Source organism: Bacillus sp. SSR7 (assembly GCF_055902415.1).
The window spans coordinates 112,713-170,383 of sequence record NZ_JBVVXV010000011.1 but is presented as its reverse complement, the minus strand read 5'-3'; the positions used below and the strand labels follow the sequence as shown (position 1 = coordinate 170,383).

45 protein-coding genes and 2 pseudogenes (2 of these 47 cut by a window edge) are annotated in these 57,671 nt (G+C 35.4%); 37 read left to right on the top strand and 10 right to left on the bottom strand.

Annotated elements, in window-relative coordinates:
* The 3 genes from csaB to AC0NJG_RS19150 all read left to right on the top strand — a co-directional run.
* Positions 1-697, top strand: partial view of a polysaccharide pyruvyl transferase CsaB gene (gene csaB / locus AC0NJG_RS19160; RefSeq protein ID WP_048551515.1) — the 3' portion only. The gene continues 407 nt to the left of window position 1, outside the view; only the last 697 of its 1,104 coding nucleotides appear in the window; its start codon lies beyond the left edge, outside the window; the stop codon is at positions 695-697.
* 677 nt (positions 698-1,374) lie between these two features.
* Positions 1,375-3,876: an S-layer homology domain-containing protein gene (locus AC0NJG_RS19155; RefSeq protein WP_429680515.1), complete on the top strand. Its 2,502-nt coding sequence runs from the start codon at positions 1,375-1,377 to the stop codon at positions 3,874-3,876.
* Positions 3,877-4,577: 701 nt separating this feature from the next.
* On the top strand, positions 4,578-7,157 hold the full coding sequence (locus AC0NJG_RS19150) for an S-layer homology domain-containing protein (protein WP_087951491.1): 2,580 nt from the start codon (positions 4,578-4,580) through the stop codon (positions 7,155-7,157).
* A gap of 96 nt (positions 7,158-7,253) precedes the next feature.
* Here AC0NJG_RS19150 and patB1 read toward each other — a convergent pair whose 3' ends face one another.
* Both patB1 and AC0NJG_RS19140 read right to left on the bottom strand, forming a co-directional pair.
* Positions 7,254-8,444 carry a secondary cell wall polysaccharide O-acetyltransferase PatB1 gene (patB1, locus tag AC0NJG_RS19145; RefSeq protein WP_143880844.1) on the bottom strand — a complete coding sequence of 397 codons (1,191 nt, stop codon included), beginning with the start codon at positions 8,442-8,444 and terminating at the stop codon, positions 7,254-7,256.
* A 24-nt stretch (positions 8,445-8,468) separates the two neighbouring features.
* Positions 8,469-9,884: an MBOAT family O-acyltransferase gene (locus AC0NJG_RS19140; protein ID WP_000232141.1), complete on the bottom strand. Its 1,416-nt coding sequence runs from the start codon at positions 9,882-9,884 to the stop codon at positions 8,469-8,471.
* 226 nt (positions 9,885-10,110) lie between these two features.
* Between AC0NJG_RS19140 and AC0NJG_RS19135 the strand changes: the two genes are divergently transcribed.
* Positions 10,111-11,568, top strand: a complete 1,458-nt coding sequence (locus AC0NJG_RS19135; protein ID WP_087951493.1) for an MBOAT family O-acyltransferase — start codon at positions 10,111-10,113, stop codon at positions 11,566-11,568.
* A 9-nt stretch (positions 11,569-11,577) separates the two neighbouring features.
* Positions 11,578-12,609 (top strand): hypothetical protein, encoded by a 1,032-nt coding sequence (locus AC0NJG_RS19130; protein WP_087951494.1) that lies wholly within the window; start codon positions 11,578-11,580, stop codon positions 12,607-12,609.
* A 142-nt stretch (positions 12,610-12,751) separates the two neighbouring features.
* On the opposite strand, the gene AC0NJG_RS19125 is transcribed toward AC0NJG_RS19130, so the two are convergent.
* Complete coding sequence (locus AC0NJG_RS19125) at positions 12,752-14,146, bottom strand: O-antigen ligase family protein (protein ID WP_087951495.1); 1,395 nt, start codon at positions 14,144-14,146, stop codon at positions 12,752-12,754.
* A 309-nt stretch (positions 14,147-14,455) separates the two neighbouring features.
* Here AC0NJG_RS19125 and AC0NJG_RS19120 point away from each other — a divergent pair, with 309 nt between their 5' ends.
* The 3 genes and pseudogenes from AC0NJG_RS19120 to AC0NJG_RS19110 all read left to right on the top strand — a co-directional run bounded on the left by AC0NJG_RS19120 (position 14,456) and on the right by AC0NJG_RS19110 (position 16,000).
* Complete coding sequence (locus AC0NJG_RS19120; RefSeq protein ID WP_087951496.1) at positions 14,456-15,244, top strand: enoyl-CoA hydratase; 789 nt, start codon at positions 14,456-14,458, stop codon at positions 15,242-15,244.
* Between the two features lie 101 nt (positions 15,245-15,345).
* Positions 15,346-15,656: pseudogene (locus AC0NJG_RS19115) on the top strand (hypothetical protein).
* Positions 15,657-15,673: 17 nt separating this feature from the next.
* Entirely contained in the window at positions 15,674-16,000 is a 327-nt protein-coding gene (locus tag AC0NJG_RS19110; RefSeq protein WP_001277353.1) for a nucleoside triphosphate pyrophosphohydrolase, read from the top strand.
* A gap of 21 nt (positions 16,001-16,021) precedes the next feature.
* On the opposite strand, the gene AC0NJG_RS19105 is transcribed toward AC0NJG_RS19110, so the two are convergent.
* Complete coding sequence (locus AC0NJG_RS19105) at positions 16,022-16,201, bottom strand: hypothetical protein (RefSeq protein WP_001027103.1); 180 nt, start codon at positions 16,199-16,201, stop codon at positions 16,022-16,024.
* Positions 16,202-16,327: 126 nt separating this feature from the next.
* On the opposite strand from AC0NJG_RS19105, the gene AC0NJG_RS19100 reads away from it, so the two are divergent.
* From AC0NJG_RS19100 to AC0NJG_RS19090, 3 genes are all read left to right on the top strand, one after another.
* Positions 16,328-17,377 (top strand): M42 family metallopeptidase, encoded by a 1,050-nt coding sequence (locus tag AC0NJG_RS19100; protein WP_143880846.1) that lies wholly within the window; start codon positions 16,328-16,330, stop codon positions 17,375-17,377.
* A gap of 240 nt (positions 17,378-17,617) precedes the next feature.
* Positions 17,618-19,207, top strand: coding sequence for an N-acetylmuramoyl-L-alanine amidase (locus AC0NJG_RS19095; RefSeq protein ID WP_474063303.1), 1,590 nt, complete (start codon positions 17,618-17,620; stop codon positions 19,205-19,207).
* Between the two features lie 140 nt (positions 19,208-19,347).
* A complete protein-coding gene (locus tag AC0NJG_RS19090; RefSeq protein WP_001059321.1) occupies positions 19,348-20,301 on the top strand; it encodes a TRM11 family SAM-dependent methyltransferase in 954 nt (317 codons plus the stop codon).
* A 204-nt stretch (positions 20,302-20,505) separates the two neighbouring features.
* Here AC0NJG_RS19090 and AC0NJG_RS19085 read toward each other — a convergent pair whose 3' ends face one another.
* Entirely contained in the window at positions 20,506-20,748 is a 243-nt protein-coding gene (locus AC0NJG_RS19085) for a YflJ family protein (RefSeq protein WP_140168615.1), read from the bottom strand.
* Between the two features lie 89 nt (positions 20,749-20,837).
* Here AC0NJG_RS19085 and AC0NJG_RS19080 point away from each other — a divergent pair, with 89 nt between their 5' ends.
* The 5 genes and pseudogenes from AC0NJG_RS19080 to AC0NJG_RS19060 all read left to right on the top strand — a co-directional run.
* Positions 20,838-21,890, top strand: coding sequence for a proline racemase family protein (locus tag AC0NJG_RS19080; protein ID WP_474063302.1), 1,053 nt, complete (start codon positions 20,838-20,840; stop codon positions 21,888-21,890).
* A 19-nt stretch (positions 21,891-21,909) separates the two neighbouring features.
* Positions 21,910-22,887: an ornithine cyclodeaminase family protein gene (locus AC0NJG_RS19075; protein ID WP_173601676.1), complete on the top strand. Its 978-nt coding sequence runs from the start codon at positions 21,910-21,912 to the stop codon at positions 22,885-22,887.
* A gap of 399 nt (positions 22,888-23,286) precedes the next feature.
* Complete coding sequence (locus tag AC0NJG_RS19070; RefSeq protein WP_088326311.1) at positions 23,287-23,682, top strand: hypothetical protein; 396 nt, start codon at positions 23,287-23,289, stop codon at positions 23,680-23,682.
* Between the two features lie 325 nt (positions 23,683-24,007).
* A complete protein-coding gene (locus AC0NJG_RS19065; RefSeq protein WP_474063301.1) occupies positions 24,008-26,560 on the top strand; it encodes an ornithine cyclodeaminase in 2,553 nt (850 codons plus the stop codon).
* Between the two features lie 65 nt (positions 26,561-26,625).
* Positions 26,626-26,706: pseudogene (locus AC0NJG_RS19060) on the top strand (hypothetical protein); the annotation flags it as partial.
* A gap of 323 nt (positions 26,707-27,029) precedes the next feature.
* Here the strand turns inward: AC0NJG_RS19060 and AC0NJG_RS19055 are convergent.
* Positions 27,030-27,368, bottom strand: coding sequence for a hypothetical protein (locus AC0NJG_RS19055; RefSeq protein ID WP_088326317.1), 339 nt, complete (start codon positions 27,366-27,368; stop codon positions 27,030-27,032).
* A 438-nt stretch (positions 27,369-27,806) separates the two neighbouring features.
* Between AC0NJG_RS19055 and AC0NJG_RS19050 the strand changes: the two genes are divergently transcribed.
* Positions 27,807-28,313, top strand: a complete 507-nt coding sequence (locus AC0NJG_RS19050) for a PRK06770 family protein (RefSeq protein WP_000376387.1) — start codon at positions 27,807-27,809, stop codon at positions 28,311-28,313.
* Between the two features lie 232 nt (positions 28,314-28,545).
* Here AC0NJG_RS19050 and AC0NJG_RS19045 read toward each other — a convergent pair whose 3' ends face one another.
* Entirely contained in the window at positions 28,546-29,868 is a 1,323-nt protein-coding gene (locus AC0NJG_RS19045) for an MFS transporter (protein ID WP_266132463.1), read from the bottom strand.
* Positions 29,869-30,093: 225 nt separating this feature from the next.
* On the opposite strand from AC0NJG_RS19045, the gene AC0NJG_RS19040 reads away from it, so the two are divergent.
* The 4 genes from AC0NJG_RS19040 (at position 30,094) to AC0NJG_RS19025 (ending at position 34,152) form a co-directional block, all read left to right on the top strand.
* Positions 30,094-31,683 carry an ATP-binding protein gene (locus AC0NJG_RS19040; RefSeq protein ID WP_474063300.1) on the top strand — a complete coding sequence of 530 codons (1,590 nt, stop codon included), beginning with the start codon at positions 30,094-30,096 and terminating at the stop codon, positions 31,681-31,683.
* Between the two features lie 19 nt (positions 31,684-31,702).
* Positions 31,703-32,380, top strand: a complete 678-nt coding sequence (locus AC0NJG_RS19035) for a response regulator (RefSeq protein WP_474063299.1) — start codon at positions 31,703-31,705, stop codon at positions 32,378-32,380.
* Entirely contained in the window at positions 32,377-33,345 is a 969-nt protein-coding gene (locus AC0NJG_RS19030) for a tripartite tricarboxylate transporter substrate binding protein (RefSeq protein ID WP_474063307.1), read from the top strand. Before AC0NJG_RS19035 ends, AC0NJG_RS19030 begins: the two co-directional genes overlap by 4 nt.
* A 138-nt stretch (positions 33,346-33,483) precedes the next feature.
* On the top strand, positions 33,484-34,152 hold the full coding sequence (locus AC0NJG_RS19025; protein WP_061660999.1) for a BglII/BstYI family type II restriction endonuclease: 669 nt from the start codon (positions 33,484-33,486) through the stop codon (positions 34,150-34,152).
* Between the two features lie 235 nt (positions 34,153-34,387).
* Here AC0NJG_RS19025 and AC0NJG_RS19020 read toward each other — a convergent pair whose 3' ends face one another.
* Positions 34,388-35,779: a Sau3AI family type II restriction endonuclease gene (locus tag AC0NJG_RS19020; RefSeq protein WP_087951507.1), complete on the bottom strand. Its 1,392-nt coding sequence runs from the start codon at positions 35,777-35,779 to the stop codon at positions 34,388-34,390.
* A 342-nt stretch (positions 35,780-36,121) separates the two neighbouring features.
* Between AC0NJG_RS19020 and dcm the strand changes: the two genes are divergently transcribed.
* The 14 genes from dcm (at position 36,122) to AC0NJG_RS18950 (ending at position 53,730) form a co-directional block, all read left to right on the top strand.
* Entirely contained in the window at positions 36,122-37,405 is a 1,284-nt protein-coding gene (dcm, locus tag AC0NJG_RS19015) for a DNA (cytosine-5-)-methyltransferase (RefSeq protein ID WP_075720198.1), read from the top strand.
* Positions 37,406-37,632: 227 nt separating this feature from the next.
* Positions 37,633-39,999, top strand: a complete 2,367-nt coding sequence (dptF, locus tag AC0NJG_RS19010; protein WP_474063298.1) for a DNA phosphorothioation-dependent restriction protein DptF — start codon at positions 37,633-37,635, stop codon at positions 39,997-39,999.
* Positions 40,000-40,002: 3 nt separating this feature from the next.
* The gene (dptG, locus tag AC0NJG_RS19005) at positions 40,003-41,391 is read left to right on the top strand and encodes a DNA phosphorothioation-dependent restriction protein DptG (RefSeq protein WP_088356427.1); all 1,389 of its coding nucleotides are present in this window, start codon (positions 40,003-40,005) and stop codon (positions 41,389-41,391) included.
* Positions 41,372-46,465 carry a DNA phosphorothioation-dependent restriction protein DptH gene (gene dptH / locus AC0NJG_RS19000; RefSeq protein WP_429680510.1) on the top strand — a complete coding sequence of 1,698 codons (5,094 nt, stop codon included), beginning with the start codon at positions 41,372-41,374 and terminating at the stop codon, positions 46,463-46,465. The genes dptG and dptH overlap by 20 nt, the downstream gene beginning before the upstream one ends.
* 625 nt (positions 46,466-47,090) lie before the next feature.
* Complete coding sequence (locus AC0NJG_RS18995) at positions 47,091-47,429, top strand: magnetosome magnetite crystal formation protein family (protein ID WP_071726493.1); 339 nt, start codon at positions 47,091-47,093, stop codon at positions 47,427-47,429.
* A 3-nt stretch (positions 47,430-47,432) separates the two neighbouring features.
* Positions 47,433-47,684, top strand: a complete 252-nt coding sequence (locus tag AC0NJG_RS18990) for a hypothetical protein (RefSeq protein ID WP_142940629.1) — start codon at positions 47,433-47,435, stop codon at positions 47,682-47,684.
* 8 nt (positions 47,685-47,692) lie between these two features.
* On the top strand, positions 47,693-48,436 hold the full coding sequence (locus AC0NJG_RS18985) for a MerR family transcriptional regulator (RefSeq protein ID WP_474063297.1): 744 nt from the start codon (positions 47,693-47,695) through the stop codon (positions 48,434-48,436).
* A 51-nt stretch (positions 48,437-48,487) separates the two neighbouring features.
* Positions 48,488-48,814 (top strand): nucleoside triphosphate pyrophosphohydrolase, encoded by a 327-nt coding sequence (locus AC0NJG_RS18980; protein WP_087951513.1) that lies wholly within the window; start codon positions 48,488-48,490, stop codon positions 48,812-48,814.
* Positions 48,815-49,005: 191 nt separating this feature from the next.
* Positions 49,006-49,857 (top strand): DnaD domain-containing protein, encoded by an 852-nt coding sequence (locus AC0NJG_RS18975; RefSeq protein ID WP_474063296.1) that lies wholly within the window; start codon positions 49,006-49,008, stop codon positions 49,855-49,857.
* On the top strand, positions 49,854-51,143 hold the full coding sequence (gene dnaB, locus AC0NJG_RS18970) for a replicative DNA helicase (protein WP_143880866.1): 1,290 nt from the start codon (positions 49,854-49,856) through the stop codon (positions 51,141-51,143). The genes AC0NJG_RS18975 and dnaB overlap by 4 nt, the downstream gene beginning before the upstream one ends.
* A 183-nt stretch (positions 51,144-51,326) precedes the next feature.
* Complete coding sequence (locus AC0NJG_RS18965; protein WP_087951516.1) at positions 51,327-52,526, top strand: FAD-dependent monooxygenase; 1,200 nt, start codon at positions 51,327-51,329, stop codon at positions 52,524-52,526.
* A gap of 136 nt (positions 52,527-52,662) precedes the next feature.
* Positions 52,663-53,280: a hypothetical protein gene (locus AC0NJG_RS18960; protein WP_474063295.1), complete on the top strand. Its 618-nt coding sequence runs from the start codon at positions 52,663-52,665 to the stop codon at positions 53,278-53,280.
* 7 nt (positions 53,281-53,287) lie between these two features.
* Positions 53,288-53,521 carry a DnaB-like helicase C-terminal domain-containing protein gene (locus AC0NJG_RS18955; protein WP_474063306.1) on the top strand — a complete coding sequence of 78 codons (234 nt, stop codon included), beginning with the start codon at positions 53,288-53,290 and terminating at the stop codon, positions 53,519-53,521.
* A gap of 41 nt (positions 53,522-53,562) precedes the next feature.
* Positions 53,563-53,730, top strand: a complete 168-nt coding sequence (locus tag AC0NJG_RS18950) for a hypothetical protein (RefSeq protein ID WP_000169783.1) — start codon at positions 53,563-53,565, stop codon at positions 53,728-53,730.
* Positions 53,731-53,869: 139 nt separating this feature from the next.
* Here the strand turns inward: AC0NJG_RS18950 and AC0NJG_RS18945 are convergent, their stop codons facing one another.
* A complete protein-coding gene (locus AC0NJG_RS18945; RefSeq protein ID WP_308902166.1) occupies positions 53,870-54,655 on the bottom strand; it encodes a TrmB family transcriptional regulator in 786 nt (261 codons plus the stop codon).
* 263 nt (positions 54,656-54,918) lie between these two features.
* Between AC0NJG_RS18945 and AC0NJG_RS18940 the strand changes: the two genes are divergently transcribed.
* Positions 54,919-55,686 carry a TSUP family transporter gene (locus AC0NJG_RS18940; protein ID WP_000348434.1) on the top strand — a complete coding sequence of 256 codons (768 nt, stop codon included), beginning with the start codon at positions 54,919-54,921 and terminating at the stop codon, positions 55,684-55,686.
* 168 nt (positions 55,687-55,854) lie between these two features.
* Here AC0NJG_RS18940 and AC0NJG_RS18935 read toward each other — a convergent pair whose 3' ends face one another.
* Complete coding sequence (locus AC0NJG_RS18935; RefSeq protein ID WP_016716648.1) at positions 55,855-56,742, bottom strand: DMT family transporter; 888 nt, start codon at positions 56,740-56,742, stop codon at positions 55,855-55,857.
* Between the two features lie 533 nt (positions 56,743-57,275).
* On the opposite strand from AC0NJG_RS18935, the gene AC0NJG_RS18930 reads away from it, so the two are divergent.
* Positions 57,276-57,671, top strand: partial view of a hypothetical protein gene (locus AC0NJG_RS18930; RefSeq protein WP_308902168.1) — the 5' portion only. 150 nt of this gene lie beyond the right edge of the window; only the first 396 of its 546 coding nucleotides appear in the window; it begins with the start codon at positions 57,276-57,278; its stop codon lies off the right edge, out of view.

Below are 57,671 nucleotides of genomic sequence, written 5' to 3'. Positions count from 1 at the left end.
ATCAGTTCGTGATGAAGATTCATTTTTGTATTTAAAAGAAATTGGTATTAAGAAGGATATCGAACTAGTTCCAGATCCAGTATTGGCATGTCAACCAGAAGGAATAAAGTCCGAGTGGTTGCAAAAACATTCGATTCACGGGAAAGTAATTGCAGTTAGTGTGAGGTATTGGGACGCGAAAGAAGATTATATGAAGAAGCTAGCAGATACGCTGAAAAAATTTAAGCGTGATGGATACCATATTTTATTCGTACCAATGCATGGACCATTTGATCAAAATGCATCACGCGATATTATTAATTTAATGGGAGAAGAAGCTCATATGCTTCCGTATAAGCTCGATATTCATGAGAAAATTGCAATTTTGTCGGAATGTTCGCTTCTAATCGGTATGAGACTTCATGCGCTCATACTATCTGCGGTTGCTAATATTCCTATGGTCGGTATTTCATATGATCCAAAGATCGATTCATTTTTACAACAAGTAAATCAGCCGATTATCGGAAATGTAGATGGTGATTGGACGTCTGAAACTTTGCATAATGTCGCAACGAAGCAATTAGAACAAAAAGAATATGTACAAGAAACATTGGAACAAAGAGTAGAAGAATTACGAGAGCAAATTTCAACAGCGTCTCGATACATCATAAGTGACTTGAATTCCAAAGAGTTTAAAAAAAGAGGAATGGGATCTTAATTTAAGAGGACATCCTCTTTTTTATTTTTGAAAAAAAGAAAATGTCGAAAGGAAAAATGAATTTGTAGAAAAATGTCGAATTACGTAAGTGATTGTAAACGTATGCTCATAAAGAAAGAAGTTTGAGAGATAAGATGTATGTTTAAAAATCCTAACATTAATATATACTGAATGTTGGTATTTAACGTTTTATTTAGTAAATGATAAGAAAATAGGTATGGTAATTTTGGAAAATCTGATGGTAATAAAAATGTCGAATCACAGAAAAATAAGTTGTCGATTAATGTCGTAATATCTCTATAGTTAGATGTTGTAATTGGAAAGCTTTTTCTGTTATAGTTGTAAATGGTTATAAGAAGTTTGTTATAAATGTAATTCTGACGCGTTTTTCTATTCATTTAAAATATTCTGATTTTGAAATCTGGATCCTTTAAAATGAAAGTCGAAAAAACGATCGTTTAGAATTGTGAAAATTCACTTTTTTGTCGAATTTAAGGTTTTAAATTGGATGAAAAAGGTGTATGATTTCTTTATGATTCTGTAATACGGGATATCCTATTATTCTGTATAAAGAATACTTTAACCACATTTATATCTACTAGTTTCAAAAATAAATAGAATATCTATTTAAAACATTATGGAACTAGTATTACATTCCTAAGGAGGAAATATATAAAATGGCAAAGACTAACTCTTACAAAAAAGTAATCGCTGGCACAATGACAGCAGCAATGGTAGCAGGTGTTGTTTCTCCAGTAGCAGCAGCAGGTAAAACATTCCCAGACGTTCCAGCTGATCACTGGGGAATTGATTCTATTAACTACTTAGCAGAAAAAGGTGCAGTTACAGGTAACGACAAAGGAATGTTCGAGCCTGGAAAAGAATTAACTCGTGCAGAAGCAGCTACAATGATGGCTCAAATCTTAAACTTACCAATCGATAAAGATGCTAAACCATCATTCGGTGATTCTCAAGGCCAATGGTATACTCCATTCATCGCAGCTGTAGAAAAAGCTGGCGTTGTTAAAGGTAAAGGCGACGGCAAATTCGATCCAAGCGGAAAAATCGACCGCGTTTCTATGGCATCTCTTCTTGTAGAAGCTTACAAATTAGATACTAAAGTAAACGGTCCTCTAGAAACTAAATTCGATGATTTAAAAGATAGCTGGGGTAAAGATAAAGCTAACATCCTAGTTAAATTAGGAATCTCTGTAGGTACTGGCGACAAATGGGAGCCAAATAAATCTGTAACGAAAGCAGAAGCAGCTCAATTTATTGCTATGACTGACAAGCAGTTCGGACAAAAAGAAGAAGCTAAAGTTGAGTCTATTAAAGCAGTAAATGCTAAAGAAATCGAAGTTAAATTCGGTACTGAAGTTAAAGATTTAGCTGAGTTAAAAGAAAATAAGTCTGCTAACTTCTCAGTAGTAGAAGGTTCAAAAGAACTTGAAATTGAAAAAGTTGAGTTAAGCAAAGATAAAAAATCAGCAACTATTACATTAAAAAATGCACTTGTAAATAAACAAGCTTATGTTGCACATGTTAAAGATGTTAAATCTGTAGATGGAAAAGACATTCCAAAAGCATTAGAAGTAATCTTCTTTAACGATGAAGTAGCTCCAACTGTATCTACAGTATCTACTCCAGATGGAAATGTTAAAGTTGTATTCAGTGAAAAATTAAGTGGGGATGAAGTTACTGTTGTAATTAACGGTAAACAAATCAAAGCTACGCCTGCTGGCAATGCAGTTACATTAACAAAAGCTCAAGTTGAAGATGTAGTTAAAAATGGCGAAGCATTTAACGTAATCGTGACTGGCGCTACAGATTTAGCTGGTAACAAAATGGAAATGTACGAAGGTAAAGCTACGTACAAAGTAGAAAAAGATGTTACAGCTCCAGAAGTTAAAGATATTAAAGTGAAAGAACTTGTTGGTGGAAAAGCTACTTTAGAAGTAACATTCTCAGAAGAGCTTATTAAAGATGGTCAAGGTAAAGTAGTAGTTAAGAAAGATGGAAAAGTACTACCTAACACGGAAATCGCACTTACTGACGATCAAACAAAAGCACTTGTAACAGTGCCAGCTGCTCTTACAGAAAAAGAAACATCTGTAAACCTTACAGTTGAATTTACTGCTTACAAAGATTTAGCTAACAACGTAGGTCAAAAAGTATCTAAAGAAGTAAAAGTTACAAAAGATGTTGTAGCTCCTAACTTCGTAAAAGTTGTAGCAGAAAAAGATCAAAAGGCAACATTTACATTTGATAAAGAAGTAAATGTTGACACAGCTAAATTTGATAAATCAGTTGTTCGTATCATTAATCAAGATACAAGCGAAGATGTAACAACAAAAGTGACTGTAGAAGCTGCGAAAGATAATAAAAAAGGTATCACTGTAACATTCCCAGCTGCAGGTAACTATAAAGTTTCTGCTTCAAAAGGATTTATTCAAGATACAGCTGGTAATAATTCAGCAGCATTTACTGCAGATGTAAAAATTGAGAAAAACAAAGAAGAAGAAGTAGTAGTTGATAAAGTAGCTCCAAAGGTAACAGAAAAAGCATTCAATAAGGCTGAAAATACTATTACAGTTAAATTTGATAAAGTAGTAAAAGGTGGCCAAGGTGCAGAATCAGCTGCTAACGTAAACAACTACACATTAGCAGGAGCTAAATTACCAGAAGGTACACTAATCACTTTATCTGGTGATACTGCTACAATCGAATTACCAAAAACATTCACTTTCGAAAAATCAGAAACAGTGAAATTTACAGTAGCTAATGTTGCAAATGCATCTGGTGTGAAAATGGGTACAACAAACCTATTATTAGAAGTTAAAGATACAAAAGCTCCTGAATTTAAATCAGCTAAAGTTACAAATGTAGAGAAAAAAGAAGTAACTCTTACATTCTCTGAAGCTGTAAAAGTTGATGCAACTGATCTTGTATTTGACTTAAATGGTGTGCCATTTACGGTAGCGGCAGACTCTGCTAAAGCAGCAAAAGAAACTGCTTCTAAAGAAGTAGTACTTAAGTTAGAAACTGCAGAGAATGTTAACTTTGCAACTGGTACATTAACTCTTAAAGCTAAAGAACTTAAAGATAATGCAACTTTAAATACAGTTGACACAGAAAATAACAAACTTGTTGCTTTCAAACCAGTAACAGTAACTCGCTAATTGAAATTTATTTCAATAGAAAGAGCCCACAACATGTGGGCTCTTTTTTTATATAAAACGAGCTCTGAAAAATAAATCATATTTTGCAGATTAGTAGTTAGCTATATTGAGAAACAAATAAAAAGCGCTTTCAAAAATAGAAGAATACCTCATTGATATGTAAAATATTTGTAAATTAACACCTTTTTCTGTTAAAAAAACATTCGAAAAAAAGAAGAAAATGTCGAAATGTAATGTTTTTAGTCAAATAGAGTCTGAAAATTGTATTTATTGTAAAAAATATTTAGATGCTGAAGTGGAAATATGTGCTATAATTCCAATTGTGTATTCGATATGAAAAATATACGAAGCGCATTGAGAGTGGTTTATAGGAAAACAGTTTATTCATTTCTATATTTAAGTATTATCGATATCTTAATAGCGCGATAAAAAGACCGAATTATCAGAATGTGTCGAATCTTCTTTTGAGAAAGTTCTTGATAACGAATGGTTTTGTATAGTATGATGAACTTGTTTCAGAAAATGGTATTTAAACCTTATATTTACATTTAACGGTTTGTATCATTTTTTATGTGAACTACTTTTCATTATAGTTTTTTTGTTTATGTTTTTATTGTTTTATGGCTTTTCTAACTAGCTAGTTTTCAAATTTAATATGATGTGAAACTAGTAGCATATTCCTGAAGGAGGAAATTTATAAAATGGCAAAGACTAACTCTTACAAAAAAGTAATCGCAGGTACAATGACAGCAGCAATGGTAGCAGGTGTTGTATCTCCAGTAGCAGCAGCAGGTAAATCATTCCCAGACGTTCCAGCTGGACATTGGGCAGAAGATTCTATTAACTACTTAGTAGATAAAGGTGCAATTGTAGGTAAGCCAGACGGTACATATGGTCCAACCGAATCAATCGATCGTGCTTCGGCAGCTGTAATCTTCACTAAAATTTTAAACTTACCAGTTGATGAAAATGCTCAACCTTCTTTCAAAGATGCTAAAAATACATGGGCTGCTAAATATATCGCAGCAGTTGAAAAAGCTGGTATCGTTAAAGGTGACGGCAAAGAAAACTTCTATCCAGAAGGAAAGATTGACCGTGCTTCATTTGCTTCTATGTTAGTAAGTGCTTATAACTTAAAAGATAAAGTTAATGGCGAGTTAGTTACAACATTTGATGATTTAAGAAAACATTGGGGTGAAGAAAAAGCTAACATCCTAATTAACCTTGGAATCTCTGTAGGTACTGGTACGAAATGGGAGCCAAATAAAACTGTAACTCGTGCAGAAGCAGCTCAATTTATCGCATTAACAGATAAAAAGTATGGTAAAAAAGATAATGCACAAGCATATGTAACAGATGTGAAAATTTCTGAACCAGCGAAATTAACATTAACAGGTACTGGTTTAGATAAACTTTCTGCTGATGATGTAACTCTTGAAGGAGATAAAGCTGTTGCGATTGAAGCAAGCGCTGATGGTACTTCTGCTGTAGTAACACTTGGTGGCAAAGTAGCTCCTAATAAAGACTTAAGCATTAAAGTTAAAAATCAATCATTCGTAGCGAAATTCGTATACGAAGTGAAAAAATTAGCTGTAGAAAAACTTACATTTGATGATGATCGTGCTGGTCAAGCAATTGTCTTCAAATTAAACGACGAAAAAGGTAACGCTGATGTTGAGTACTTAAACTTAGCAAACCATGACGTCAAATTTGTAGCAAATAACTTAGACGGTTCACCAGCAAACATTTTTGAGGGTGGAAAGTCAACTTCTTCTACAGGTAAACTTGGTGTTGGCCTTTCTCACGGTGATTACAAAGTAGAGGTTCAAGTTACAAAACGCGGTGGTTTAACTGTTTCCAACACTGGTATTATTTCAGTGAAAAACCTTGATACACCAGCTTCTGCAATTAAGAGTACTGTATTTGCGGTAGATGCAGATAAAAATGGTGTAGTATACGGTAATACATTGACTGGAAAAGACTTCAAACTAAACAGCCAAACGTTAGTGGTTGGTGAGAAAGCACAAATCCATAACGTAGTTGCTACAATTGCTGGAGAAGATAAAGTAGTTGATCCAAACTCAATTAGCATTAAATCTTCAAACAGCGGTATTATCTCTGTAGTAAACAACTACATTACAGCTGAAGCTGCTGGTGAAGCTACACTTACTATTAAAGTAGGCGACGTTACAAAAGACGTTAAATTCAAAGTAACGACTGGTTCTCGTGCGTTAAAATCAGTAAAAGCTAATCCAGATAAATTACAAGTTGTTCAAAACAAAGAGTTACCTGTTACATTTGTAACAACTGACCAATATGGCGATCCATTTGGTGCTAACTCAGCTGCAATTAAAGAAGTTCTTCCGAAAACAGGTGTAGTGAAAACTTTAGATGTAACAACAACTGATGCTGGCTCAATCGGTACAAAAACAATTGGTGTTACAGGTAATGAAGTAGGCGAAGGTACGGTTCACTTCCAAAATGCTAACGGTGAAACTCTAGGTTCATTATATGTGAACGTAACAGAAGGTAACGTTGCATTCAAAAACTTCGAACTTGTATCTAAAGTAGGTAAATACGGTGAATCACCTGATTCAAAACTTGACTTAAATGTGGCTAACACAGTTGAGTATCAATTATCTAAGTACACTTCAGATCGCGTATATTCTGATCCTGAAAACTTAGAAGGTTATGAAGTTGAGTCTAAAAATCCAGCAGTAGCTACAGCTGAAATTGTTGGAAATAAAGTTGTTGTTAAAGGTTTAAAACCAGGTAAAGTTGATATCCACTTAACGAAAAATGGTGCAACTGCTGGTAAAGCGACATTAGAAATCGTTCAAGAGAAAATCGCTATTAAATCTGTAGACTTCAAACCAGTTCAAACAGAAAACTTCGTTGAGAAGAAAATTAACATCGGTACTGTATTAGAACTTGAGAAGAGTAACCTTGATGATATCGTAAAAGGTATTAACTTAACAAAAGAAACACAACATAAAGTACGTGTTGTGAAATCTGGCAAAGATAAAGGAACTCTTTACCTTGATACAAATGGTAATGCTCATTATGATATCTTTGACCAAAAACTTGGTGATGTAACAGTAACAGCATCAAGTGATTCAGTATTCAACAACTTTAAAGCAGATATTTATGATGCTTTAACTACTAAGTACACTGACAAAGGTACATTAGTATTCAAAGTATTAGAAGATAAGAAAGTTGTAACAAGTGAAATTGGTTCACAAGCTGTACAAGTGAACGTTCTTAACAACCCAAATCTATAAGTTGATTATAGATAAAGTAAAAAATCAGTGGGGATTCATCCCCGCTGATTTTTTTAATAGAAAGAAGGCTCTTGTAAATTTACAAGAGCCTTCTTTCTATTTCTTAAATTTAAACATATCCCCACTCAAATTCGAATCACTATACACAAACAATACTATGTTAATATTGTTGTCTTGAATGTATTGATATACGTCTTTTTCGTGATAGTGACGTAGGTCGAGGATAGATGTGTGTTTGAAACTTTGTGCTAAGTGTGGCACGATTGCGTTTGCGAATGAGTCTTTTAGGACTAAGGCGCGTACTTCATTTTGTGCGTTGTTATTTTCGATGACGATTTCTGGATAGTCATCCGTGTAATAACCTGCGTATGATGTTGTATCTTTTTGTTTTTCTACGCCGTATATTTCATCTAAGTTTTGGTGAATAGTACCTTGCACATCTTTTGCGGTTACGCTTGTGAAGTTGAAACCGTCTTTCGGTGTGTAGTAGCACAATTTTTCACCCGTTGCATCGATGAGTTGGTATAGTTGGTTGTTAAAACTACCGACTAAATGTTTATTTTGCGCACATGTCCGAGTGTAGTCTTCTTTTTTTATTTCTTTTCCTTTATATATAGAAGATTGTTGCCCGATTGTGTTCATTATATATTGGTAACCTAAGAAGGCACCGTCCATATTCCAATGATGATCTGTTTTGAAATACATGTCTTGTATTTCTTCGTTTGTATAGTTCTGTTTAAAGTGTTCCATCAGTTTTATTGGCTTTACGTCTGCTGGAAGCTTCTTTAGAAAGTAATTTAAATTTTCCTGTGCATATGTGTGAATATGAGAAGGTAATTTAAATGATAATGCATTCGTTTTTGACGGTGGTAAAGCAAAGTAAAACTCAACGTTTTGTTCTTTTAAAAACTGAGACAAATCGTTTATAGCGGGCATGGATTGGTCAATTTCATTATATTTTTTTGTCCATGCCGGGTTTTTCAGGAGCCATTTATCATCAGTTAAAATAATGTCGTTAATGAGAGATTTGCCCATATTAATTTGAGCAATCGTATAGTTTTTAATAAGCTCATCTCGTCCAATTAGTTGATCATTTGTGTATGTTTCGAAATCTTTAAAGAAGCTACCAGTTAGGAGAGCTTCTTTCGTAAGTGCTGGTTTTTGAGCGAGCGGCCGATTTTCAACTGGTGAAATGTCTCGGTCTGTTTTGAGTAACGATAATATGCCAAATGAAAAGATAATGGTGAGAAAACCGATAAACAGGATGAGGTTCCCCAATTTTTTCATAATAACGTTTCCTTCCTACATAAGTTAAAACCTGAAATAAATAAATGGATTATATGTTGAGTTAATCAAGTACATAACCGAAATCATAAATAATGTTAGTAATAATATAGGACGTACAAATTGCATTGTGAACATATACGTTTTTGGCGCAAGTTCTAGTATATTTTTCATTCTTTTTAAAATTGGTGTCGCTGCGATAAAGGCAATGAGAAATACGATAATGTATTCATGTACGTATAACATCGTATTGTCATCGATGAAAGATTGGCCGCTTATGCCGAACATCGCTTTTAAATATTGGAACGAGTAAGCGAAGTTGTCAGCTCGGAAGAAGACCCAACCGATCATAACGATTAGTAATACGTATGCATGTTGCAGCGGCTTCCATAGTTTGTTTAATATTTTTTCGAATCCAGCTTTTTCAATTGAAATAATAAAGCCGTAATATAAGCCCCAGGCGATAAATGTCCAGCTTGCCCCGTGCCATAAACCAGTTAACCCCCATACGATGAAGAGGTTACGATAATTCGCTAGTTTTGAAACGCGGTTTCCGCCGAGCGGGATATATATGTAATCGCGGAACCAAGAGCCGAGTGTAATATGCCATCTTCTCCAAAACTCTGAAATAGATTTAGAGATGTACGGATAGTTGAAGTTTTTCGGGAAATCAAATCCGAACATTTTTCCAAGTCCGATTGCCATATCAGAGTACCCTGAGAAATCAAAATAAATTTGCAGGGTATAGGCGATAATACCAATCCATGCCGTTCCAACACTCATTTCAGATGGTGGTAAGGCAAAGATTTTATCAGCGACGAATCCAACTTGGTTAGCGATTAATATCTTTTTTGCTAGTCCGAGAACGAAAATTTGAATACCTTCTGTGAATCGTTCAAAAGAATGGATGCGCGTTTTAATTTGCTCAGCGACGATATTGTAACGAACAATTGGTCCGGCAATAAGCTGAGGGAAAATAGAGATATATAGCGCTAAGTTAAGTGGATTTTTTTGAACATCCCCATCTTTACGGTATATATCGATGACATAGGACATCGCTTGGAATGTATAAAATGAAATTCCAATTGGTAGTGGAATAGGTTCCACATGAATAGATAAGTGCAAGACGTTGTTTAAAATGTCTGTGAAAAATGAAATATACTTAAAATAAGAAAGTAATAGTATATTTCCGACCACAGCCATAATTAAAAATGTGACTTTCATATTTTTTCGTTTATCATAATGATGCACGAGTAGGCCGAAGCAGTAGTTTAATACGATGGAAAAGAGCATTAAAAGAACGAAACGTGGTTCGCCCCATGCATAGAAAATTAAACTAAATGCAAGTAATACGAAATTACGTAGCTCGGCACGCACTATAAAATAGAGAAATAATACGAGAGGTAAAAAGATAAATAAGAAAATCGAACTACTAAATACCAAAGGACTCTCCTCACTTTTTCGAAATACATTTCGTACAAAAAAACCGACATATCTATTATATATTCTTTTTTATAATAGCGCCTTTAATATTTTAGCATGTTAATAATTCGATTAAAATAATTATCCTATATAATAGAAGGAAAGCGGTATGGAATCCTTTTGACACCCACTATCTGGATAAGATAAGATGAATAAGGTGTGATTTGTTTAGAAGGGAAGAGATGGTGTGTTATTTAACTCGTTTGAGTTTATTTTTTTATTTTTACCGATAGCATTTCTTTTATATTTTTTATTAAATAAATTTGGACAAACTACTTTAGCGAAAGCTTGGCTTGTGGCAGCATCTTTATTTTTCTATAGTTATTGGAACATAAAGTATTTGCCGCTTATGTTAGTATCGCTCATTGTGAACTACTTTATCGGAATGAGGCTCGTGAAGCATAAGAGTAAATTTCTTTTAACAGTAGGCTTACTATTTAATATCGGAATGCTTAGTTATTTCAAGTACTATGATTTCTTTTTGCAAAATGTAAATTCGTTATTTGGAACTCATTTTACATTATTATCATTAACGTTACCGCTTGCGATTAGTTTCTATACATTCCAAAAGATTGCGTTTTTAGTAGATACATATCGCGGGGAAACGGAGGCATGTCATTTTCTTGATTACGCTCTGTTTGTAACATTTTTCCCGCAACTTATTGCAGGACCAATTGTACACCATGCGCAAATTATGCCGCAGTTTGCGGATCGTAGTAAAAAGCGTTGGCAATCAAATTATATCGTTCTCGGTATTTTTGTATTTGCCATCGGTATTTTCAAGAAAGTAGGGATTGCAGACGTTTTATCTCCTGTCGTACGGGAAGGGTTTGATGTACAGCAGTCGCTAACTTTTGTTGAAGCGTGGCTTTCATCATTAGCGTTTACATTTCAGTTATACTTTGATTTCAGTGGATATAGCGATATGGCAATTGGAATTGCGTTAATGTTCAACATTAAATTGCCTCAAAACTTTAACTCACCTTATAAAGCGGTGAGTATACAAGACTTTTGGCATCGTTGGCATATGACATTAAGCCAGTTTTTAACGAAATATGTGTATATTTCTCTTGGAGGAAATCGAAAAGGTATTACGCGTACATACGTCAATATTATGATTGTCTTCTTAATAAGTGGACTTTGGCATGGGGCTGGTTGGACATTTATTTTCTGGGGATTTCTGCACGGATTAGCTTCTGTCGTTCATCGTTTGTGGAACAAAGCAGGAGGGCGCATGCCGGCTTGGGCGGGATGGCTCGTGACGTTTTTCTTCATTAATATAACGTGGGTATTCTTTAGAGCAACATCGATGCATGATGCGGTGAAAGTGTTAAAAGGAATGTTTGGATTTAATGGATTCGAACTAGCCAATAGCGTATTCCCGGTATTTATTATTGAGAAGCTACAATTTTTAAAAGGGTACGGTGTTTCATTTACTGAAGCATACCATGTTTCATTATTAAATACGGAAATAGTAGCGTATATTTTCGGAGCATTATGTATTAGTTTCTTCTTAAAAAATTCAATTCAGTTAAAAGACTCATTCCGTCCGACAGTATGGACGGCGTTATTTACTGCAATATTACTTGTGTATAGTGTATTGCATTTAACGAGTATTAGTGAGTTTTTATACTTTAATTTCTAGGTGGAGAATATGAAAAACAAACAGTGGCTTATTTTCGTTTTTGTATGTGTTTTTGTTCCACTTGCAGGTGTTGGAATATTTAATGGCTATGCAGATTCACTTTGGTTATTCTCTCATAAAAATAAGTGGAATGATGTTCAGTTTGGGTTTAATGAGAGACAACAAAAAACGAATTATATAACATATCGTCCGTTTACTTATGATGGCGTTATACTTGGAAGTAGTAGAACAACGTTTATCAATGAGAATGATTTTACTGGATTAAACGCATTTAATTATGCGGTAAGTAGTACAGATCCGCGTGAGTACGATGCGTACATTGAATATGCAAAAGAGAGAAAAGGTAGTGAATTATCTTCTATTGTGATTGGTTTAGATTTCCTTGGAACGAACAAAAATAGAGAAATCGGTTTTGAAAAGCCAGAAGTATATATTAATGAGGCGCAAAGCTTACTATATCCAATTAAATCGTATGTGAGTATGGATGGAATTACATATTCCCGAAATACAATTCAAAACTCCATTCATCACAATAAGACTATTGATGTATATAATCGCGATAACATAAAATCGATGCGTGAGTATACGAAAGAAGAGCGTGACACACAAATTGCCGCGCAAGTAGATAAATTTAGTAGAGAGATTTATGGCGGGAATTATGAGTATCAAAATATGAAGGAAATATTAGGAACTGTAAAATCTCATAATCCGAATACAAAGTTTTATATTTTTACAACTCCTGTTTCAGAGCCATTGTTCCGTGCGATGATTCAATCAGGACGTTGGGAAGATTATAAAAGGTGGCTCCATGATACTGTCGATGTATTTGGAGAAGTACATCATTTCATGTATTTAAATTCAGTAACAAAGAACTTAGATAACTATATGGATGGACATCATTTCAGACCAGAAGTCGGAAAGATAATTGCACATGAAGTTGTAAATGAAGAAGATCGTAATGTGCCGAAAGATTTCGGTATTGTTATTACGAAGGATAATATTGATGAGGTGCTGGAGCAGATTCATGCATCGTTTCAATAGAAAGAAATAGTTTTGTTTCAAAGGTCGAATCGTAATGTGATTCGATCTTTTTTTAGTAATCCACAAAAAATTTAATTAAGCGAGAAAAAGCAATTATGACTGGAGTAGAAAGAAGCAGCATCCAAATAGATGCTGCTTCTTTCTATTCTATTTCTAAATCAACAATTAAGTAGGCAAGTATAACAACGAAAAAAATGCTAACAGATGGCGCTGTTAATACGTGACCGGACATAAAGCCAATGCCAAGTGATAGGATGAGTGTACTAGCTAATAGCATATATTTTACAGTTATAATTTTCTTAAAGTTTGTAATCATACGGATGAATAGTTTAATACCGAAGTATAGAAGTGGTATTAAGTAAATAAGGAAACCGATAATTCCAAAGGCGAAAAATAGGTCATGGAAGTCCATTTCAATTAATTTAATTTTAACTGTGTAGTTACCAGCGTAACCCATTCCAAAAAGTTTTTGTGAGAGCGGTGCTTCTTTATAGTATTGTTTGTATACTTTTAAGAATTTGTCCCGATCACTATAAATTAAACTCTTCACTTCAGAGTCTGTTAGTTCACCTTTTGCGTGTTTTTTTGCATCCTCTAGATCTTCTTTAATTACTTTTCCTTCTTTTTTATCTTGTTCTTCTTGTACTGATTTTTTGTATTCGTATATTTGCATGTGGATTCCCATATTTTTTGCGATAGGAGTATGCGGTGTAAGAACAATTAAACCTCCTAGTACAACTGCTGCAACGATGGTGTTTACAAGATATGTGAATCCTTTTTTTTCTTTTTTACGGTTTATCATATATTCAATGAACGAGAAGAAAAGTGCTACGCCTAATGTTAGCACAATTGCACCATATCCAACTTTTGTTCCGACCATAATACTTGCATACATCGCAAGTATTGTTGGAATCCAGTAATATATTTTCGAGAAAGAAGTTGTTTTATAAATCGAATATAGGACAACGATTGGGAACATAATCGCGAAGAGAGCACTTAAATCATTTCCAGCAAAGAACCATCCTCTTGAACCAATTTTTGAGTGAGGATAGCTTGGGAAATCAGTGCCAGTTTGCATTGCGATAATCATTGTGATGCTTAAAATTAAAGTTGCATATAAGAAATATGTGATGATTTTATGAAACACATATTCTTTATTTTTTAGCTCTTTAAAGACGATAATATATCCAAACAGTAGCACAATTGGATATATGCTCTTTAAAATAAATTTAACTTCTTCTCCAAATGAAACTGGAGATTTAACCATCATATTGTTTACAAGACCGATTGCCAGTGCAATTCCGAGTAAACATAAATAGAGAATGTACTTTTTCGCGCCTTGTTGTTTATGATGAAGAAGTAGATAACCTAATGCAAGAAGCATAAAGGCGAAACGGACTACGATTCCGACTGTTGCGCTCATGTGTAATATATAGATTGAAAAAGACGTTAATAAATCTAAAATTGGTTGAAACACGATGAATAGCAGTAGGAAATGCGGGAAGTAGTTATCCGTCTGTTTTAACTTAGTAACCATATGTTCCTCCATTTCTTCATTCCTTTATTTCAGCACCCCTCTATATAATAGGAAGGGGAATGAATTTCTATATTTAATTTTTATATCAGACTTAAGAATACACCATTTCATTGTAATGGTAAATAGATGAAGAGCCGGGATAAACCGACTTTAATTTCTATATTTTTCAACGAAATTGTATGTTTTATGCAAGACGATATACAAATTACGAGATTATTAGACAGAAAATTAAGAAAAAAGAAGGGTTTTTCACATCCTTTCTATAATTATATAAGTATAATCTTTGTGTAGAAAAGAGGGGTATATATAATGGAAGTAACAAGTAAAACAGAATCTGTCATTGTGAAATATGAAGGGCACGTTGCAACGGTTATGGTCAATCGCCCAGAGGTGTTAAATGCATTAGATGAGCCAACGTTAAAAGAGCTATTACAAAAATTGAAAGAAGTAGCGGAGAGTTCTGCACACATTGTTGTGTTATGCGGGAACGGCCGTGGTTTTTCTGCGGGTGGAGATATTAAATCGATGCTTTCAAGTAATGATGAAAGCAAGTTTGATGGTATTATGAATACTATTTCTGAAGTCGTTGTGACTTTATATACGATGCCGAAGCTTGTTATTAGTGCGATTCATGGACCAACTGCTGGTCTTGGATTAAGTATTGCACTAACAGCTGACTATGTGATGGCAGATATATCATCCGTTATTGCGATGAACTTTATTGGAATCGCTTTAATTCCAGATGGTGGCGGCCATTTCTTCCTTCAAAAACGCGTCGGTGAAAATATGACGAAGCAAATTATTTGGGAAGGAAAGAAATTATCGGCGAGCGAAGCGCTTGAAATCGGTTTAATTGATGAAGTAATCGGCGAAGATTTCCAAACGGCTGTGAAGCAAAAAATTAGTGAATGGTCACAAAAGCCGATCAAAGCGATGATTCAAACGAAACAAATTTTATGTGAAGTAAACCGTTCTAATTTAGAACAAACGTTACAACTTGAAAAACGCGGCCAATATGCAATGAGACAAACAGCGGATCATAAAGAAGGCATTGCTGCATTTTTAGAAAAACGTTTGCCAGCATTTAAAGGAGAATAAAGTGTAGTGGCAGTTTTACTGCCGGTTAATTTAGGATAAAGGGGAGAAAGTGCTAACACATTTTAGTATAATTGTGTTAGCACTTTTTTTAGGAGTAATATATGAAGAAATTGATTGGTGTTATCGTTATTATTTTATTTACATGCATAGTACACCATCTCTTGCGGTACGGACTGCACTATTCTTTGAAGGGCATCCAATTGTTGCTTTCTCAGGTGAAGTGGAGAAAGAACGGGATGTGAAAAAAGAGGCGATTCCTGATGAGTACCAAACCTTATATGGAGAGAAGAAAGAAGAAACAGAGCATTATTTCTTTCCGGCAGTAAGGGCACATGGATCAGGAATTGATATGTTAAGTGCTTGTGTGAAAAAAGAGTGGTTATTTTATAAGGCAGAGCTCGGCTGCTATTAAACATAGGAGGATGAATGATGTCAGCATATAACAAGTTAGTAAGAGATCGTGTTCCAGAGAAGATTTTAATGTCTGGAAAAACATATACAGCACAAAAATTAACAGGACAAGCATACATACAAGCTTTAGCGAAAATTGGAACAGAAGAAATTCGTGAATTTGCTTCTATGAAAGAGCGTGAACATGCGCTTGATTCTCTTGCGGATGCACTGGAGGTAATCATATCATTAGCGCGTGCAGAAGGTGCAACAATTGAAGATGTAGAACGTCTTCGTAAGCAGAAAGAGATAGAGCGCGGTGGGTTTGAAAGAGGTATTTACTTGTTGGATGTTTCAGAAGAATAGATTTGTAGGGAAAGCATAGCGTTACTCATTAACGCTATGCTTTTTTGTTGCAATTAAGCTAATAATGAAGAAGATAGCTGTTAATACCCAGCCAGTTGTAATAGAAGTAGTAGTATGAACTGCATAAGAAACTTGTAAACAAAGTAATGATGCTAGAAACCAAATGAGTGCAATGTGTACATATTTTTTTGATATATTCATATTGTGTAACTCCTTTTATATACTAAAGTGAATTTTATTATAATTTAGAAAATTAAGCTATATGAGTAGAGGATTTATAGTAAATTCGGTATACTAAATAATAGGAAAAATGAGGAGGAAATGACAATGGCACATCATACGAAAGAAACGATGGAATTGATTAAGGAGCTTGTCTCTATTCCAAGTCCATCTGGAAATACAGAGAAAATTATTCGTTTTATTGAAACCTATGTAAGTGAGTGGAATGTAGAAACGAAGCGTAACAATAAAGGTGCTCTTATTTTAACGGTAAAAGGGAAAAATGATGCACAGCACCGTTTATTAACAGCACACGTTGATACGTTAGGTGCGATGGTAAAAGAAATTAAGCCAGATGGTCGTCTCAGTCTTTCTATGATTGGCGGATTTCGCTGGAACTCTGTAGAAGGGGAATATTGCGAAATTGAAACATCAAGTGGTAAGACGTATACAGGAACGATTTTAATGCATCAAACATCTGTACATGTATATAAAGATGCAGGTGAAGCGAAACGTGATGAGAAAAATATTGAGGTTCGTATTGATGAGCGCGTATTTTCAGCTGATAAAGTACGTGAATTAGGAATTGAAGTAGGAGACTTCGTTTCATTTGATCCACGCGTTCAAATTACAGAGAGTGGGTACATAAAATCACGTCATTTAGATGACAAAGTAAGTGTTGCGATCCTATTAAAATTAATTAAGAGATTACAAGACGAAAACGTAACATTACCATATACAACTCATTTCTTAATTTCTAACAATGAAGAGATTGGATACGGTGGTAACTCTAACATTCCAGAAGAAACAGTTGAATATTTAGCGGTTGATATGGGAGCGCTAGGTGATGGACAAGCATCTGACGAGTATACAGTATCTATTTGTGCAAAAGACTCTAGTGGTCCGTATCATTATGCACTACGTAAACATTTAGTAGAGCTTGCGAAAACGAACAATATTGAATATAAAGTAGACATTTATCCTTACTATGGATCGGATGCATCAGCTGCGATTCGGGCTGGATTTGATGTGAAACATGCATTAATTGGAGCGGGTATTGATTCTTCTCATGCATTTGAGCGTACACATGAAAGTTCGATTGCTCATACAGAAGCACTTGTTTATGCATATGTATTATCAGAGATGATTGCAGAATAAGAAAAGAAATAGGCTACCTCTAGTAGCCTATTTTTTGTTTGCAGAGAAATCGACTTTATTTAACAAAGAGTAAGTTAATTGTAATTTATTTTACAATATTAAGAAAGTAGGTTTACTACATAATTCGAGTATTATAAAATAATAGAGGCGCACTAATTTTTTTTGTTCGGATTTTTCGAGATTTATATATTAAGATTACGCGTTATTAAAAGATGATTGTCGAGAGGAGTATTATTTTTTATGAAGTATCGTGCAGTCGCGGCAGGTATTTTAGCCGCAAGTTTATTATCGTCTCCAGTAAGTAGTTTCGCAGCAGCGAAGAAGTTTTCTGATGTTCCTTCATGGGCGCAAGAATCAGTTGATTATTTAGTAGGAAAAAAGGCGCTTGATGGAAAGCCAGATGGAACGTTTTCTCCATCTGAAGCAGTAGATAAAGGGTCAGCTGCAAAAATTTTAGCAGTCGTTCTTGGTTTACCAATTGATCCAAAAGCAAAGCCATCTTTTAAAGATGCACAAAACCATTGGGCAGCTCCGTACATTGCTGCAGTGGAAAAAGCAGGTGTAATTAGTGGAGATGGTACTGGTAAATTTAATCCATCAAGCCAAATTAACCGTGCATCTATGGCATCTATGTTAGTACAAGCATACTCATTAGATAAGAAAATTATTGGAGAACTTCCAACACAGTTTAAAGATTTGGAACCCCATTGGGGTAAGAAACAAGCTAATATTTTAGTAGCTTTAGAGATTTCTAAAGGTACGGGAAATGGCTGGGAGCCTGAAGGAACTGTAACTCGTGCAGAAGCAGCTCAGTTTATTGCGATGGCTGATCAAAATAAAACAGATACATCAAAAAGAATGTATATGAACAGAAACTTTATTACATATCATCAACCATCATTATCATCTGGTATTACTGATGTTCAGCATAAGCCACAAATGGTTGTAGTGAAAGAACAAAGAGCAGACGGCTGGTTAAAAATTGTAACAAGTAAAGGTGAGAAGTGGACACCTCTAACAGAAAAAACAGAAACGATTAATGAAGGATTTACTACTTATGAAGCAGCTTCACATAGTTCTAAAGTGCTAGGTACATATAATGCACAAACAGTAACGGTTATGGAAGAGAGTGGAAGCTGGATTCGTATCCGCGTAGGCGCTGGTTTCCAATGGGTTGATAAAAATCAATTAAACCCAGTAAAACAAGAGAACTTCTTAGAAGGTAAAGCAATTATTATTGATCCAGGTCACGGTGGAATTGACTCGGGTAATGTTGGTTATTATGAGAAAGAAAGTGAAACTGTATTAGATGTATCATTACGATTAAAGAAAATATTTGAGCAAAAAGCACCATTTACTGTTATGTTCACTCGTACAGATAATACACGTCCAGGAGTAGACTCAACAGATTCATTGAAAAAACGAGTAGAGTTTGCACAGGAACATAATGGAGATATTTTTGTAAGTATTCATGCTAATGGCTCTCAATATAAAAATGGACAAGGTACAGAAACATTATATTATCAGTCAGCAAGAGCAAAAGTAACGAATCCGCATGTAGAAGACAGTAAGTTATTAGCACAAAAAATTCAAGATCGTCTTGTAGCAGCACTTGGAACAAAAGATCGTGGTATAAAACATCAGGACTTATACGTAACTAGAGAAAATACAATGCCAGCTGTATTAACAGAATTAGCATTTGTAGATAATAAAAGTGATGCAGATAAAATTGCTACACCAAAACAGAGACAAGCTGCAGCAGAAGCAATTTATCAAGGTATTTTAGACTATTACGAAGCAAAAGGTAATAACGTATCTTCTTTCCGTTAATAAATAAAAGAGATTGCCAATTGGCAGTCTCTTTTATTTATTAACGTTTCTCTTTATTTCAGGCATGTGATATCATTTAATTTTATACGAAAAGATATTGTAGTAATTGTAATTATAACGATATAGAGGATGATAATAGATTGAATAATCATAGTAAAACACCTGCATGTATATATACGTATGCATTTCGCGAGGAGGAGCGTGCTTTATGTTACTTGGAAATGCGCTCGTTCTTTGGAATGGAGTCTCACGTTAATATTTTAAAAAGTGATGTCAAAATTGACCCGAGTAGAAGTGCGTTTATGAAAGAGCGCGTTGAGGTTATGTATGAAGGGGACGACTTAGAAAGTATTTTGAAACAAGTAGAACAAATTGATTTGGCAGGGGCGACGTTCAAAGTTATCTTCGTTAAAATTAATGACCTTGTTGGAGAGAATAAAATTGAATATGGAGAAAGACGTCTGATAGAGCGAGACCTCGGCATGCATATTGAAGGAGAAGCGGATGTTCGTAATCCAGAGCGTGTATTCGGGATTGTTCCACTTGGAGGACGCTGGTACTTCGGGCACTATGTAGAAAGTGAACCAGTTTGGTATCACCACATAAAAAAACCGCATAGCTATTCGACATCTCTTAGCACACGCGTTGCGAGATCGGTTGCAAATATTGCGGTGCCAAATCCAGAGGGAGTACGAGCAATTGACCCATGCTGCGGCATTGGAACAGTAGTAGTAGAAGCACTTTCTATGGGGATTAACATCGTTGGTAGAGATATAAATCCACTTGTAGTTCTTGGAACGAGAAAGAACATAGCACATTTCGGGTTTGAAGGAACAGTAACAAAAGGCCCAATCGAGGAGATTACTGAGAACTACGACGTTGCAATTATCGATATGCCGTATGATTTATTTACTCACGCAACACCAGAAGATCAACTCTCCATTCTTTCAAGCGCGCGCCGCATTGCTAAAAAGGTAGTCGTTGTCACGATGGAAACAATGGACGACATGATCCATGAAGCAGGATTTGAAATTACAGATCGCTGCATTACAAGAAAAGGATCATTTACTAGACAAATTCTTGTTTGTGAATAAGAAAGGAAGGTCACCCGTTTGGGTGACCTTTTTTTGCTTTGTATGAATGTGTGATTGGTTGGTGGTGTAGATAGATGAATTGGCGGAATTTGTCGATAAGTCGATATTCCATGTCGAATCGTCGGTAAATTTAAAAAATCGCCGATATATTGCGTTGAATCGCTGATATATTCCGAGAATCGCCGATATCGTTACATTAGAATGTTACTGTTCTTTTAATTTCTCTTGTTGTGCAATGAGTAAATTACGTAAGACGTGTCCGCGGTAACTTTCTAGTTTTCTTCCTTCATGATAGCGAACACCTAATTTTTTTAGTTCAGCTACGTACCAGCCTTTTGTTCCGTAATACATGGGATCACTTCCTTTTTGCTTTTGAACAGTATATGTTGGGGATGGAAGTAACTTTCCATTGAAAATAATAAGCCTGGCTGTATCAAGTGGTTCCAGAAAATAGCTTCTGGATCGTGTATAAAAAAATAGACAGTACTGTATGTTTTTTTAAACAATGTATACAAATTCATACCCTATGCGTTGGCATGATATTTGCAATGAAAAGAGTATCAACATATAGGGGAGAGATAGAAATGAAGGTTAGTAAAGTGTATACGACGATTGATGCTCACGTAGCTGGAGAGCCGCTTCGAATTATTACAGGCGGCGTGCCGGAAATAAAGGGAGAAACGCAGTTAGAAAGACGCGCATACTGTATGGAGCATTTGGATCATCTTCGCGAGGTTCTTATGTATGAACCGAGAGGGCATCACGGCATGTACGGTTGTATTATTACACCGCCGGCAAGTGCTCACGCTGATTTTGGCGTGTTATTTATGCACAATGAAGGCTGGAGTACGATGTGTGGGCATGGCATTATTGCCGTTATTACAGTCGGAATTGAAACAGGTATGTTTGAAGTGACAGGTGAGAAACAAAAGTTCATTATTGATAGCCCTGCTGGTGAAGTGATTGCGTATGCAAAATTTAATGGTAGCGAAGTAGAGTCCGTATCATTTGAAAATGTCCCTTCATTTGTATACAAAAAAGACGTTCCTATTAAAATAGATGACTATGAATTTCAAGTAGATATCGCGTTTGGCGGAGCATTTTACGCGGTAGTAGATAGTAAAGAATTTGGTTTGAAAGTTGATTTCAAGGACTTACCTGCTATTCAAATGTGGGGCGGTAAAATTAAACATTATATCGAGAGTAAAATGGAAGTAAAGCACCCGCTTGAAGAAGGGTTAAAAGGAATATACGGCGTTATTTTTTCAGATGAACCGGAAGGGAAAGACGCTACGTTACGAAATGTAACAATTTTCGCTGACGGACAAGTAGATCGTTCTCCTTGTGGCACAGGAACTTCCGCAAGAATCGCAACTCTTTTTGAAAGGGATAATTTACAAAAGGGAGAAATTTTCGTCCACGAATGTATTACTGAGGGGAAATTCGAAGGAGAAGTATTGTCGGTAACAGCGGTAGATACATACGAAGCTGTCGTTCCGAAAGTAACGGGGAATGCATTTATTACAGGATTTCATCAGTTCGTGGTAGATCCGAGAGATGATTTGAATCGGGGATTTTTGTTAGGATAAGAAGAGGGGGTGAATAAATATGTTAGTCATAAGCGCGAACGAACAAAGAAACTTAGTAAATATGAATGAAGTCATTGAATACGCGGCGCTTGCTTTACAAGAATTTTCCGCAGAAAGAACGATCACACCAATACGTACTTCACTACCATTTGCGAATGAGAAAAATACGGCATTAATTATGCCTTCAGTAGCGGAAGGACTCGAAGCACTCGGTCTAAAAGTAGTAACAGTAGTCCCGCAGAACAAAAACATAGGAAAGAAAACGATAAATGGGATTGTAATGCTATCAGACTTTCAAACGGGAGAACCGCTCGCGCTTTTAGAAGGATCCTACTTAACGATGATTCGAACAGGAGCCTTATCAGGAGTAGCGACAAAATATTTAGCACGTCATAACGCAAAAACGTTATGCATTATCGGAACGGGTGAACAAGCGAAGGGAATTGCCGAAGCAATATTTGCGGTTAGAGATATCGAAAAAGTCATTTTATACAATCGCACAGAAAAAAAAGCGTATGTATTTGCGCAATATATACAAGAGAAATTCAATACACCTGCTTATGTTAAAACAAATGCAAATGAAGCAATAAGCGAAGCAGACATCATCGTCACAACTACGAACGCATCCACACCAGTCTTCTCAGAAAAACTACAAAAAGGCGTCCACGTAAACGCCGTCGGCTCATTCAGACCGAACATGCAAGAACTACCATCTCACGCCATCGTGGGCGCTAACAAAGTAGTAGTCGAATCAAAAGAAGCAGCATTAGAAGAAACAGGGGACCTTCAAGTTCCAATAAAAGAAGGTCTATTTGAAGCAAGCGACATCCATGCCGAACTTGGTCAAATTATAAGCGGAGAAAAAGCTGGTAGGGAGAACGATGAGGAGATTACTGTTTTCAAATCGGTTGGTTTGGCGGTAGTGGATATAATTGTTGCGAAGTATTTGTATGAGAGAGCGGTGGAGCGTGGAGTTGGGAGTAGGATTGAGTTTTGAGGGAGACTGCCTTTTTGGTGGTCTTTTTTGTTGATAGAGTTGGTGCTTGGGTGGGATTGGTTGCTAGTTTGGAAGGTAGTTTTTGCGAAATTTGTCGGTAAGTCGATATGCTGTAGCCACGATCTTCTGGATCTGCCACATGTTTATGAATCTCATCTAATATCTTTTGGATTAGCTCTTCACGAGAGGGCGCAAAACAACTACATCAATGCTCGATGAATCTCCATATATAAGATTTTCGCTTTTTTGTAGTTCCTTCCGAATCTATATATGATTCAAATCCGAATAATACATAGTCCTTCTTAATTTTTGTATTAGAAAATAATATTGTACAAGTAGTTATATATTCATTTTCCTTGCATATTTTTAAATGATATGGAATAAAGGGGGATATGAAAAATGTATATTTTGAATGATATAAATCTTGAAGAAGATACACTTTTAGAATCTTATCCAGTTTGTATGAAGGATAAATATAATGGAGAGATCTCTTGTATGGGTATATTAGTGAAAAGGGAAATAGAAAATCATCATTCAAAATTGGAAGGTACACACTATTATCAATTTGTCTATTTTTATGGAAAAAGCCCTATTAATTTTTCTAAATCAGACTATAAGGAATTGCAAGAAAGAGTCTGCTTTGATATGAATCTCGAAATGGTTGCGGATTTTCGATATTCTTTTAGTGAATATAGTTCATCTCCAGGATTGAGTACATCAATTAAAAATAAGAACTCTTTATCGGACATATTAGGGAATGATATTATGCAGGTTAGCTATGAATACCGCATTTAGGAGATGTTCCTCTTAGTACCTGTAAAAACTAAACAGCTTAAAAGTTAAGATTAGAAAGCGCTTATAATGGGTGGTTGAGTCTGTTCATATGGGAAGGATGAACTATAAGAAAGCAGCCGACTTTTATATAAAAGTCGGCAATTTTTCTTTCTATTTAATCTTTAAAAGATATGTTTTAACGGTATAGGTGATTTATGCCAAAAGTCCCCTGGAAATTAGGGTGCTTTAGTTATATATATTTATGGTAGTATCTAATTAGAGAAATGTATTTGTTAAGAGAGATACTTTAAGAAAATAAATTAATTCTATTCAGAGAGGGATAATTATGGGGATATTCAATACAATCAAGAAGTTATTTTCTAATCCGGCTGTTAAGGAACCTAATAATGGTCCAATGGTAAATTCAGAGCGTCATTTAGGTGATATTAAACAAAATAAATATTATGATTTTATTGATAAGGATACAATTCGACCAATATCAACGATTCTATTACAAACGGATAGCAAGCAAACATGGGATTCGTTCTTTTCTGTAGCCAAGAAAAATCCTAAATTAATAAATTTTGAAACCAGGTCTCGTAGGAAATTTCGTCATCTTTATCATAATCAAGATTTACTTGTTGTCGAAGCGGCAGGAACTATTGAAATGATTACTAAAGAGCAAGTACAACAAATCAATTTAAAAGAAACAGCATTAGAAAAAATGCATCCTGTTGCTGTGAATCACATGGGTGCTCTGCTTCACGATAAAGAAAAGGTTGCTTTTGTACATTATAAGAATAAGCAAGCTATTGTATATGAGTTTCAATGGCAACCTTTTAGATTTGCGATAGGTAATGATTTTTGGCTAGTGGGAACCCGGGAAACATATGACGGTCCAGGTAAGCTCTATTGTTTTGACTTTAATGGAGATCTAAAATGGGGAATTGCTTTTAAAGAAACACTCTCTACGATGTTTGGTGAGCTTAGTTTTATGCCTTATTTACTTGAGGTGTCAGCGGATTCAACCGATATTTTTGTCTCGAGTATGGATAGATTGTATAGATTGGACAATAACGGTAATTTAAAAGCTAGAATTGCTATTTCTGAACTGAAAGAAAAAGAATTACAACAAAAACAAGAAGAACTTCAACGTGAATTATCTGCCCCGCCAAAAACTGAAGAAGAAGCAATAAGTATGTTTGCTAAACAATTAGCAGCTCAATTTTCTATGGGATTTGAGAGAATGAGTTTTAATTCGCCATTCGCTGGTTTCGCACATGATCACAAAACTGACATGGTGTTCATTTTAGAAGAGAAGGGGCGAGTTTCTGCCTGGGATAGTAGTGGGAGGCTCAAATGGATTAATGCATTTAAAAATGAAGGTAGATATATTTGTTGGATAGAGAATAAATTGGTTGTCTCTTTTCAATCTGGAGAAACTTTCTGGTTAAACAGAGAAGGGAAGTTTATTTATGGCGCGCAGCTACCAAAACAAGCCACTACTATTCAATTGATTCCTAATCAAGAAAAATATTTAGTTGTGTGTGAAGATAATCGATTATATGAACTACACAAAGACACTGGAAATCTCATAAAAGGTTCAGAAGGGCATCCTGGAATGAAATTATTCATTTTATCTGGTCAAAATGTATTTTTTGATGGAGGGATTCATAATCAAGGATACTTTTGGTTAGCTCCTGAAAATCACCAATGGCAACATTTTGAGGCTAAAACCTTTACAGATGTAGAAAAGATTGATGTTCAAAGTGAGGTGGCACCTGAGATTACTGTGACTAAGCGGTTCTCAGGAAGATGGGAGATAAAGAGTAAAAAAGAGTGGTTTGGTAGTCGGGTTATTGACATGAAAAATCAAAGGGTCTACGTGGTTGAGGAAGGACCGCAGAAATCAATTAATGAATTAGCAAAGTTATCTGATAAACAAAGAGAAAAAGACCGTTTGAGCCATAAATTAGTATGTTATGACCTTGGTGAAAATGTTATTTGGGAAAATCATATATATTCATCTATGCGGTCGCTATTCTTATCTTTAGATGGAGAGGTTTTGTTTACAAGTATACCTTCAGGATCAGAAATTACTTATCTTCCTGGGCATATTGTTACCTATTCAAAAGATGGTCAACAACTTGATAAATTCAAAGTGGATGCTCATGGATTTAATCTGGATTTTATTTCCGAGGACAGGGCTATTGTTCATTTTGCTTCTGATAGAGGGGAGAAGTCTGTTTCTGGTATATTCGAAATCGACGGCAAAGGAAAATGGAGACTAAAAATAAATGAATCCGATGTTGAAAGTGAAAAACGGAATGTGTTCGGCGCAGGATTAAACGATGTAAGTTTACCTAACTTCAGATTAAAAAGAACAGATAAGAAAAAATATGAATTGGAAAGTCGAAATAGTAAAATAGAATTAAAGTTTTCGGCGGCTATTTATGAAGCTTATGAAACAATGGAACATAATTTGGTATTGCGAATAGGAACAAGATTGTTATCGTTCTATAACACGGATTTAGAGAAAATCCTTGAAGTTAAAGAACAAGAAAGTATTCAATCTGTTACATTGGGATCGAGTAGCTTAGTGGTTGTCACAAAAGCAGAAGTAAAAGGTTACAATTATCAAGGTGAAGTCTTATGGAGGTATAGCGCTCTTCCGAAAGCGTTCGAATCAAGGGTATTATGGATTCCGAGTAAGAACATGTATCTATGGATAGTATCAAATAATTTGGAAACAATAGTCGCGGCTATACATGAGAATGGGAACGTGTTAAAAAGTCATTCGTTTAACAAGAATAGTTATCATCATTCTATCTTGGTCTATCCTGAAGAGTGTTGTTTTGTAGCTCAGACAAATGAAATTATTCAAGGATATAGTATTTAATAATTATTATGGAACATTTACGTGAGTAGACGGGAAGAGGGGGGATTTTTTGGCGATCACTACGCATTACAAATGTAATGCAAAAGCTAGTGTTAGGGCATTCACAAGTAGTTGTTGAACTCCTTCGCAAGGGAGAGCTTGAATGATAAGAAAGCAGCCGACTTTTATACAAAGAGTCGGCTGTTTTTCTGTTTATTTAATACTCTAAAGATATACATCTTAAAGAATATAAGATATTTATGTTCAGAACGCCTTGGTAATTGATTAGAGAAATGAGTTTGGAAAATAGATTAATTTTAGTTAGAGAAGAAGAACTTAGAAAAAAATCTAATCATATTATTGATTTTAATATATATCAGTATTTGATTCTATTGGAGTTATTTTTGTTTGTCCCTTATTTTCTAATTGGAGAATAAGGGACAAAGTTTTATGAAGGAGTAAATTTAGACACCAAGAGTATGCAGCTTTTTTACCATTCTCGCCATTCTTCTGTGATGTCTTCTTCGGATTCTAAGCCAGCTATTTGTGCTGCTGTATCGATAAAATCATAGAGATCTTCTCTTTCCATTGTTTCGATAAAGTTGTCATGTTCGACGTTTAATTCATTTATGTTAATAACGACCTCTTGGACGACTTGCATTATTTCGACTTCGGTTGGGTTGTTTCCTAATTTTTGTAAATTGTTGATGTAAGTGTCAAGAACCTTATTTGTTGCACTTATATTTTCTTCAGTGAAAAATTCCCCATCTTCATCATACTCAACCCATGAGGTTGTTGGTTTGTTCTTTTTCAATTCATCAAATGTCATGATAACCTCCTAAATGTGTTTTTTATCTTTAATCTCATTCTACATTTTCGATCATATATAACAACCATTTTAGAGGGGGTTTTTTTGTAGATTGGTAGTTTCTACGGAATTTGTCGGTAAGTCGATATGTTGTGCCGAAACGTTGATATAATCGGAGTGGTGTTCGATATAATTGTAAGGTTTTTTTGGTCGCCCATTACATACATTGTTCTTTAAACATTTCGTTGTACTATCTTTTGATTTGAAATAGCTCTTTATATAAATTAATGTTATTGGATTGATTGAAAACTTAAGTTGTTTATCGGAGGAAGAGAAAAGAGAGGGGAAATTATTGTAATGTTCTTGAACAAGATACAAAATATAGAATAGTAGTTAAGTTTATGCTCCAATTACTACAAAGTGCAAATATTAAGGTGCTTTCTAGGAGGGATATTGCAAATGGATAGATGGAAAAAGTTTTCGATGATTGTAGTTAGTATCGTGGTATTTGGTATATTTATAGGATATATGGTAGGAATGTTTTTCAATCCTGGAAGTGAAAATAAGCAAATACAAGAGAGAACAGTTGATGCCAAAGGTGAGGAAATTGACGATTTGGTCAACTCTGAGGGTGTCATAATCGACTCTATGCACAAAATGTTGCATCAAAAAGTAATAGCTGATAAAAAGATTGGTTTTATCGTAATGTCCCCTGAGAATATTAAAAAGCTTCGTCACTTGTTAGATCAAAGCGATAAAATAATTGAAAAAGAAAAATATGTTGTGATTTTAAATCGTTGGGAAAAAGGTGATTTTTCTCAAGCGGTTGAGGAACATAATTATATGTGGGAGCAAGCAGGTGGAGAAAGTACGGGAAAAGCAAAAAGATTAGCTACTCCAAAAGAAGAAACAGCATATCTCAAAGAACAAAGCAAAAAAGAAGGTTCTAGTACAAAAATAGAATAAAGGGTAATAAAGTGTATAGATTCCTAATGGAATTGTATCTTATGCTGCAAGTTCCAAAAATTGATCGATGAATTCTTTCTGATTTTTGACAGACTTGTCCCGTAAATCAACTTGTTCTTTTTTATCTGCTGTTATAAAGTTTAAAAACCTCTACATATAAGTAGAGGTTTTTAAATTGCATATTAATGAATTATACTTTTTCAGATAAACGAAGGTCATAGAATACATACTTTTAACTAGATTTATTATTAGCTAGTTTATCCCCACCACCAAGCTCCGCCTCAATCTGCGAAGTCTTCGATGACTCATCCATACGCCAATACGTAATAAAGCTGATCGCGATACATCCGGCTACGTAGAAGTAGAATAGTGACTCCATTCCGATACTCTTTAGCCATAAAGCGATGAATTCTGCTGTTCCGCCGAATATCGCAACGGTTAGGGCATATGGTAAACCTACGCCAAGTGCGCGAATTTCAGTTGGGAAGAGTTCTGCTTTTACAATGGCGTTAATCGATGTGTAACCAGTAACGATAATGAGACCGACCATCATGAGTAAAAATGCTACGATTGGTTCTGTCGTTTTTTCCATGAAGAAGAAGATCGGTGCTGTTAGTAACGTTCCGAGAATACCGAATGCCATTAATAGTGGGCGGCGTCCAATTTTGTCGGATAATAGCCCCGCAATCGGTTGAAGTACGACGAAAATAAGTAGTGCGACAAAGTTAATCCAGCTCACAACTTCTTTTGGAAGACCGACTGTGTTTACCATGAACTTTTGTAAATATGTTGTGTACGTGTAGAATGCGACAGTGCCTCCTAATGTTAGGCCGACTACTGTTAATACTGCTTTCGGGTGTTTCATAAGCGCGCGAACGGTTCCTGCGCTTTCGCGTTTTTGCGATTTTATGTTTGCGAACTGCTCCGACTCATCCATCGTGCGGCGAAGCCATAATACAGCTACTGCGCCCATCGCTCCAATAATGAATGGAATACGCCATCCCCAAGCTTTCATATCTGGTTCGCTTAGTAATTGCTGAAGAACAATTTGAACGCCTAACGCAACCATCTGTCCAGCAACGAGCGTTACATATTGGAAGCTTGAATAAAAACCGCGGCGACCACTACTAGCCATTTCAGATAAATATGTGGCAGATGTTCCGTACTCTCCGCCAAGTGATAATCCTTGTAGTAAACGGGCAAGAACTAAAATAATAGGCGCCATAATCCCGATGCTTTCGTAACTAGGTGTACAGGCGATAATGAAAGAACCACCGGCCATAACCGTAATAGAAAGTGTTAATGCTGCCCGGCGTCCGTGCCGATCCGCATAGCGTCCCATTAATAAACTTCCGATAGGACGCATTAAAAATCCGACGGCGAAAATAGCTGCTGTGTTCAGTAACTGACTCGTTGGATCACCTTTAGGAAAGAACTCTGCTGAGAAGTAAACAGCGAAGGCAGAGTAAACGTACCAGTCGTACCATTCAATTAAATTACCGACAGAACCTTTGAAAATATTGCCGGCGACTCGATTAGATTTTGCTTGAGCCATAATCATTCCTCCTCTTGTTTATAAATAAAATGATAATTATGAAAGCGTGTTCATTGTAGTTAAATTGTACTGTCTAAAGAATGGAATCTCAATATTATGACAATTTTATTCTTTTTGTACTTTATGTACATGGAGAGTTTTAATAGTTGCTTCATTATTCGTTTTGTCATAATAATAGAAAAAGGAGATTGATAGTTTTGAATATTTTATCAAAGGATATGAAGTATGAAGAAATCACGCAAAGTGTCATTACAAACGAAAATAGTAAGCTTAATTATCGCGTTAATTTTATTTGTCGTTCTCCTATTAGCGGGAATATTTGTTTACATTCAGTCCGTTGATACGAAGCGCCAAGTGGAGCAGCTAGCACTGCAAACGGCTAAATCTCTTTCTTTTATGCCAGCTATAAAAGAGGCTTTTCAATATAACGAACATAAAAGTACAATCCAATCCATTGCGGAACAAGTTCGTGAGCAAGCTGGTGCAGATACTGTCATTATAGAAGATCGCTATGGGGTTATGTATTCGCATTCTAATTCGGAGTTAATTGGCACAAAGGGTAACAATCCATATAACTATGAAGCACTCACTTTTGGTGGTTATTATACGCTTGAAGGAAATGGTACAAGCGGTCCAGCTTTAATAGCGAAAGCACCTATTATTGTTCATAACGGAGATTACAATCAAGTAGTAGGTGTTGTGACAGTAGAGTTTTTAATAAAAGGTATTGAATCTAACATATTGAGTAGAACGAAAGAAATTATCCTCTTTTCCTTAGCGGTATTATTAGCCGGCATTGTAGGTGGCATCCTTTTAGCACGTAGTATTAGGAAGGATACACTTGGTTTGGAACCGAATGAAATCGCAGCGTTATACCGGGAGCGAAGCGCAATACTACTATCTATAAAAGAAGGAATTATTGCTATTGATCAAAACGGTTTTATTACGATGATGAACACATCGGCAGCAGAGATGCTACATGTACAGGATGATTATATGCACCAGCACATTTCAAAGGTTTTACCAGAATTTCATATGGAAAGAGTGCTAGAAAACGATCAAGAAATCGCATTTCAAGATAAAGTGTTTATTTTAAACATGACACCGATACTCGAAAATGATAATACGGTAGGCGTTGTATGTAGTTTTAGAGATAAAACAGAACTGCAAAACTTAGTGAATACAATATCTGAGGTAAGAAAGTATTCAGAGGACTTACGTGCTCAAACGCATGAATTTACAAATAAGCTTTTCGTCTTATCGGGATTATTGCAAATAGGGCATTACAAAGAAGCGATTGAATTTATCCAACAAGAATCTAATATTCATCAAAGCCAAAACCATATTTTATTCTATCAAATTCATGATGCGAAAGTACAAGCTATTTTATTAGGAAAACTCGGAACAGCGTCTGAGAAGAAAATTGATTTTCATATTGAAGGAGATAGTGCACTTCATCCGTTACCAGACCATATAAAAGTTTCGCACCTTATTACGATACTTGGAAACATAATCGACAATGCATTTGATGCGGTGAGTGAACGAGAGGAAAAGAGTGTTTCCTTCTTCGTTACGGATATTGGGCACGATATTGTGTTTGAAGTGATAGATAGCGGAGTAGGAATACCAGCTGAAAAAATCACGACCATTTTTCAAAAAGGATTTTCAACGAAAGGAAACAATCGTGGTTACGGGCTAGCAAACGTGAAAGAAATGGTAGATCTACTAGAAGGAACAATTGAAGTTCAAAACGAGAAAAATGGGGGAGCTATTTTTACAATTTACCTTCCGAAAACATTGAGAGAAAGTACATAACAAACAGGGGGATGGGTATATGTTGAAGGTTGCAATTGCAGAAGATGATTTCCGCGTCGCGCAAATTCAGGAAGAGTTTTTATTAAAAATAAAGGACGTAAAAGTGATCGGAAAAGCATTAAACGCAAAAGAAACGATGGAACTACTACAAAGGGAAGAAATCGATTTGCTTCTATTAGATAATTATTTACCAGATGGAATTGGAACAGACTTATTGCCGAAAATCCATGCTGACTTTCCAAACGTTGACGTCATTATGGTAACGGCGGCGAATGAAAATCATATGTTAGAAAAAGCAATTCGAAATGGTGTAAGTAACTACCTTATAAAACCGATCACGTTAGAAAAATTCGTTCGCACAATTGAAGACTATAAAAGAAAGAAGCAATTACTACATAGTAACAATGAAGTGAATCAAGCACTAATCGATAACTTCTTCGGTATGTCGCAAACACAAGATATAAAAAACTTACCGACTGGTGTTGATCCGCTAACATTGCAAAAAGTGAAAGGAATTATAAAAGGATTCGAAGGGGGCATTACAATAGAAGAAATGGGAGAGCAAATGGGGGCCTCCAGAACAACCGCAAGAAGATATTTAGAATACTTAGTAGCGACAAACGAATGTACAGTAGAGTACACATACGGCATTATCGGACGACCAGAACGAAAGTACCGAATAGGACGAGGACTATGAAAAAACGATTATTACTATGTATATGGATCATGACAGGAGTAATAGCTGGTTGTTCCTCAGAAAAACCTCAAACGAATACAGTAAACATAGAAGAAGTAGAAATCGTTGCGCCGAACGTTCCAGGAGCAGGATGGGACTTAACAGCACGGGCGATGCAAAAAACACTAACAGAAGAAAAAATCTTCACAAAACCAATCACAGTCACAAACAAAGTAGGTGGCAGCGGTGACGTCGGATGGAAATATACGAAACAAAAAGGCGGTCACGTACTGGCGATTAACTCAAGCTTACTCATAACGAACAACCTACTAGGCCACAGTAAACTAACATATAAAGACTTCACACCGCTCGCAACGCTAGCATCGGACTGGGAAGTCGTTGTCGTATCAAAAGACTCAAACATAGAAAACGCAAACGGACTAATGGAACAACTAAAACAAGACAAGAAAAACTTCAAAATCGGCGTTGCCCCCGGCCTAGGAAATGACGATCACCTATCATTCGTACAAGTAAGCAAAGCATTCGGCATAAACCCAGCCGAACTACAATTCTTTGTCTACGAAAACAAAGAAAAAATCATAAACGCCCTAACGAACAAACAAATAAGCGCCGCAACCATGACCCTATCCGAAGCCGAAAAACAATACAAAACCGGCAAAATAAAAATACTAGCCGTATCCGCACCAAAGCGCCTAGACCGACTACAAGAAATCCCAACATGGAAAGAACAAGGAATCGACGTCATCTTCCAGCACTGGAAAGGCATTATGGGACCGAAAGATATGACGGAGGAAGAGGTTGCTTATTGGGATGGTGTGATTAAGAAGATGGTTGAGAGTGATAGTTGGAAGGGGATTTTGAGGGAGCGGGGTTGGGAGAGTTTTTATAAGGGGAGTGGGGAGAGTAGGGGATTTTTGGAGGAGAGTAGTGGGTGGTATGGGGGGATGGTGAAATTTAGTGACTAATACTCTTCTATTGGTTTGTTTGTAAAAATTAGTATATTCAACGTTAATAATGCTGAATTTTAAGGTATACTTTGGGAGTAGCAAATTAATTGAATGCTAGAGAAGTATTGTAACTAAGATATTTAGGGAGATAGAAAAATGAAAGTAGAAACATATTCTTATAGGTATGCAGAAGAGATTTTGCAACATCCCCGTTTTGAAGCTGCATATAACGAATTGATAATGGTTTGTCGTGATTGCCCTGTTCCAATATACAAGGGGAAATCGGGCAGTCAGTCACAGCTGGAAGTTATACAGCAGATAATGAATACTTATTTTCTTTTGAGATTCGAAGAACTTGGCTGGGAAAAAGAGCCTCGAGCTACACCGAATACATCTGATGATGCATTACGCTCTGATTTTCGAAAATACTATATTGATCCTGATACAGGAGAAGTTATTCTTAAACTTCAAATTGAAGTTGAGTTTGGTAACGTTGCTTCCAGTTATCGTAACTACTTCAAGTTTCAACTTAGCTTTTCTTATGATTTAACAGATATATGTATTTTAATTGTTCCTTCTTATGAACTTTGTAAGAGAATTGATAGTGGTGTTTCAAATTATGAAAAAACAATAAGGGAAATACCAGCTGCAAAACTATCTGTTACTGTTCCAACACTAGTTATTGGACTTTTTGATGATGGCTCTACAGCCTGGAATGTAAAAGATATTACAGAAGATTTAAAAGTTTTGAAAGGAGCACTAAAAGATACATATCCTCAGCATTGTGAGATAGTGAAAGGATACATAAATGATTTAAAAGTATAAAAGGTTAGGGAAAGTACTTATTTTTATTGGGATTGTTTTTTGAATATTCATCAATTATTAATTATATTATTAGGGATTTCAACTTCAATTAATGTTGGAATAACTAGATAATCGGTCATTAGAGATACGATTTGTAAAATCGTAACAAATTGATAAAAGCAGATATCTTTAGGGATAAAATTGATATCTGCTTTTTATCATGAATGGTAATTTCTTTATAAATTAAATTAAATCCTTATGATTTTTTATCAGTAATAATATCAGCTATGTATGAATTATTTAACCAATAACACTGCTTTGTAATTTGCTGGCCATCAGGTAAAGTTACTTTATCGGCACCGTTGCGGGCTTTTGGTCTAATATGCGTGACGCCGTTGAAGTTTATTTTTGGTAGGTTATTTGCTTCGACGACTTTATCACCACGTTTTCTATATTCAATTTGAATACCCTCATGTATTACTTTATTAACTTCTTCCCATAGTTCGCGTATTTCTTTTTCTATTGTAGGCACAGGCATGTTCCAAAGCTTAATGCCTTTAAAGTAGAGTTTACGGTTTGGGTTTTCTTTTTTTGTTTGGTTAAATTCAAAAATTACGAATAAAAATTTGGTTTGATAGAAGCGTTCTCGGATTTCGCTTTCTTCCCATGATTCATTTGTCCATTGATGAAAATCAATTGTTTCAAATGACATGCTTTGTTCTGGCTTTCCGTTTGGTTCTAAACGAATTGTTTTGAACTCTATATTGGCTTTTGCAAATTCTTCAATTTTATCGAGTCGAGTTCCTTTAATACCAAGTAAAGAGCTTACTAATAGTGGAACAAAGCTTTTGGTTGTAGGTTTGTAATCAATAGATAATTTTTGAGCGATTTCTTGATCAGTTAAGCCTATGTAATTTTCAAATTTTGAATAAAGGATTTCTTCTAAAGATTTTCCTTTTAGTTCATTTGTTGTTGTAAAACTTACTAGTTCTTCGTTTAGGTGATACCTGCGAACTAGTGCTGTCATATAAGAAGGCTTTAACGAAAAAGCTCTTTGCATTGCTGGAATTTCAGAATACGGTTGTGAGCGAAGTGAATTTTTATTAGAACCCTTAGTGCAAGCTCCTAAATAGTTTGTATCACCTTCAGATAATTCATGTGCTTTGCCGGCACGAATTTTATTTACGATGGTTTCCCAGTCTTGTCTGATTATTTCTAAATCAGCTTCGGGATAGGTGAATAAAAGGCTTTTTGTAATGTGAAAATTTTTACGGTCTACACCAGGTACCCATTCATAAAACATTAATAGTAGCTTTTTGTTTTTCTTCCAAAAGCTTGAGGTTTCAAAGTGTGTATGAACTTCTTCCATATAGTTGATAATATTTAAGACTAGCCGCTCTTTGGCAGATAATGAACCGTTTTTATTTTGTTTAAATGCAGTTACTTTAAGTTCAATACCAAGGTGCTTAAAGTCAGCTTCTGCATTTGAATTGACTTCATATCCAAAAAAGCTTTCTTCGATTACTTGTCCTAGTCCACCTTTCGATTTAGCATTTGCAAGTCGGTTAGTGGAATCAATCTCACCAAATGTTTTTCCTTCAGCTTCATGTGCTTTTCTCATTAGTTCTTCTATTGTAGTATAGTCCATAATAAACTCCTTTCTGTATCCAGTGCTGCGGTGTATGATTTTAAACAATACATATTAAAGTTATGCTATAATAAAAAGCTGTTTCAATTTTATATAAGTAAAATTTATAAGAAGGAAAAGACAATTAGTTTTATTAGGTAACGGCTATATTGGATCTGTTCAAGGGAAGTTTCTTCCTTTATAATATTGATATAGTAGCGAACTGCTTTCTTAATTGTTACAAGCCAAAATAAGGAATTGTAAAAAAGTATGGTTCTTGAAATGTTATAGTTGATCTTTTCCTCACTTTTTATTATAATGAAGCATAGATAAATAAAATACCGAAAGGATGTTCGTGTATTTATGGTGAAAGTAGTAGAACTTTTCGCGGGAGTAGGAGGTTTTAGATTAGGACTAGAAGCAAACGAAAACTTTGAAGTTCTTTGGGGAAACCAGTGGGAGCCCTCAACTAAAGCACAACATGCATTTAATTGTTATGCAACTCGCTTTGAAAATAAAGGAATACATGTAAATAGAGATATAGCTGAAGCTTGGCCGGAAATACCTGAGCATGATTTATTAGTAGGAGGCTTCCCTTGTCAGGACTATTCTGTAGCACGTACTTTATCGAATGAAAAAGGAATACAAGGGAAAAAAGGTGTTCTTTTTTGGGAGATAATGAACATAGTTAATTCTCGCAAGCCAAGATTTGTTTTGTTAGAGAATGTAGATAGATTATTGAAGTCACCAGCAAAACAAAGAGGTCGTGATTTTTCTATTATGCTGGCTAGCTTTAGAGATGCAGGTTATGTAGTGGAATGGAGAGTCATTAACGCTGCGGATTATGGAAATTCACAAAGAAGACGAAGAGTATTTATTTTTGCGTACTTAAAAGAATCTCATTTCACATCTGTTCAAAGTAAAATGAAGCCGTTAGAGATATTGTGTGAAAATGGATTTTTTGCTCCGATTTTCAAAGTGCATGAAGCGCCTGAGGAAAACAAAAAAAGAGGGCAATTTGAGTTGCCGGTCGATATTATTGAGGTTTCTGATACATTTAAAGCTGAATACTATAATTCTGGCGTAATGATGGACGGGCAAGTATATACGGAAGAAGTAGTTCCGGTAACTGAAAATCCAGAGACTTTAGGTGAAGTTGTTCAAAAAGTATATGATAAATTTGGTCCTGCAGATGAATCATATTATTTGAAAATGGATAAGATTAACAAAAAGGGAAGAACGGAATTTGAGGAACTCAAGTATCTTAAAGGTCCGAAAAAAGAAGAAAGAGTATCAAAGGCGACAGGTCATAAATATTTCTACTCTGAGGGAGGAATGGCTTTCCCTGATGATTTAGATAAGCCTGGACGCACAATGTTAACAAGTGAAGGAACATGTAATAGAAGTTCCCATGTAATAGAGGATCCTCATACAAAAAGACTAAGATATTTAACGCCAGTTGAGTGTGAATTGTTAAATGGTTTCCCGATGGATTGGACGAATACAGGAATGCCACAAAGAAACAGATACTTTTGTATGGGAAATGCTTTAGTTGTTGATTTGGTGGAACGAATGGGTCAAAGGATTTTAGAGATTAACGAAGAAGAAGAGAAGATGGATAGTATTGTGCAGTTGAGTTTATTCTAGGGAATAAACCATATGCATGCTTATTAAAAATTTGAAATAATAAAGAGTTGAGATAATCTGGGTTATATAGCTAGCTATATAACCCAGATTATTTTTTTGCAAATTTCTAATTGAGAATGAATAATCCACTAATTTCCTTTTTTCTTAATACCAACAATTCTTCTATAGATATTGTATAATATGGAATATATTCGAAACGTATTTTTAGATTAAGAGGTGTTACATCATTGGAGAAATATACATTTGATTTTCTACAAGAGGTATTCCCCGAGTTAGCGGAGATGGGGAGAGATATTGAAAATGTTTTTTATCAAGATCCCCAATCGGTTTTAATTAAGGGAAGAATATTTGCAGAGCTATTATCAAAACGCATTGCGGAAGAACATGAACTGCACGACGTACAATACTTAAAGCAAGTAGAGCGTATTCAAAAATTAGAAAGAGAAGATATCTTATCAAAGGAAATTTCACGTTCATTTGATACTGTTCGCTATTTAGGAAATAAAGCGGCACATGAACATATTGAAAGTGGGGTAGAGAGTGCTTTTAAAATGCATAAAAATCTATTCCAAATTGCAGTGTGGTTTATGGAGGTATACGGGAGTTATGAGTTTGTTGTCCCGAAATACAAACATCCACAGCCGAAGAGTAGTGTACATATTGTGGAGAAATTAGAAGAAAAGATATCTGCTAGTTTAGAAGAAAAGTTAAAAATGCTAATTGAGATTGCAAGTAAACAAAATACATCAAATCCAACTGAGGAATTAACAGAAATAAATAACGCTGAGATTGCGGTAGGGTTAGAAATTGAAGATAAACAGTCTGTAGATAATGAAGAAGAAGCAGATAACAATTTTGTGTATGATGATTTTATTTTAGGAGAAGGAGAGAGTTATTTACTAGCAGAACTCTCGAAGCTGAAAGAATCATCTCAAGAGGCTATCGAAAATCCTAATGAATTTAGTTCCTTTAAGGATTATTTACATGTAGAAAGAACGATACAGAACGATATGATGTCTGCTCTAACAGCAGCAGCTGGGCAAAATACGAGTCAATTAATTTTCTTGTGTGGTAGCGTTGGAGATGGGAAATCACATTTATTATCGTATGTGAAAAATAAATATCCTGAATTGATGGAAGAGTTTTCGGTGCATAATGATGCTACGGAAAGTTTTGATCCACAAAAGAGTTCCCTTGATACATTAGCGGAAGTATTAAAGCCATATAGTGATAGTGAGATTGATGGTTCTAGATTTAAGCTAATTTTAGCTATTAACCTAGGAGTTCTGCATAACTTTATTGAATCAGATTATGCAAAAGAGCACTATCAAATTTTAACAAAATTCATTGAGGAATCAGGAATATTCGAGGCAAATGAAATTGCTACTAATCAACAAAGCGGTAATTTCCACTTGATTAGCTTTAGTGATTATCAACCTTTTGAATTAACCAGTGAAGGGCCAAAATCAGATTATTTTTCATCTATTTTAAAGCGAATTGTGGTTGAGTCAGAAAAAAATCCATTCTATCAAGCTTATTTGAAGGATAAGCAACGTGGTATAAATGGATTCTTTATGGTGAATTATGAGTTATTGCAACAACAACAAATACGAGATGGTGTTTTAAGTATATTAATTGAAGCAATAGTTAAGCATAAGATGATTATTTCGACACGTTCCATGCTTAATTTTATTTATGATATTTTAGTGCCTTCTCATGGCAATGAAGATTTTCTTGGGGCAGGTATGATGGAAAAAACCGAAGCCTTATTACCGAATTTATTATTTGATGGTCAAGAAAAATCAAATTTACTAGCAGTTATTTCTAAAATGGATCCTATTCATCTACGATCAAATAGTGTAGACCAAATGCTAATTGAGCTAAACAATTCAGTAAATATGAAGAATACTTTCCAAAAGCATTTGAATTTACATGGACTTGATGGATGGATAGAAGGGCTAGAAGAGATGGGCTCTTTCTTTGAGCTAAGTGATTCATCTAGACAGGTATTCAATAAAACATTAATACGTATGTCATTATTTTTATCTCCGGTTTTAAATGAAATATTTGGGGATGAAAATTATAAAAAATATATGGAATATTTATATGCTTTTAATAAAGGAAATCGATCTGATTTAAAAGATATGTATAATTTAGCCAGAAAATCAATTTTTTTATGGAACGGAAGTCCGAAGTCAGATTATGTATTTATGGATTACTCAAATGATACTACTCAGGTTGCACAGTCTCTTAAAATTAAGCCGTTTGTAGGACATTTGAAAGGGGTAGAACCGGAGGTTTTAAATCGATTTAAATTAAATATATTACTTGCTTTTTCCAATGAAGATAAAGTAGCTCCTGTATATTTAGAAATTGATTATCCATTATATGAAATGATGGTCAAACTTTCAAAAGGTTATCGCCCGAATAAAAAGGATAAAGAAGATTGTATTCAGTTCGTTGAATTTGTGGATAAGATAATGAAATTAGGAAATAGAGAAAAAGAATTATTGTTTGTTCAATCTAATGAAAATGGAATGTTTAGACTAACATACGACGAAGATTTTGAAGAATTTACGTTTAGAAGGGATTAGAAAATGATTGTAAGAGAGAATTTAGAGGATTTGAAAAACTCGCTGAGTATTAAACCAGAAAAGTTAGGATTAAAACATACAATAAATAAAAAAGCCCCTCTGTTACCTTTCTCTACCCGAGGAACAGAGCGGGCAAAATTCGCAAAAGGGTTTCAGGGAGTATTAGGAGAGTTTACGCGTCTAGTCAGCGGAAATAAGTTGAAAATGGAAGTTAATCTAGAAGAACTTATTGGAGAGATTAGTAAATCTGTTGATGTATCAAAGCAAGATAAGTCGCAATTTGAACAAATACTACGTACCTTTCTGCAGGATAGTGACAATACAATTAAAATTTTTCATTTGCATTTGTTTCAATATTTACCATTAAGTGATAAGGCTGATAAAAAAGGAGAACAAGATATTGCTAGATTCCTTTTAGACGTCTTATTAGGTGAAAAAGAAACAGTAGAAGAGATTTTTGGAAAAAGCGATTCAACAGATTTAATGTCACGTCTTGTGTTAAAACAATTAAATCATTTGGAGAGCGACGAAAAAGAACGCCGTCCTTATATTAATCAAATTCCATTTATCTCAAAGCTATTCAAAGAAGATTTTCAATTTTTAGCAGAACATAAAGATTATTTTAGAACTCATTATCATTTGTTTCTTAGTTATTATTACTTTTTATATATTACTCAATTGACTTTAAAGCTTTCACAAGTTGGGAAAGCGAACTTTAGTGAGAACAACGAAGTTTATTTTACACTTGACTGGGAGTCTACGAGTAAGAATAGAAAAGGTTATACTCATGGTTATCAAATGATTAAAGATACAGGTAGACATTTACTACTACATATTAATTGCTTAGAACATTTAAATTTCCTAATGGGAGTAGAAAAAGCGGGTGGCTATCCTGAGTTAAAGGAAACATATCAGCAATTATCCGATGAGGATAAAAAAGTATTTTTAGAGATGCTTTGTGATTGGGTTATGGAATATAGAAGACATTTAGGTCTTGGGGCTTATGAAGGAAATTTAGAATTAGAATATGATACGCTTGTACAATCCTTATTCCGTAGTATAGAAGAAGCCTATGAAAAAGATACGATGCAAGGCCCTCGACATAGATACTCTTTATCAATAGAAGAGGTTGGGAAAAAATATTTCTTAAAAACTCGAGGTTCACTTGGTTATATGCTTAATCTTAGTCAAGATATGTTATTGCTACTAACAGCATTGAGTTTAAAAAAGGAAAGAAAACCTTTGAAGCAAGTATTTATAGATTTAGAGGCTAGAGGTTTATTCTTCGATCGTTATTCAAAAGAAGAAATTGTACAGTTATTTGATAAGCTGAATTTAATAGACAAAAAAAGTGATAGCGGTGATGCACAGTATGTTAAACCAATTTTATAATTATCTTTCAGATAAACTAATAAATTATTTACAAGCAGAAAATCTTAGAGGTGGAGAGCGGTTTTACCTTCAATTTGATAATCATGAACAAGTACAAGCATTTTATGACACATTAAAAGAACAAGATTTATCGCAGGCGTTTTATTATCAGCATAAGCAAGGAACTCCATACGAAACGATTGCTATTAAGGTTTCAGAGGAAATGAAAGTAGTTGTTGCGACTACATCGGCAAACGTTACTCCGGACTTTTTAGTAACACTTCGTAATGAAGTCGGTGAACAAAAGGATATTTGGGAGAAAACAGCTTTACTTAGTATATGTCATGAGACACTGGACAGTATTAAGGGTGGTAGCAGTGATTTGCAAAAAGAAGGTATGCCATTTAATGTAAAATCAATTTTGAAAACATTAAAAGAAGAAATTGAAACTTCTTCTTTAAATAAAGAAGAGAAGGAAGTACTTTCATTTTATTTACGTAAAAAATTAGATGATACAATTGTGCGACCATCTCTTTGGGATTATGAAGAAATTCTTGGGTTTTTATCAAAACAAGAGATTGCGAGAGAAGACTATTCTAATCTAGGTATTTTCTATGATGAAAATTTAAATCAATTTACTTCAGCTCAAATGAAAAAAAGGCTAGAAGAAAATGCTTCATTCTTTGAGAAAGTTCAACATATGCATGAGTATGAACATTTAGAGAGTCAATTAGAAAAATTATTTGATGAGAAAGGTGTTTCTCGCCTGAAGAAAGAAGATTGGCAGCAAGCGGATTATGTTCTTGTTAAAGATTCTTACGACAAAATGACTGAGATAGATCGTCCATTAGAATATATCGAATCACCAAAGAAATATTCAAAAGAAGGTCTGTTATATTGGGAAAAAGCACAAGCTGAGACAAAGGCTGGGAGACGTAAACGCCATATTATCGTTTTTAATCCTACACAGATAGAAGATATCAACCTGAACTTTGAATTTGAAGAAAAGTTGAAGAAGGAATACATTCATAAAAATTCACAGGGGTTCTGTGGGATATCTGGGAAAAAACTAACTGTTAGTTTAGTGCATAAGCAAAATGTGACTTCATTCCATAAAGTTGTATATACGCATAAGATGCAATCTAAGTCGAAATATGAGTTTCATATTGCTGTTATAGAATGTGAAGCCGCGTTTTTACAATCGCTTCAAACGATTTATGAAGTGAATGTAAATAAGAAAAACGTAGTTATGAATAAAGCTGAAGAACGTATTGTTTTTGGAGATATTTCTAATGAGCCAGAAGAAGTATTTATTGAGGAAGATGCACAGATTATAAATTGGCAAGGTGGAAGTTTTGAAGTCTCTGAATCTTCCCCTGCATGGAATGATGATAGCTTATCATTTTCTGTTCAAATTGAAACCTCTTTAATTCCTATTCTTATTAGAGAGCAAGTTGCAAAGACTGTTCCAGTATCAGGAGAAAGGGTATGGAAATTAAAAAGAGAACATCAAGAAAGCTTTGAATATAACCTTGATACAAATAAATTAAAACAAGGTGCAAGGGAATTTTCAGCACGAGAAGGATTTCGAAATTATTTACAAGACGAGAGAGTATGGATTGAAAATGAAATCGCTTTTGCAGTTAGAGGGGTATCAGGCCTAAATAAGGTTGAATTATTAATGAACCCATCATTGAGAGATGCGTATCAACAATTATTAAATTACTATAAGTTTAATAATACGGTTCCTAGTCTTTGTTTTGTGGATAATCAATTAAGAGAGCTATCTATAAGATACTTGAAGGCTTTTAACGAAAGTGTTGCTCATATACAAGAAAATGTAATGTTAAAAGAAGAAGAAAAGAATCTGTTTAAATTGGGAGTTATTGAAGAGGAACAAAGGGTCATACTAACACCGTTGCATCCGCTTAATGTTGCCTATCAGTTAAGTGTTAATGATGAAATTAAAAACGAAGTAGTTGAGATGCATATTTTAAATCGTCTGCACCCTAACAATCTATTGCCATATATATATGGACAGAATGATGAATTGTATAGACCAGTTTCTCAAAATGAAGCGCCTGAATGGACTGTTTATGAACCACTTCATAAGGTTGCAATTGGAGAATCTAATGCATTTTTAGCTAATGTAGTTGAAGAAAAGCTTCAACAATTTGTAGAACATTTCCAATACTTATTTTTACAAGAATCTAAATCTCCGATACGAATCAATGTGATTAATATAAATAATGATAAAGAAGTTGTAAGAGGTTTAGTACAGTTTATTAAGAAGCAGATAGATAAAAAAGGGCCGTCCAAAATTATACCAGTAGAGGTTGCTTTATATCATGAGAGTAATATACTAAGCGCCTTTGAAAAATTTTCTATATATGATGATGTTCAAAAATTCGAGGAGTTCTTTGAGTTATCGTTAGCATCAAAGAATCTCGATGCTGTAGACGTATTAAGGCTAATTCGAGAAAATGTTTTCTATTATAAACTTATTGGTACGAAAGAATATGGTTACGCTCATATTTCATTCTATAAAATGATTTCAAATGAGAAGCATGCGAAAAGTACAATGGAAGATATTGAAACAGGATTATCTTTAAATGGAATGTTATCATCTCTATCATCTATTAGTACGGAAGTAGATTATCGTACAGGATTTGGATTGAAAAATGTATTGAATAATGAAAATTTGTTAATTCAAACTGCTAGAGGAATGAATGAATTAGGAAGTAATTTAAATAACGATGGTACAAACCCTTATCGTAAGAACGAAACAATTGTTACGAGAACATCTACCTATGATGAACAAGTTTTAGAACATTTATATGAATCTTCTTATTGGGTAACATTTATTGAACCTAATGTAGGTTTAGATTTCTTCCAAGATTCATCACGTAATTTATTGGTTATTCATTATAGTGATCAATATTCTTCATCAAGCCAGTATGATGCAATTACAGTAACGGATAAAGCAAGACAATATCGAGCGGTTATTGAACAGTATTTAGCGGAAAAAGAAATTGTATCGACACCTGAAAAAATTAATACAGCTATTAGAGCTTTCAATAGTTTAAATGGTGAGTGGTTACTACGAATTATAGGAAGTAAGGGACAATTCTCAAGAGAAAAGTTAAGTATTATTTCAGCTGTGAAGTATATATTAAGTGCTTTAGATCATGAGAATATTTTATGGGTTCCTATCTCATTAGAAGAAATATTGCGTGTCGCTGGAGCGGTGAAATTAACGAAAAGTGAAGGTGTATTTTCTGCGAAAAATCTAGGCGGAAAAGGTGTACATAGTGACGATTTACTGTTAATCGGAGTAGAAATGCAAGATGATAAATTATCAGTGCATTATTATCCAGTGGAAGTGAAAATCGGCTTAAATCAAGACAGTGCTATTGCAAAAGCAAAAGAGCAAATTAATGCTACTAAGCAACTATTTGATACGCAACTTTCTAAAACAAGTGAAGATGGTTTACATGTATTTAAACATAAGTTTTTCCGAAACTTCTTTGTACAGTTATTGCTAGCAAATGCCGAGAAATTTATTGCAAACAACATTTGGCCAGAAAAATCTTATGAGAAAATTGAAGAACTAAAGAAAAGATTATTAAATGATGATTACGAAATGAGTGGACATTTGGATGATAAAATCGGAAAAGGAGCAATTTTATCATTCAAAAAGGAACAATCATGGAGATCCATCAAAATAGAAGAAGATATTTTATTAGTGGAATTAACCGAAGAGGATGGATATGAAGGAGTAATCGAAGAAATTGAAGCACTCAAAATGAAAATCCATTCTGGCGGAACTGATATTAATCCAGATAGATTATTGAATCAGAATCATGATTCTAATCAAGTGTTAAAAAAAACTAGCAATAAAGTCGTTCCAACTGTACCTCATTCTGAAGAGGAAAAGGAAGAAAAAGGAACGGGAGGAACAAAAGAATTAAAAGACATCCGCGTTTTGTTAGGAACAGTAGAGGGATCGACTCAAGAAATATATTGGGAATTCGGAAATTCAGAGCTAGCAAATAGACATATTTTAATTTCGGGTAAATCAGGACAAGGTAAGAGTTACTTCATTCAATGTTTACTACTTGAGCTGGCGCAAAATGGAATTTCTAGTATGATATTTGACTATACAGATGGATTTAAGAATTCTAAGTTAGAACCGGAATTCAAAGAGAAACTCCAAGATAATATTGAACAATTCCTAGTAGCAAAAGATAAATTCCCAGTAAATCCATTTAAGCGAAATCAAAAAGAATTGGATGAAGGAATTTATATCGATGAAGATAATACAGATGTTGCTGAAAGAATTAAAAGTGTATTTTCAGCTGTATATAAAGATTTAGGCATTCAGCAACAAAACGCTATATATGAGGCGGTAATGCGCGGTTTAGATAAATATGGCGAAGGTATGAATTTAAATTATTTATTAGCAGAATTAGAAGAGGATACTTCTGGGCCGGCTAAAACAGCCAGGTCACAAATTAAGCCATTTATTGATAAGAATCCATTTAATCATAATGCTGTATATAATTGGGGGGATATACTGAACCAAAAAGGTAAAGTGTTTATTGTACAATTAACAGGCTTTAATAGAGATGTACAGCTCATGATTACAGAGTTTATCTTGTGGGATATTTGGAACTACCAATTGCATCACGGAGATAAAAATAAACCATTCCCAGTTATATTAGATGAAGCGCAAAATCTTGATCATAGAGAAAAATCACCGAGTGCCAAAATTTTAACTGAAGGAAGAAAATTTGGTTGGTCAGGTTGGTATGCAACACAATCATTAAAAGGGCAATTTACAACAGATGAAATTTCACGACTACAGAATTCAAGTCAAAAGGTGTATTTCATGCCACCAGAAAATGAGATTAGTGCCATTGCATCAAACCTTGCTCAAGATTCAGCTATGCGAAAAGAATGGGAAAAGCGACTTGCAACATTGAAGAAAGGTCAATGTATCACTTCTGGGCCAATGTTACAGAAAGATGGAACGTTGAAGTCGGGTAGCCCTGTAATCATTAATATTAGTGCGTTGCAGGATAGATTGAAGTAATAATTTAATAGTGATATGAAAGTTTTAGAAAACCACCTTGGACGGTATATTTGTTTGGGGTGGTTTTTGTATTGTTAAGCATGTTGAAAGCTAGAAATAATAAGAGGTCCTCCTTGCCAAGGCTTTTAAAGTTTTTAAGTGATTTTCATAGGGAGCAGGGTGAGAGGCAATTCGTGACTAGATAAACTCTTAGTATTTAAAGAGTTTGTATACGGTTAATCTTTTAATTTAGCGGAGATATAATAGGTGAATCATAAAAATGAAAGGGGGAAGAGGGGTGAATTTTATGATTTCTTTGACTGGTATCTCAATTTTGTTTCTCTTCTATTGGTGTATTGTGAATCAATATATTGTTGTTAAATGGAACTTTATTTTTAAGAAATTTAATGAAAATATAGCGTTTGGGATGTTTATTACATGTATGTTATTTTGGCTGCAGTATGTATTTAAAATGTTTTTTGATAGATAATCAGTTTTTTATGAGGTAAATAGACACAATGGAGTATGTAAGGTACTTCATTGTGTCTATTTTTTCAGAACTAATTATAGTTTATTTCTTGAACCTCCCCCAACGTCACCCCCTAACCTAAAGAAGACAAATCAAAAAAGGGGGATCAAACCACTCATGAAAACCACCACAAAAGAAAAAAGAAACACCATCATCATGCTATTACTCTCAGCCGCAATAGGAATCTTTTCACCACTACTCATGTACATCACGCTGGCACGTAAAAATGAGGTATACAAATACCACTGCCGAAAGGCTTTTAACTTTCATTTGTTAATTTTTCTTCTATTTAATATTAGTTCACGTATTAGTGATGTATTGTTTTGGATCATATTTGCCTTCGAGGTCGTTCAAGTGATCATTGTTACGTGGAAAGTAATACGCGACGAGCCATATCGTTATTTCATTCGAATTCCGTTATTTAAAAAAGATAAGTATGCGGTGGAAGGAGAATAGGTGATGAAACAAGAAGTGGAGATAAGGGGAAAGCGATTTTTCGTTATGATTGCAGTATTGTTTATTGCGATTTATATTGTTTTACGAAAAAGAAAGTATGAGTACTTTTATGATGGTATTAGCGAGTATGAAAATCGTTATAGAGGGAATGTTCCTTTGTTATTGCTTGTTGTAGGTTTGTTTCAATATTGTAGGCAGAATGAGATTAGTTTTTCTCATATGCTTCAGTATGTGAAAGAGAAGTTAGCGGAGTAGGTGATGATATGGCGTGGTTGATTAGTGAGTTTGCAAATGTTGGGGATGTTACGGTGCGGACGCTTCGTTATTATGACAAGATTAATTTATTAAAGCCGAGCGATTATACTGAGGGGGGACATCGGCTATATACGAAAGATGATTTGTATGTGCTGCAGCAAATTCAATCGTTTAAGCATCTCGGTTTTTCGCTTGGGGAAATTCAAAATATTATATTGCAGCGTGATATAAAGACGGAAGAATTTTTAAGACAAATGCATTTTCAAAGGGAATTGCTTTTGGCAGAGCAAGAAAGGATTGCGAAGGTGCTTTCGCATATGGATGAGATGACGAAGAAGTTTCAAAAGGAGAAACGAGTGGATGTCGCTTTGTTTTCTTCGTTTTTGCAAACTTTTATATGGGAGAAAGAAAATAAGGAATGGCTAGAGGAACACTTTTCAACGGATAGTGTTCGAGCGTTTTATAATAATAAGGAACTAAAAGAAAAGTTTGAACAGCGATTTATGGATGTGATAGGGAAGTTGAAAAAGTATAAGGTAGAAGAGAAAAATCCGGGTCATCAAGACGTTCAAGTTACCTTGAAGGAATTTTTCAATGTAATAGAAGAAGTAACGAATTATCTTGATACACCCCAAAGCGATATAGAGGATATAATCCAAAAATCAAACCTCCCACTATCCGAATTCCCAACCCTCTTCACAACCGAAGAAGAAAACTATATAAAAGAAGCAATGAAGCAGTTTAACACCTAGTTAAACTGCTTTTCCATTATAATAGAAGAAAACCAAACGGAGGGAAATCCCATGCCAACCTACAACAAACTAATCAGAAACAAAATCCCACAAATAATAAAAACTAACGGAAAAACACCTACAACAAGAATCCTACCCGAAGACGAATACATAAAAGAAATCTGCAAAAAAACACAAGAAGAACTAACAGAATACATCGAAGCAAAAACAAAACTCGATAAACTCGAAGAACTATCCGACCTACTAGAACTAATAAACGCCCTAGCCGAACACGAAGGCACAACACTAGAAGAAATCAACAATATCCGAAAAAAGAAAGCAGAAGAAAGAGGCGGCTTCTCAGATCGAGTGTTTCTAATTGAAGTAACCGATAACTAGCCCCTCCTAAGCCCCTTACAAGCCCCTACCAAGTAATAAATCACTAAGAAAAAACATAACAAAAACAAAAACAACAACAAACACCGTAGTAGTAGTCAAAAAAATTTGAAATAACACGCCAAAAACCCGGCCATCCTCCCATATATATTATGAAGAGGTTTTCATTTTGAACGGAGACAGGAGGAGTTAGGATGGCGGTATACCGTACTGTGCAGGTGAATTTTTGGCAGGATGATTTTGTTTTGGATTTGACGCCGGAGGAGCGGTATTTTTATGTGTACTTGTTGACTTGTTCGAAGACGACCCAGTGTGGGATTTTTCCTTTTCCGAAGCGATTAGCTGAGATGGAGACGGGTTATAATCGGGAGACTGTTGATAAGCTTGTGCAGCGCTTCATTGATTATGGGAAGATTCTTTATGATGCGGATACTCGTGAGTTATTCGTTTTAAATTGGCTTCGTTATAATCCGGTGACGAATACGAATGTGGAGAAGTGTGTGCTTCGTGAGCTTAAGGGTGTGAAGAATAAGGAGTTTGTACATATGTTTCTTCAGAAGTGCGTAGAGGAGGAGCTGAATGTTCCGATGCTTTTAGCGCATTTCGGTATGCCTGGTGAATTGGTTATGGATGATGTTGATCCGATTTGTGAGGAGACAGAGGTTATAGAAGAAGAAATGGGAAGTCGCGTGTTTTCTTTTTATGAGCAACATTTCGGTAGTTTGTCTCCGTTTGCGGTGGAGGAACTGAGTGCGTGGATGGAAGATTTGTCAGAGGAGCTTGTGCTGAAGGCTCTTCAAATTGCGTTTGAGAATAATAAGCGGACGGTTGCTTATGTGAAGGGGATTTTGAGAGGTTGGCACGGGAAAGGATTTACGAAAGTTTCTGAGGTTGAGGCGGATACGGCTAATTTTCGGAAGAAGGATTCGTCTGTTAGTACGGGGGAGACGGAGGAGTTTTTGGCGAGATGTGAGGAGTGGGAGAAGAATGCGCCGTCTGAGGAAGAGTTGCAGCGCTTTTTAGCGGAGCGCGGGTGGCGTCCATGAGTATTCAAAATGTGGAGGCGGAGAAGACGGTGTTAGGTTCTCTATTAATTGATGGAGAGCTTATTAAGGAGTGCCGTTTGACGGAGCAGTATTTTTCGATGCCAGTGCATAAGTCTATATTTCAGTTAATGCGAAAAATGGAAGGAGAGGGGCAACCGATTGATCTTGTAACTTTCACTTCTAGAGTGGACCCGAATTTTTTGAAGGGGATCGGGGGAATGGAGTATTTTATAGGGTTAATGGATGGTGTGCCTACTACTAGCAACTTCTCGTATTATGAGGGGCTTGTTCGAGGTGCCTGGAAAATGTATCAGGCGGGTGTTCTCGGGCACAAGATGGGAGAGCGCCTTATTGCGGAGAAGAGTGAGAAAATTATTGGTGAGACGATTACGGCACTTTGTGAGTTAGAGGAGAAGGACTGTGTATGTGAGTTTGATTTGAAGGATGCGCTAGTTGATTTATATGAAGAGCTTCATCAAGATGCGAAAGAGATTACGGGTATTGAGACTGGTTATATATCGCTAAATAAAATGACGTGCGGATTGCAGGAAGGTGATTTTGTTGTTCTTGGTGCGCGTCCTTCTATGGGGAAGACTGCGTTTGCGCTAAATGTTGGACTGCATGCGGCGAAGTCTGGCGCGGCGGTGGGGTTGTTTTCGTTAGAGATGAGTAGTAAACATTTGTTAAAACGGATGGCATCTTGCGTAGGCGAAGTGTCAGGAGGTAGGTTGAAAAATCCGAAGCATCGTTTTGCGATGGAAGACTGGGAAAGGGTGAGTAAGGCGTTTGCGGAGATTGGTGAGTTACCACTTGAGATTTACGACAATGCAGGTGTTACAGTGCAAGATATTTGGATGCAAACTCGTAAGTTAAAGAGGAAGCATGGTGATAAAAAGATTTTAATTATTGTAGATTACTTGCAGCTTATTACGGGCGATCCGAAGCATAAAGGCAATCGATTTCAAGAAATTAGTGAGATTTCGCGTAAGCTTAAGTTATTAGCACGTGATTTAAATGTTTGTGTAGTAGCGCTGTCGCAATTATCTCGTTCTGTAGAGTCACGGCAAGATAAGCGTCCTCTTTTATCTGATTTAAGAGAGACAGGACAAATTGAGCAAGATGCGGATGTCATTATGCTTATGTATCGTGAAGATTATTATGATAAGGAAACGATGCAGAAAGAGATGACGGAGATTCATGTGGCGAAGCATCGGAATGGACCTGTGGGGAGTTTTAAGCTGAGGTTTTTGAAGGAGTTTGGGCGGTTTGTGGAGATGGGGAATTAAGTGTTGGGAAAATAGTCAATTTGTAATAAAGTTTGATCAAATGTCCTATATTGATAGGCAGGGTTTTTACTTTTCCAGCAAGCGGGTTATTTGTTGAATAGTTCAATACCTATTATTTTGTTGCGGTGAATATACTGGAGGGTATGTTAAGACTTTCATTAGGATAGGAGTGAATAAGTAATTATGAAAAAAGCGATACGCGTCCTTATTTCTGGTGCGAGCATTACCGGTCCGGCACTCGCTTACTGGCTTCATCGTTATGGCTTCGACGTGACTGTAGTAGAACGCGCACCTGCATTGCGCTCTGGTGGATATGGGGTTGATATTCGTGGTGTAGCTGTTACGGTGCTTGGACAGATGGGTATACTCGATCAAGTCCGTGCAGCTGATACAAACATGACCGGTGTGTACTTCGTGAACAGCAAAGGTAATGTTGAAGGTCAATTAAGTGAAGCGAGTTTCGCGAACCAGCATGGTGTGGACATCGAAATCATGCGTGATGATTTGAGTAATATTTTGTACGATTTAACTAAGGACACAATTAAGTACATTTGGAGTGAGTCAATTACTGCTATACATGAAACTGAAGATGGTGTAGAAGTCCAATTTATTCATGAAAAGCCACAGACGTTCGATCTGGTTATCGGTGCGGACGGGCTGCATTCTAATGTGAGGTCCCTGACTTTTGGTGATGAAGCACAGTTTAAACGTACACTTGGTTGTTATATTTCGATTTTCACCCTCGAGAATTACCTCAACCTTGACCACCGCGTAATGCTTTATACAATGCCAGGCAAAACTGTGGGTATGTATAGCGCTCGTGGTAATACAGAGGCAAAAGGTATGTTCCTGTTCCAATCGGAGGCACTGGAGTACGACCGCTATGATGAAGAATCTCAAAGAAAACTTGTAGAAAATGCATTTGTAGGCCATACAGAAGACTGGGAAACTTCACACATACTTAAAACTATGAAAGAGGCGGATGACTTTTATTTTGATGAGATTTGTCAAATTCACATGCCAACATGGTCAAAAGGTCGAATTACATTGGTAGGTGATGCGGCATATGGTCCATCACCTCTATCAGGGCAAGGTACTAGTCTAGCGCTTGTCGGAGCTTATGTATTAGCAGGCGAACTAAAAAATGCGCGTGGTGATCATTCCCGTGCCTATGTTGCTTATGAGCAAGAGATGAGAAAGTTTGTTGAGAAGAATCAAAAAATAGGGAAACTAGCTGCTGGGAGCATGGTTGAAAAATCGAGCTTTAAAATCTTTCTGCGCAATTTCATGTTACGAGTACCAATCCTTATGGTCGTACAGTTTAAGGTAATCTCGAAAATGGTAGCGAAAGCCGCTAACGGGATCGAGCTAAAAGACTATTGATATGAATATGTAAGAAAAGAGCTTTGTCTCCATGATTTATATTACCGCACAAGATTGATTGTAATAACTGTTTCTAGTTAAAAGACTGAAAAATCAATAAATATAAATGGAAAAATTATTGGATAGGGGGAAGTTTATGGGAGATCACTCGAATAAGTCAGATGAAGAACTGGAACGGTTATATTATGAAGGGAATACATGTGCAAGTCGAGATGCAGAAAATAAGTTATACGACAGAGGATATACACTAGATTCTGATAGTGATACATGGGATTTAGCATCAAATCAAAATGATACCCATTCAGTAGGGATTCCAATACCTACTGGACAAGGAACATTCCTTTTGTTTTTAGCTATTTTAATAGGCGGTTTAATCGCTTTTTTCATCGGTGGGTTTCTTGTTATTGCGTACGCGGTTGAATATGCTACATATATTTATATAGGCTTTGTTACATCATTTATACTCATGTATGTAACAAAAGGTAATGCTAGATTTATGAATTTTTTATTCTATTTAGGGTGTTTAGCTCTAGCCACTAGGTTATTTACTAATGTTATTGAACTGTTTGAAAATGTAGATTATGTCACTTTTATAATGAGAGATACTGATGGATTAGGGGTTATTATTAAATACGGAATTATATATATTATATACGCAGCTGTTATTCCCTTATTGTTAATGAAGGTAATAACGGCAATTGTAAGAAAAATAAACTTAAAATCTAATAATAACAATTCTACATTAAATGTTTAAAAAAGAGGTGTCACATAGTTATAAGGTGACACCTCTTTTATTTGATCTAAGAGAAACAGGACAAATTGAGCAAGATGCGGATGTCATTATGCTTATGTATCGTGAAGATTATTATGATAAGGAAACGGTGCAGAAAGAGATGACGGAAATTCATGTGGCAAAGCATCAGAATGGACCTGTGGGGAGTTTTAAGTTGAGATTTTTGAAAGAGTTTGGGGGGGTTGTGGAGATTGGACGATAAAATAGAAGAAGGCATATAAAAAGGTAAAGGAGTGGTTACGGATGACAAAAGTAGGTCGTTTATATGAACAAGAGAAGCAAGAAGAAATTGATAAAGCACTTTCGGCAGCTGGAATGCTCTTTAAAGGAATGAGTGTAGAAGAAATAGCTAAAAAATTAGATGTAACAATTGAAAAGGTGAAAGAGTGGGAGAAGCGTTTATCTCATTAATCGCTGGGGTAATGGCAGCGTCTGTATAAATTTATATAAAAATAGCCGACTATTTACTATATAATAGTCGGCTATTTTTGTACGGAGAAGTTGCTAGGTTTAATACGCAAATTTTTTGATTTGCTCTTGAATATGCTTCTTATTTCCCCATAAAGAAAGCTCTTCTCTCTGCAGTAATCCATTGCTCCAAGTCATCTTGGCTACGTCGGACAAGGCGATTTACTAAAACATCATGCCATACATAATCTTCTAATAGGTATATATGAACGGGGTCATCTGTATAAAAAGCAATATTACGCTCTTCAAGTGATGGGCCGTAAATCATTTCTTTAGAATCTATTGATAAAATAAACCAATGTTCTGTAGAGAGGGTTTCTGTATAAGTTGTTATACGATGGGATTCTAGATTTTTAATAGGATTTTCAACATGCAGGGTAATACCTTGTACTGTGACTTTATCAGCTACCTCAGCTAGATCCTCTTTTAACGCTTCATACATTTCATCCCACATTGAAATGACAATACGTTGTTCTGCTTTTTTTATTAATGCCTGACAATAGCTAATGATTGTTTGATTGTCTTTTAACGTAATGACTCTATTATCCGTTTTTTCCTCGGAAGTTTCTAGTTTTTTTAATGAATCACTAATTCCTTCATAAGTAGACTGCCATTCTGATTGAGCCTTCTGTAAAAAGATTTCAACGGGTAGAGGTGAATAGCGAGTAGTGTCATTTATTTCTTCCTTCATGACAATTCCTTTTTCTACAAGGTTACCTAAAATCTCATAAATTCGCGCTCTTGGGACACCCGAATCTTTACTCACTTGGTAGGCTGTGACAGGCCCCTGTTTAACAAGAGATACATAAGATTTAGCTTCATATTCATTAAAACCGATTTTTTTAAGCTGTTGCACTATGTAGTCCACTTTTTTCGTCCTCCGATGTTTGCTGTTATCCCGCTTTAACGGGCAGTAAGACCCCCACCTCAAAATTTAGCGGAAGAAAAGAAGTTAGGTGGGGGGCGGGCTGCCCGTAAAAGCCCGATTGGTTCAACTAATAATCAGTGGGGGATGAACAAAACCCCCCACTGATTAAAGTTTCACTTTATATTTCAACGTTACAATAACTCTTTACATTTAGCAAATTCATAGTTACTATTACGATAGTGACTAAAGGGGAGGCTACTAATATGGATTTTTATTTAGACCCATCTGTATTAATGATTTTGATTGTTTTTGGGTTTGTGGCTGCATTTATTGATTCAGTTGTAGGTGGTGGCGGACTCATCGCCTTACCAGCTTTATTATTTACAGGATTGAATCCAGCAAGTGCAGTAGCCACAAATAAGCTAGCATCGACGATGGGAAGTGCAACTAGTAATATTGTGTTTTATCGTTCTGGTAATCTTGATTTGAAATCGGCGTTTAAATTATTTCCAATCACTTTCATAGGTTCCATAATAGGGGCATGGACTGTTCATTTAATGAATCCAGAAGTATTAAAGCCATTAATGTTGATCATGCTTGGTGTGGTCGCTATTTATACGATATTCAAAAAGGATTGGGGAAGTATTTCCACTCATAAGAAATTGTCTGGTCGACACGTCATTATTTTTACCTTTTTTATTTTTGCTATTGGTTTTTACGATGGATTTCTAGGTCCTGGCACAGGTTCTTTTTTAATGTTTTCTCTTTTATTTATTGGGTATGATTTTTTAAAAGCAGCAGGTACGGCGAAGTTTCTTAATTTAGGAAGTAACGTTGGTGCATTGTTCATGTTTATGTATGTAGGGCAAGTAAACTATGCGTATGGCTTCATAATGGGAATTGCTCAAATTGCTGGAGGAATCGCCGGATCCAGATTTGCTATAAAAAAAGGAAGCGGGTATGTTCGCGCCCTTTTCATTACAGTAACTTGTTTGTTATTAGCGAAAAATTTGTATGACTATGTGCAGTAAGTAATGTAGAAGCGGTGAACTATGCAGGCTACATAAATATAATAGTTCCTTGTAACATGTTTTAGATGCTACCTTATTCGAAGGTAGCATCTAAAAAATTAAGATAAGAGGGTGAAAATAATACAAACGAATATTTTCGGGGTATGTTTATGTACTGTAGTGAAATAACTATTCCATATTTTTTTTATAATTAGGCCGCAATACACTCTTAAAATCAACCTCAGCAATCAACACACTCACTAATATAAGTGTCGCCCCTAAGTATCCTTTCCCGGTAAGTGTTTCACCTGTGAAAACGAAAGCGAAGCCTGCGGAAAAGACAGGTTCTAATGAGAAGATAAGCCCTGTATGTGTAGGTGTCGTGTATTGCTGGGCGATAACTTGCACGATGAAAGCGACTGCGGTGCAAAATATGCTTAAGGCTAAGATGATGAGCCATGAGTTGGTTGTGCTAGGAAGCTTTGGTGTTTCGATAATGAATGAAAAAATAAGGCTAAATAGGCCGACGAAACCGAGTTGTATGACTCCAAGTGCAATGGAGTTCACATGTTTTGTTACGCTGCCAGTAATGATGACGTGAATGGCATAAAATAAGGCAGATAGTATGCAAAATATATCGCCGTTACCGATCTTGAATTCGCTCGTTAATGTTAATAAGCCGATTCCTATTATCGTTAAAAAGATTCCTACTACCACTTTCTTTTCCGGAATGTGTTTTAAAAATATAGCTGATAATATCGGAATGAAAATGACTGTGAGACATAGTAAGAAACCAGCATTAGAAACACTCGTATACTTTGTGCCGAAAGTCGCGAAAATGTAAACGATAAATAAGACAGAAGCGAGTATAAATGCATATTTTACAGTTTTAAAATCAATTTTGAATAAATGTTTGTAAAATATTAAACCTGATAAAAGAAAGGCGATAATAAATCGTAATGCGATTAAGTTGTATTCTTCTATGCCTTCGAGTCCAACCTTTGTAAGTAAGATGGATGCACCCCAAAAGAATGTAACTAGTAGTAGCCCTAAATCCGCTTTTAATTGTAGTTTCATTTCTATTCCCTCGTTATGTATAAATTTTATAATCCCATACCCCTATCCCCATTTTATATTTTAATATTAATTCTGAATATTTGTAACTTAAATTTATCGACGGTTTTTTCTCCATAATGAAGAAGCTATTTAAAAATTCCTATCTAACAACATCCGAAGCTGCTTTGCAACAACTTCGGCCAGATGAACATGTATCAGGTCAGCGTATGAACAAAGTGGATGATGCGAGTTAAGAAGGTGGGGTATTCCCGTTCAGTTGTTGAAAGTTCGGATTTGAAGAAGGGTGGTATGTGAGTTGCTAAAGTGAATAAAAATAATGAAACAAGGACCCAATTTCTCTATTTTTTATGGAGAAATTGTTTTTTTTTGTTTTGAAATCATTATGAGAAATTTCTTATATATTTCTCATATATTCATCATGCTTCCTTCACTTTCTTCTCACGTCTACGTTTTACAATCGTATGTATCAAAGGTAAAGGGAGGTCATACATTTTTTACTTATTTCAAAACGAAGGATAGATGGTGGTGAACAGATGAAAAAGAATAAACGTAAAAAATTGCGTTGGTTAAAATGGGTTTTGATCCTTCCGTTACTTCTGGGATTACTACTGTTTGGATTACATAGTATGAAGTTTGAAAGGTGGAATCATGAGAAACATAAGCAAGCAGCATATACTGTTTCTCACGATAAAGAAAGAGAAGCTTTCGTTACGCAAAAAGAGAAATTTAATAACTTTGAGCGAGATCAGCATCATGAAAAACACCATGAAAAAGAGTTTGAAGGTGTATTCTTTATACCATTCCTGTTAGCGTTTGGATTTGTTCTTTTCGGCTGGTACATGCTTCGTAAGTCTGAAGGGAATATGGTTAAAAAGTGGACAGGCATATTGCTCCTAGTTATTGGTGTATTACCAGTTCTTCCGGTGCTC

What these genes read in the sequence shown, in the direction of transcription:
- AC0NJG_RS19100 (WP_143880846.1), top strand. Translation starts at nt 16,328, where the DNA reads ATGGCACATCATACGAAAGAAACGATGGAATTGATTAAGGAGCTTGTC.
- AC0NJG_RS19070 (WP_088326311.1), top strand. Translation starts at nt 23,287, where the DNA reads ATGTATATTTTGAATGATATAAATCTTGAAGAAGATACACTTTTAGAA.
- AC0NJG_RS18935 (WP_016716648.1), bottom strand. Translation starts at nt 56,742, where the DNA reads ATGAAACTACAATTAAAAGCGGATTTAGGGCTACTACTAGTTACATTC.
- AC0NJG_RS18965 (WP_087951516.1), top strand. Translation starts at nt 51,327, where the DNA reads ATGAAAAAAGCGATACGCGTCCTTATTTCTGGTGCGAGCATTACCGGT.
- AC0NJG_RS19050 (WP_000376387.1), top strand. Translation starts at nt 27,807, where the DNA reads ATGGATAGATGGAAAAAGTTTTCGATGATTGTAGTTAGTATCGTGGTA.
- AC0NJG_RS19125 (WP_087951495.1), bottom strand. Translation starts at nt 14,146, where the DNA reads ATGGTTACTAAGTTAAAACAGACGGATAACTACTTCCCGCATTTCCTA.
- AC0NJG_RS18950 (WP_000169783.1), top strand. Translation starts at nt 53,563, where the DNA reads ATGACAAAAGTAGGTCGTTTATATGAACAAGAGAAGCAAGAAGAAATT.
- AC0NJG_RS19130 (WP_087951494.1), top strand. Translation starts at nt 11,578, where the DNA reads ATGAAAAACAAACAGTGGCTTATTTTCGTTTTTGTATGTGTTTTTGTT.
- AC0NJG_RS18960 (WP_474063295.1), top strand. Translation starts at nt 52,663, where the DNA reads ATGGGAGATCACTCGAATAAGTCAGATGAAGAACTGGAACGGTTATAT.
- AC0NJG_RS19025 (WP_061660999.1), top strand. Translation starts at nt 33,484, where the DNA reads ATGAAAGTAGAAACATATTCTTATAGGTATGCAGAAGAGATTTTGCAA.
- AC0NJG_RS18980 (WP_087951513.1), top strand. Translation starts at nt 48,488, where the DNA reads ATGCCAACCTACAACAAACTAATCAGAAACAAAATCCCACAAATAATA.
- AC0NJG_RS18995 (WP_071726493.1), top strand. Translation starts at nt 47,091, where the DNA reads ATGAAAACCACCACAAAAGAAAAAAGAAACACCATCATCATGCTATTA.
- AC0NJG_RS18985 (WP_474063297.1), top strand. Translation starts at nt 47,693, where the DNA reads ATGGCGTGGTTGATTAGTGAGTTTGCAAATGTTGGGGATGTTACGGTG.
- AC0NJG_RS19155 (WP_429680515.1), top strand. Translation starts at nt 1,375, where the DNA reads ATGGCAAAGACTAACTCTTACAAAAAAGTAATCGCTGGCACAATGACA.
- AC0NJG_RS19075 (WP_173601676.1), top strand. Translation starts at nt 21,910, where the DNA reads ATGTTAGTCATAAGCGCGAACGAACAAAGAAACTTAGTAAATATGAAT.
- AC0NJG_RS18975 (WP_474063296.1), top strand. Translation starts at nt 49,006, where the DNA reads ATGGCGGTATACCGTACTGTGCAGGTGAATTTTTGGCAGGATGATTTT.
- dptH (WP_429680510.1), top strand. Translation starts at nt 41,372, where the DNA reads ATGTTAAACCAATTTTATAATTATCTTTCAGATAAACTAATAAATTAT.
- dcm (WP_075720198.1), top strand. Translation starts at nt 36,122, where the DNA reads ATGGTGAAAGTAGTAGAACTTTTCGCGGGAGTAGGAGGTTTTAGATTA.
- AC0NJG_RS18940 (WP_000348434.1), top strand. Translation starts at nt 54,919, where the DNA reads ATGGATTTTTATTTAGACCCATCTGTATTAATGATTTTGATTGTTTTT.
- AC0NJG_RS19020 (WP_087951507.1), bottom strand. Translation starts at nt 35,779, where the DNA reads ATGGACTATACTACAATAGAAGAACTAATGAGAAAAGCACATGAAGCT.
- AC0NJG_RS19080 (WP_474063302.1), top strand. Translation starts at nt 20,838, where the DNA reads ATGATATTTGCAATGAAAAGAGTATCAACATATAGGGGAGAGATAGAA.
- dptG (WP_088356427.1), top strand. Translation starts at nt 40,003, where the DNA reads ATGATTGTAAGAGAGAATTTAGAGGATTTGAAAAACTCGCTGAGTATT.
- AC0NJG_RS19040 (WP_474063300.1), top strand. Translation starts at nt 30,094, where the DNA reads ATGAAGAAATCACGCAAAGTGTCATTACAAACGAAAATAGTAAGCTTA.
- AC0NJG_RS19105 (WP_001027103.1), bottom strand. Translation starts at nt 16,201, where the DNA reads ATGAATATATCAAAAAAATATGTACACATTGCACTCATTTGGTTTCTA.
- AC0NJG_RS19045 (WP_266132463.1), bottom strand. Translation starts at nt 29,868, where the DNA reads ATGGCTCAAGCAAAATCTAATCGAGTCGCCGGCAATATTTTCAAAGGT.
- AC0NJG_RS18990 (WP_142940629.1), top strand. Translation starts at nt 47,433, where the DNA reads ATGAAACAAGAAGTGGAGATAAGGGGAAAGCGATTTTTCGTTATGATT.
- AC0NJG_RS19120 (WP_087951496.1), top strand. Translation starts at nt 14,456, where the DNA reads ATGGAAGTAACAAGTAAAACAGAATCTGTCATTGTGAAATATGAAGGG.
- AC0NJG_RS19035 (WP_474063299.1), top strand. Translation starts at nt 31,703, where the DNA reads ATGTTGAAGGTTGCAATTGCAGAAGATGATTTCCGCGTCGCGCAAATT.
- patB1 (WP_143880844.1), bottom strand. Translation starts at nt 8,444, where the DNA reads ATGAAAAAATTGGGGAACCTCATCCTGTTTATCGGTTTTCTCACCATT.
- AC0NJG_RS19095 (WP_474063303.1), top strand. Translation starts at nt 17,618, where the DNA reads ATGAAGTATCGTGCAGTCGCGGCAGGTATTTTAGCCGCAAGTTTATTA.
- AC0NJG_RS19065 (WP_474063301.1), top strand. Translation starts at nt 24,008, where the DNA reads ATGGGGATATTCAATACAATCAAGAAGTTATTTTCTAATCCGGCTGTT.
- AC0NJG_RS19150 (WP_087951491.1), top strand. Translation starts at nt 4,578, where the DNA reads ATGGCAAAGACTAACTCTTACAAAAAAGTAATCGCAGGTACAATGACA.
- AC0NJG_RS19055 (WP_088326317.1), bottom strand. Translation starts at nt 27,368, where the DNA reads ATGACATTTGATGAATTGAAAAAGAACAAACCAACAACCTCATGGGTT.
- AC0NJG_RS19110 (WP_001277353.1), top strand. Translation starts at nt 15,674, where the DNA reads ATGTCAGCATATAACAAGTTAGTAAGAGATCGTGTTCCAGAGAAGATT.
- dnaB (WP_143880866.1), top strand. Translation starts at nt 49,854, where the DNA reads ATGAGTATTCAAAATGTGGAGGCGGAGAAGACGGTGTTAGGTTCTCTA.
- AC0NJG_RS19030 (WP_474063307.1), top strand. Translation starts at nt 32,377, where the DNA reads ATGAAAAAACGATTATTACTATGTATATGGATCATGACAGGAGTAATA.